39 protein-coding genes and 1 tRNA gene (1 of these 40 cut by a window edge) are annotated in these 40,745 nt (G+C 44.0%); 31 read left to right on the forward strand and 9 right to left on the reverse strand.

What is annotated here, in order from left to right:
- From K1M91_RS03865 to K1M91_RS03885, 5 genes are all read left to right on the forward strand, one after another.
- Positions 1-542 carry the 3' portion of a PHP domain-containing protein gene (locus K1M91_RS03865; protein ID WP_232800232.1) on the forward strand. Its footprint begins 313 nt before the window's first position, so 542 of the gene's 855 nt are visible here — the last part of the coding sequence; its start codon lies off the left edge, out of view; its stop codon occupies positions 540-542.
- A gap of 75 nt (positions 543-617) precedes the next feature.
- Entirely contained in the window at positions 618-1,238 is a 621-nt protein-coding gene (locus tag K1M91_RS03870; protein WP_232800233.1) for an L-threonylcarbamoyladenylate synthase, read from the forward strand.
- Between the two features lie 289 nt (positions 1,239-1,527).
- Positions 1,528-2,391, forward strand: a complete 864-nt coding sequence (gene rluB, locus K1M91_RS03875; protein WP_232800234.1) for a 23S rRNA pseudouridine(2605) synthase RluB — start codon at positions 1,528-1,530, stop codon at positions 2,389-2,391.
- 242 nt (positions 2,392-2,633) lie between these two features.
- Complete coding sequence (locus tag K1M91_RS03880; RefSeq protein ID WP_232800235.1) at positions 2,634-3,359, forward strand: YebC/PmpR family DNA-binding transcriptional regulator; 726 nt, start codon at positions 2,634-2,636, stop codon at positions 3,357-3,359.
- 212 nt (positions 3,360-3,571) lie between these two features.
- Complete coding sequence (locus tag K1M91_RS03885) at positions 3,572-3,808, forward strand: hypothetical protein (RefSeq protein ID WP_232800236.1); 237 nt, start codon at positions 3,572-3,574, stop codon at positions 3,806-3,808.
- A gap of 766 nt (positions 3,809-4,574) precedes the next feature.
- On the opposite strand, the gene K1M91_RS03890 is transcribed toward K1M91_RS03885, so the two are convergent.
- The 5 genes from K1M91_RS03890 to cmoA all read right to left on the reverse strand — a co-directional run bounded on the left by K1M91_RS03890 (position 4,575) and on the right by cmoA (position 9,743).
- Complete coding sequence (locus K1M91_RS03890; protein ID WP_232800237.1) at positions 4,575-5,537, reverse strand: alpha-L-glutamate ligase-like protein; 963 nt, start codon at positions 5,535-5,537, stop codon at positions 4,575-4,577.
- Positions 5,538-5,539: 2 nt separating this feature from the next.
- Positions 5,540-7,051 carry an inactive transglutaminase family protein gene (locus K1M91_RS03895; RefSeq protein ID WP_232800238.1) on the reverse strand — a complete coding sequence of 504 codons (1,512 nt, stop codon included), beginning with the start codon at positions 7,049-7,051 and terminating at the stop codon, positions 5,540-5,542.
- 68 nt (positions 7,052-7,119) lie between these two features.
- Entirely contained in the window at positions 7,120-7,890 is a 771-nt protein-coding gene (locus K1M91_RS03900) for an ATP-dependent zinc protease (RefSeq protein WP_232800239.1), read from the reverse strand.
- A gap of 101 nt (positions 7,891-7,991) precedes the next feature.
- Positions 7,992-8,981 (reverse strand): tRNA 5-methoxyuridine(34)/uridine 5-oxyacetic acid(34) synthase CmoB, encoded by a 990-nt coding sequence (gene cmoB / locus K1M91_RS03905; RefSeq protein ID WP_232800240.1) that lies wholly within the window; start codon positions 8,979-8,981, stop codon positions 7,992-7,994.
- 33 nt (positions 8,982-9,014) lie between these two features.
- A complete protein-coding gene (gene cmoA, locus K1M91_RS03910; RefSeq protein ID WP_232800241.1) occupies positions 9,015-9,743 on the reverse strand; it encodes a carboxy-S-adenosyl-L-methionine synthase CmoA in 729 nt (242 codons plus the stop codon).
- Positions 9,744-10,059: 316 nt separating this feature from the next.
- Between cmoA and K1M91_RS03915 the strand changes: the two genes are divergently transcribed.
- From K1M91_RS03915 to traT, 9 genes are all read left to right on the forward strand, one after another.
- Entirely contained in the window at positions 10,060-11,331 is a 1,272-nt protein-coding gene (locus tag K1M91_RS03915) for an aminotransferase class I/II-fold pyridoxal phosphate-dependent enzyme (RefSeq protein WP_232800242.1), read from the forward strand.
- 294 nt (positions 11,332-11,625) lie between these two features.
- On the forward strand, positions 11,626-12,621 hold the full coding sequence (locus K1M91_RS03920) for a 3-oxoacyl-[acyl-carrier-protein] synthase III C-terminal domain-containing protein (RefSeq protein ID WP_232800243.1): 996 nt from the start codon (positions 11,626-11,628) through the stop codon (positions 12,619-12,621).
- A complete protein-coding gene (locus K1M91_RS03925) occupies positions 12,618-13,634 on the forward strand; it encodes an NAD(P)-dependent oxidoreductase (RefSeq protein ID WP_232800244.1) in 1,017 nt (338 codons plus the stop codon). Before K1M91_RS03920 ends, K1M91_RS03925 begins: the two co-directional genes overlap by 4 nt.
- A complete protein-coding gene (locus K1M91_RS03930) occupies positions 13,603-14,481 on the forward strand; it encodes an MBL fold metallo-hydrolase (RefSeq protein WP_232800245.1) in 879 nt (292 codons plus the stop codon). The genes K1M91_RS03925 and K1M91_RS03930 overlap by 32 nt, the downstream gene beginning before the upstream one ends.
- Entirely contained in the window at positions 14,478-15,749 is a 1,272-nt protein-coding gene (locus tag K1M91_RS03935; RefSeq protein ID WP_232800246.1) for a F390 synthetase-related protein, read from the forward strand. Before K1M91_RS03930 ends, K1M91_RS03935 begins: the two co-directional genes overlap by 4 nt.
- Positions 15,737-16,840 carry a hypothetical protein gene (locus tag K1M91_RS03940; RefSeq protein WP_232800247.1) on the forward strand — a complete coding sequence of 368 codons (1,104 nt, stop codon included), beginning with the start codon at positions 15,737-15,739 and terminating at the stop codon, positions 16,838-16,840. Before K1M91_RS03935 ends, K1M91_RS03940 begins: the two co-directional genes overlap by 13 nt.
- On the forward strand, positions 16,837-17,916 hold the full coding sequence (locus K1M91_RS03945) for a hypothetical protein (protein WP_232800248.1): 1,080 nt from the start codon (positions 16,837-16,839) through the stop codon (positions 17,914-17,916). Before K1M91_RS03940 ends, K1M91_RS03945 begins: the two co-directional genes overlap by 4 nt.
- A gap of 146 nt (positions 17,917-18,062) precedes the next feature.
- Complete coding sequence (locus K1M91_RS03950) at positions 18,063-18,770, forward strand: MFS transporter (RefSeq protein ID WP_232800249.1); 708 nt, start codon at positions 18,063-18,065, stop codon at positions 18,768-18,770.
- 220 nt (positions 18,771-18,990) lie between these two features.
- Positions 18,991-19,839 carry a complement resistance protein TraT gene (gene traT, locus K1M91_RS03955; protein ID WP_232800250.1) on the forward strand — a complete coding sequence of 283 codons (849 nt, stop codon included), beginning with the start codon at positions 18,991-18,993 and terminating at the stop codon, positions 19,837-19,839.
- A gap of 518 nt (positions 19,840-20,357) precedes the next feature.
- Here the strand turns inward: traT and tatA are convergent.
- Positions 20,358-20,567, reverse strand: a complete 210-nt coding sequence (gene tatA, locus K1M91_RS03960) for a twin-arginine translocase TatA/TatE family subunit (protein WP_232800251.1) — start codon at positions 20,565-20,567, stop codon at positions 20,358-20,360.
- A gap of 79 nt (positions 20,568-20,646) precedes the next feature.
- Positions 20,647-22,752, reverse strand: coding sequence for a PhoX family phosphatase (locus K1M91_RS03965; RefSeq protein ID WP_232800252.1), 2,106 nt, complete (start codon positions 22,750-22,752; stop codon positions 20,647-20,649).
- Between the two features lie 335 nt (positions 22,753-23,087).
- Here K1M91_RS03965 and K1M91_RS03970 point away from each other — a divergent pair, with 335 nt between their 5' ends.
- From K1M91_RS03970 to K1M91_RS03980, 3 genes are all read left to right on the forward strand, one after another.
- Positions 23,088-23,519, forward strand: coding sequence for a hypothetical protein (locus tag K1M91_RS03970; RefSeq protein WP_232800253.1), 432 nt, complete (start codon positions 23,088-23,090; stop codon positions 23,517-23,519).
- Between the two features lie 159 nt (positions 23,520-23,678).
- Positions 23,679-24,992, forward strand: a complete 1,314-nt coding sequence (locus K1M91_RS03975; protein WP_232800254.1) for a DUF4034 domain-containing protein — start codon at positions 23,679-23,681, stop codon at positions 24,990-24,992.
- A 252-nt stretch (positions 24,993-25,244) separates the two neighbouring features.
- Positions 25,245-26,336 (forward strand): linear amide C-N hydrolase, encoded by a 1,092-nt coding sequence (locus K1M91_RS03980; protein WP_232800255.1) that lies wholly within the window; start codon positions 25,245-25,247, stop codon positions 26,334-26,336.
- 77 nt (positions 26,337-26,413) lie between these two features.
- Here the strand turns inward: K1M91_RS03980 and K1M91_RS03985 are convergent, their stop codons facing one another.
- Both K1M91_RS03985 and K1M91_RS03990 read right to left on the reverse strand, forming a co-directional pair.
- Positions 26,414-27,490, reverse strand: a complete 1,077-nt coding sequence (locus tag K1M91_RS03985; protein WP_232800256.1) for a GGDEF domain-containing protein — start codon at positions 27,488-27,490, stop codon at positions 26,414-26,416.
- 463 nt (positions 27,491-27,953) lie between these two features.
- On the reverse strand, positions 27,954-28,820 hold the full coding sequence (locus K1M91_RS03990; protein WP_232800257.1) for a DUF72 domain-containing protein: 867 nt from the start codon (positions 28,818-28,820) through the stop codon (positions 27,954-27,956).
- A gap of 97 nt (positions 28,821-28,917) precedes the next feature.
- Between K1M91_RS03990 and K1M91_RS03995 the strand changes: the two genes are divergently transcribed.
- From K1M91_RS03995 to K1M91_RS04060, 14 genes are all read left to right on the forward strand, one after another.
- Entirely contained in the window at positions 28,918-29,133 is a 216-nt protein-coding gene (locus K1M91_RS03995; protein ID WP_232800258.1) for a zinc ribbon domain-containing protein, read from the forward strand.
- Between the two features lie 73 nt (positions 29,134-29,206).
- Positions 29,207-30,997 carry an aspartate--tRNA ligase gene (aspS, locus tag K1M91_RS04000; RefSeq protein WP_232800259.1) on the forward strand — a complete coding sequence of 597 codons (1,791 nt, stop codon included), beginning with the start codon at positions 29,207-29,209 and terminating at the stop codon, positions 30,995-30,997.
- A complete protein-coding gene (nudB, locus tag K1M91_RS04005; protein WP_232800260.1) occupies positions 30,997-31,425 on the forward strand; it encodes a dihydroneopterin triphosphate diphosphatase in 429 nt (142 codons plus the stop codon). The genes aspS and nudB overlap by 1 nt, the downstream gene beginning before the upstream one ends.
- A 14-nt stretch (positions 31,426-31,439) precedes the next feature.
- Positions 31,440-32,183 carry a YebC/PmpR family DNA-binding transcriptional regulator gene (locus K1M91_RS04010; protein ID WP_232800261.1) on the forward strand — a complete coding sequence of 248 codons (744 nt, stop codon included), beginning with the start codon at positions 31,440-31,442 and terminating at the stop codon, positions 32,181-32,183.
- A 225-nt stretch (positions 32,184-32,408) separates the two neighbouring features.
- Positions 32,409-32,930 (forward strand): crossover junction endodeoxyribonuclease RuvC, encoded by a 522-nt coding sequence (gene ruvC, locus K1M91_RS04015; protein ID WP_232800262.1) that lies wholly within the window; start codon positions 32,409-32,411, stop codon positions 32,928-32,930.
- Between the two features lie 118 nt (positions 32,931-33,048).
- Positions 33,049-33,663, forward strand: coding sequence for a Holliday junction branch migration protein RuvA (ruvA, locus tag K1M91_RS04020; RefSeq protein ID WP_232800263.1), 615 nt, complete (start codon positions 33,049-33,051; stop codon positions 33,661-33,663).
- Positions 33,664-33,723: 60 nt separating this feature from the next.
- The gene (gene ruvB / locus K1M91_RS04025) at positions 33,724-34,725 is read left to right on the forward strand and encodes a Holliday junction branch migration DNA helicase RuvB (protein ID WP_232800264.1); all 1,002 of its coding nucleotides are present in this window, start codon (positions 33,724-33,726) and stop codon (positions 34,723-34,725) included.
- Between the two features lie 317 nt (positions 34,726-35,042).
- Positions 35,043-35,735, forward strand: a complete 693-nt coding sequence (gene tolQ, locus K1M91_RS04030) for a protein TolQ (protein ID WP_232800265.1) — start codon at positions 35,043-35,045, stop codon at positions 35,733-35,735.
- The gene (gene tolR / locus K1M91_RS04035) at positions 35,732-36,169 is read left to right on the forward strand and encodes a protein TolR (RefSeq protein WP_232800266.1); all 438 of its coding nucleotides are present in this window, start codon (positions 35,732-35,734) and stop codon (positions 36,167-36,169) included. Before tolQ ends, tolR begins: the two co-directional genes overlap by 4 nt.
- An 11-nt stretch (positions 36,170-36,180) precedes the next feature.
- The gene (tolA, locus tag K1M91_RS04040; RefSeq protein ID WP_232800267.1) at positions 36,181-37,317 is read left to right on the forward strand and encodes a cell envelope integrity protein TolA; all 1,137 of its coding nucleotides are present in this window, start codon (positions 36,181-36,183) and stop codon (positions 37,315-37,317) included.
- Positions 37,318-37,348: 31 nt separating this feature from the next.
- Positions 37,349-38,659 (forward strand): Tol-Pal system beta propeller repeat protein TolB, encoded by a 1,311-nt coding sequence (gene tolB, locus K1M91_RS04045; protein WP_232800268.1) that lies wholly within the window; start codon positions 37,349-37,351, stop codon positions 38,657-38,659.
- A gap of 30 nt (positions 38,660-38,689) precedes the next feature.
- Positions 38,690-39,232, forward strand: a complete 543-nt coding sequence (gene pal / locus K1M91_RS04050) for a peptidoglycan-associated lipoprotein Pal (RefSeq protein WP_232800269.1) — start codon at positions 38,690-38,692, stop codon at positions 39,230-39,232.
- 28 nt (positions 39,233-39,260) lie between these two features.
- Entirely contained in the window at positions 39,261-39,986 is a 726-nt protein-coding gene (ybgF, locus tag K1M91_RS04055) for a tol-pal system protein YbgF (protein WP_232800270.1), read from the forward strand.
- A 491-nt stretch (positions 39,987-40,477) separates the two neighbouring features.
- Positions 40,478-40,553 (forward strand) — tRNA-Lys (locus tag K1M91_RS04060).
- Positions 40,554-40,745 lie beyond the last annotated feature (192 nt).

Here is a 40,745-nt window from a genome sequence, read left to right on the forward strand (position 1 = left end):
TTGAAATGGGGCTGCGCTTAGAAAAAAAACGCATTTTGGGTGCCTATGAGGGAGCAAAAGCGTTAGCGGGTGATGCAGCCATAACACGTGCCCATTTTGCCCGCTACATGGTTAATGCCGGTATTGTTGACTCATTCCCCAATGTGTTTAAAAAGTATTTAACCAAGGGAAATCCGGGTTATGTGCCATCGAATTGGCCTGAGTTAGCAGAGGCCATTGCGATCATCAAACAAAGTGGTGGGGTGGCGGTATTGGCGCATCCTACCCATTATAAGTTGTCAAATAAGTGGCTAAAGCGTTTACTTAACGACTTTAAAGCCGCGGGCGGAGATGCCTTAGAGGTAGCGATGTCACAACAATCGCCACAAGACAGAGTCAATCTAGCGCAATGGGGCAACGATGTTGGCCTTAAAGCCTCGCAAGGGTCTGACTTTCATTTAATCAGCAGCTGGTGCGATCTGGGCCGTAACCTATATTTACCTAAAGATGCTGAGCCAATTTGGCAAGATTGGCCTGAAATTTTAGCGTTGAGCGAAGCTTAGCGTAGGCAAGAACATTAATAATAAAAAAAGCACTCACCTTAGATTTGTTGGTGAGTGTAAAAGTAGAGGATTGAGATGAGTCAGTTTTTTTATGTACACCCAGATAACCCACAAGCACGCTTGATTAGCCAAGCGGTTGAAATTATTCATCAGGGTGGCGTAATTGTTTACCCTACCGATTCTGGCTATGCCCTAGGTTGTCAATTAGGCGATAAGGCAGCAATGGAGCGAATTTGTAAAATTCGTCATATCGATAAGGATCATAATTTTACTTTATTATGCAAAGACCAATCGGAATTAGCATCTTATGCCAGAGTCGATAATGCCGCGTTTCGTTATTTAAAAAATAACACCCCAGGTGCTTATACCTTTATTTTCAAAGCGACCAAAGAAGTGCCGAAGCGTTTAATGAACCCAAAGAAAAAAACCATCGGAATTCGTATTCCAGACAACAATATAGCCTTGGCATTACTTGAAAAACTGGGTGAGCCATTGATGTCTTCTAGCTTAATTTTACCTGGTAACGAGCACACTGAATTTGACCCTGAAGAAATCCGTGACAAATTAGAGCGCCATGTTGAGCTGATTATTCATGGTGGCTTCTTATCTGAAAAACCAACCACAGTGGTGGATTTTTCAGAAGGTGAGCCAGAAATTGTTCGCCGTGGATCGGGCGATCCATCGGCATTTGAGTGATTTAGCATTACGAAGAAATTAAAGTGGTGAAAAAATCAGCTTTGGTGGTGATTTTATTAAGTGATTTACGCCAAAGCTGGTACAATTTGCGCCCTTTGATTTGACTGCTGTGAAGTAGGCATACACATCTGCTAAGCGCATACCCTGTGTAGGTTTATATCCAAGCAACTTCAAAACCGATTTGTGTTGGCTATGTGTTTATTTCTAATCATAAATTTTAATAGCCAATAAAAAATGATGGGTTTGCAGTGTTTTCATTACACTGCGCCAATGAGTGTTAGGAATAACCATGAGTGAAAAGATTCAAAAAGTGCTTGCCCGTAGTGGCGTAGGCTCTCGTCGTAAAATGGAAGAGCTGATCCAAGCCGGTAAAGTAAGTGTTGACGGTAAAATTGCCACCTTGGGTGATCGCGCCGAAGCCGACCAAGTGATCCGAGTGGAAGGCCGCATTATTGCAACCAAAGCAGAAGAAGACGTGGTGTGTCGTGTGTTGATGTACCATAAGCCGGAAGGCGAGCTTTGTACGCGTTTTGATAGCGATGGCCGCGCCACGGTATTTGACCGCTTACCCCGTATTTTAGGCTCGCGCTGGATTGCGGTAGGGCGTTTAGATATTAACACCGCTGGTTTGTTATTGTTCACTACTGATGGTGAGCTAGCCAACCGCATGATGCACCCAAGTCATGAAATTGAGCGTGAATATGCGGTGCGTGTATTTGGCGAAATTGAAGATGAAATGTTGGCGCGCTTGAAAGAAGGCGTACAACTTGAAGATGGCATGGCTTCTTTTAGCAAGATCAAAAAGTCTGGCGGTGAAGGCATTAACGAATGGTTTAACGTTACCTTAAGTGAAGGGCGTAACCGTGAAGTAAGACGTTTGTGGGAAAGCCAAGGCATGCAAGTTAGTCGCTTGATCCGCGTGCGTTACGGCCAACTTAACTTACCAAAGTCGCTGCCAAAAGGTGGCTGGATGGAACTACCGCTAAAAGAAGTGAATGCTCTGCGTAGCTCAGTTAACCTTGCGCCTGAAACCGAAACCAAGGTAAAAGTAGATAAGCGCCCAGCGCGCACGCAAAATACCCGTATTCGCCGTTCGGTGAAAAAACACCAAATGAAGCAAAACAGTGAGCGCAAAAAAGCGCGCAATCGTTAATTTTCACCTACGACCGAAAACCTGCTGCGGCAGGTTTTTTGTTTTTTGGCTGTTTGTCATTTACCGAACCCAGTCACGTCACTGAGCACATTCAGCGTGAGTCACTTAGGTATATTCACCCGAAATTTGACCTGTAACTCGGTTTAACCAGTTTTGCTTGATGGTAAAGCTAGCGTTAGCAGGGGGGTTGCGGGTAAAATCTGCGGCATTATTTTTTCAAATACAGATCGAGAGAGAACGAGATGGGAAGAGCTTACCAGAACCGTAAAGATTCGATGGCTAAAACAGCCGGAATGAAAACCAAGGTTTATTCGAAATACGGTAAAGAAATATACGTAATAGCAAAAAATGGTGGCCCCGATCCCGACACCAACCTCTCCCTAAAACGTATTATTGAAAAGTCGAAAAAAGACCAAGTGCCTACTCACGTTATTGAACGTGCAATTGAAAAAGCGTCAGGTGCTGGCGGTGAAGATTACTCTCACGCTCGCTATGAAGGCTTTGGTCCTGGTGGCTGTATGGTGATTGTGGATTGTTTAACTGACAACACCAACCGCACCCATATGGAAGTGCGTCAAGCCTTTTTGAAAAACGGTGCTAAATTAGGTGCACCTGGCTCAGCGGCACATATGTTTGATCACTTAGCTATTTTGGCATTTAAGGGTGAAGATGACGAAGCGGTACTTGAAGCGTTAATGATGGCCGATGTTGATGTGACTGACATTGAAAACGAAGATGGCGTAATCACGGTATTTGCACCGCACACTGAGTTTTACAAAGCCAAAACAGCCCTAGCTGAAGCCATGCCTGATGTTGAGCTTGATGTAGAAGAGATTACCTTCGTACCACAAACCGAAGCGCCGATTACCGGTGAAGACGTTGCGGTGTTTGAAAAATTCTTAGACATGCTAAATGATTGTGATGACGTACAAGATGTTTATCACAATGGTCAGGTTGAAGAGGCATAAGCCTAAACAACACTGACAATTGAAAAAGCCGGCATTTGCCGGTTTTTTTTGTCGGAAAATAACAGCGAAGGCCCTACAAGGCCGATAATTGATTGTTTACTATAGATAAAGATGATGTAAATATTATGGGTATGTTTTCGACGCCGTTTTGGGGCGTTTTGTGACCCCATAATGGGAGCTAAAAAGCTGTTAGGTTAATGGAGCCTCAATCTATGAAGTTTGTATGCCCAAGCTGTGAAAGACCAATCTATAACCGCAGAATCGAGAAGTGTGAGTTTTGCGGGGATGCTTTACCAAACGAGTTATTGTACTCACAAAATGATGTCGATAACCTAGATAGGCAGCAAGCAGAATCCTTGAAAAGGCAAACTAATACATCAAGTAGTTTATCTGGTGGTGGAGCTGACTTTTTCTCAATTGATTTTGGTGATTCTGGTGGCTGTGATTGAGAATACGCAAAAGACAGGACACCCTCCTAAATTTGAAGCTTGTCACGTCTGCCAGCTTCAACCACCAAGTGCACCAGTTAAAACGACCAGTTAAACCTTTACCAGGATTGTTTCAAAACATATATGAACGAAATTGATTTCTCGAATATAAAATCGATTGAAGCGTATAAGCTTTTTAGATCGGCAAATGGATTAGATCTAATGAGGAAGAAGTTAGGTGATAAAATGCCAAGCTTCGAAAAGATTACATATGATGACTTTGGCGTAGAGAGCACACATGAAATTAATGGGTGGCTAAGGAAGCGGAAAATAGCAATGCTCATTAAATCTTTACCAAGCGGTACTGCTATTAGATGTCATACACCAGAGGTCGGTTTAAATATCCTATCAACGGATAACGTTAGAACTGAACTTACTATAAGCTGGGAGTGCAATTCGATTAATTATAGGATTGGTGCAAAACAAGGACATTATTCCTTTGATTCGGAGTCGTCGACTGCACTAAAATTGAAGGAATTTATTCAAAAAATAATGGGGACACCCAGTGGGCCGAGCTAAGTCGGTAGAAGATTTGAGGTAACAGTATCTGGATAACCATCTAAATTTGAAGCTTGCCAATTCCCATGGGTGACTTTAAAGAGCCGATAAAATGCATCTTTAAGATTGAAGTTGAGGCATAGAGGTAATGCCCAGCATATTTTGAGGAAAAAGCGTGTTTGACTACTCGGCAAACACGCTTGTAATGAGGCAAGCTGGATTGTGTTACCTAGATAGTTGGCGTTTGTGAAAAGTGTTTAATCGCAAACTCAACGCGCTGCTCTGGCGTCATCTTCTTATTCCCAAGGCTTTCAACTAACTGCAACCGCGGCAGTAATCCGGCACCATTGGCCACTTGAATGGCTAAGCCGGGGCGGGCGTTAAGCTCAAGTAGCATCGGACCTTTATCACGGTCTAACACCATATCAGTGCCAAGATAACCTAAGCCCGACATTTCGTAACAGCTGGCAGCAAGGCGGATCAATACATCCCATTGTGGCACTACTAGCTCGTTAAGGGCTCGATTGGTGTCTGGGTGATGAGTGACAGGGTCACCAAATTGCACCGCATGGAGCGCTTTTCCGCTACCTATGTCGATGCCAACCCCCACCGCACCTTGGTGTAAATTAGCTTTACCGTCAGAGTCTGTGGTAGACAAACGCATCATAGCCATCACCGGGAAGCCTTTAAATACGATAACACGTACATCGGGTACCCCTTCGTAGCTAAAGCCATCAAAGGCGGTATCAAACTCAATCAGCGCCTCTATCACTGCTACGTCTTGTGCGCCGCCAAGGCTGAATAAACCGGCCAAAATGTTAGACACATGACGCTCAAAGTCTTCATGGGTCTCTTCGGCGCCATTTGGCTTATAGTATCTATCGTGTTCAACCTTAGTGATAACCAAGATACCTTTACCGCCACTGCCTTTCGCAGGTTTGATGACAAAGCCGCTACGGCCTTTAATCAGCTCTGCCACTTTGCCTACTTCAGCTTGCGAGCTGATCACCCCAATGAGTGCGGGTACAGTGACTTTTGCATCTTCTGCGATAATTTTGGTTTTTAACTTATTATCTACCAAAGGGTAGAGCGAACGCTTGTTATAACGGCCAATATAATGACCGTTACGTTTGTTCATCCCCATTATGCCCTTGGCTTTAAGCTTAAAAGGACTTGCTAGTAAACCAAACATGATTACTTCTCCGCCATAGACTTAAAGCGGTACAGCTCCAATAAACGGTAACCCGTGTAGCTACCAAGAAGCAGTACAAGGGACATAATAATCAGCTGCACACCTAAGAAGTTAAAGGTAATGTGGCGAACATAGTCGTTGTTCATTGCTAAATAAGCCAGTATCGCAACCAGTAAGCTGCCGCCACCTTGGCGCACCACTTCTTTTGCTCCTTCTTCTTCCCATAGCACAGACATACGCTCTATGGTCCAAGACAAGATAATCATTGGGAAGAAGGTGATTTTAAGGCCTTCACTTAAGCCTACTTTATATGAGACGACCGAGAATAAACCGATCATTAAGATAACCATGATGATCACCGCGGATATTCGCGACACCAGCAGTAGGTTTAATCGTGATAGATATGAGCGGATCACTAAGCCGGTACCGACCACAATAATAAAGCCGACTAAACCTGTGACTAGGCTGGTTTGAATAAAGGCCATGGCGATTAATACGGGCATAAAGGTGCCAGAGGTTTTCAGGCCGACTAAAACACGCATTAGAACCACAACCAACACCCCAAATGGAATTAACAAGATGCCTTTAAATAGCGCTTGCTCTTCAATGGGTAAACTTTGGATAGAGAAGTTAAGTAAATCTTGGCTGTTTAGTTTTTCTTTTACAGCCATTAGCGCTGGTTGCTCTTGTTTGATCATTGAGAAGGTGACCAGTGAATCGGATCCCCCTTGTAAATCTAATAACGATGAGTCTGATTGCTCCCATAACAGTAGGTTTTCACGATTGGCTTCTTTACCCGTTTTAACATCGAATAATAGCCATTTATCGCCTTCATATACTTGGACAAAGGCATTGAGAGGTTGGCGGCGGCGGCCATCTTCAAGGCGTAAGCCACCGACTACACGAGCACTAATATCTGCAGAATTAAGTAATTTAACGATTAATTGTGATGTATCAGGTTCGCTATTTACCAGCAATTCTGCATTTTGACTAAGCTCTTTTTTGTTGAACTCTTTTAGCAACTCGCGAGTGTAGCTAAAAGCATCGGCACTGCGTTTAGTCACATCGATTGTTAGCTGATGGGCGGCGGTGCCATATGGTTCTGTCCATTCCGGCACTTCAATTTCGGGAATACTGGCTAAGCCCGACAAGTCTGCATTATCATCTTCGAGCAATTGAACTTTATAGAATAACTCTTGGTTTCCGCTGGCTTCACGAATCGACCACTCGGCACGAGGCGTAGCGTCTTGCTGAATAAAGTTCAAGCCATAACCAGGCGATGCGGCATTTTGATGTAGTACGGTAAAGCCAGGTTGGCTCATTGGCGTGGCAAGGGAAGCTTTCACTTTATCGCCATTGGCAAAAAACTCTACTTTAGCATCCACTGACCAAACGGTGCGTTTAACACCTGGTGTAAGTGGTACTTCATAGGAAAGGTGGCGTTGAATGGTTAAGGCTAAACCTGTCACAAATAAAATGGCGACAAGGATATAAAAAGGCGCTCTGGAGGTCATAATAGCAATGATCCTACTAACTGATTAAAGGTTAAAATTAAGGCGAGCTTTGTCGGCTCGCCTAAATATTACTGAGGTTTAAATTCTGGGTGAATCTGTTGTTTCCCTGGGTCAACCAAGGTGATGTCTTTTAAAAATTCACGACCAAGTAATACGGGATAACTCATTTGTCCGCGATCGGCTAAGGTAAACTCGGCTGAATCTTTAATCGTGCCTAAACGAATGTTAAGTTTAATAACTGGGCGTTTCACCGTTTCTTCACTGGTTGATTGACGAATGTTGGAGTAACGTTCAATCTTTCGCTCTACTGTCATATTGGGCTGGCCAGGCTCATGGGCAATATCAAACTTGACCCACTTTTCACCATCTCGCTCAAATTCAATTACATTGGTAGCATGAATGGAAGATACGGTGGCGCCAGTATCAACACGGGCTAACAGGTTTGCTTTTGGGGGCGAAATGTGTACCCACTCTTCTTCACCAACAATGATTTTTCCTGCTTTGGTGCCATCAACGACTGCTGTTTTAGAGGGAATAATCACTTCTTGGCACTTAGGCTCAGGCATTGGCGCGGGTGCAACAACAATGGTTTTCTCTTTACTAGTAGTTATAAAGGTTTGCTTGAGATCTTGTAATTGAATAGCTTGCTGTTCTCGTAAATGGGCAAGTTCAGCAGTAAGATTGCTATTCATTTGTGTACATTGTTCGACCATAAATTGCTGAGTTTTAGCCAGCTCACTGGATAATAAGTCGGGAGAAACAGTGGGGGCTGGTTTTTCATTGGTAGCACATGCGGATAGCAGCAAAACAGAAGCGGCTAACACGGTTTTTTGAAACATATTTTTTATCCTAGCTATGACAAAAATTGTTGAGTACACATTCACAATGGCAAACTAAGTGATTTATTAACAGACTACAAGAGGTAGTAAAACATTTAGTTCTAGCTTAATCGTTTTTCCGGATTTCGCGCGATGATCACGGCTCTTTTGGGGGCCGGATAACCTTCAATGGTTAAGCTGGGATCGTTGGGATCTAAAAAGTCGCTTAGTGAATCATTTTTCATCCATTGCGTACTGCGCTGCTCGGCTACCGTGGTTTCACTGATATCCACAATGCGTACATCTTCAAAGTCGCATTTTTCAACCCACACTTTTAACGCTGCCGCGCTTGGGATAAACCAAATGTTGCGCATTTGCGCATAACGATCACGTGGTACTAATACATCATTTTCACCGCCATCAATCACTATGGTTTCAAGCACTAATTCACCGCCGGGCACCAGTTGTGATTTTAATTGCATAATATGGTCGATAGGAGATTTACGATGATAAAGCACACCCATTGAAAACACGGTATCGAAGGCTTTTAGTTCGGGCAGTTCTTGAATGCCCAGCGGCAGTAAATGCACGTTTTGATTGTTATTGGCAAAATGACGGATGGTTTCAAATTGGCATAAAAATAGCTGCGATGGATCAACGCCCACTACAAACTCAGCGCCTTCGCCCAGCATGCGCCACATGTGGTAGCCATTGCCACAGCCCACATCTAACACATAGCGGTATTTTAGCGGGCTAATGTGCGGTAGCAGTCGGTCCCATTTAAAATCAGAGCGCCATTCGGTATCAATATGAATGCCGTGCACTGTGTAAGGGCCTTTGCGCCAAGGGTGAAACTTTTCTAACAGGTTGCCAAGCTTAGCTTGCTCACCAGCAGGTAGTTCGCCTTGTTGCCCTACGGAAACCTGACTCTCTAGATCAATGTGCTGGGTTTCAATTTCAGGGAATTTTTTCAGTACTTTTTGCCAGCTTGGAAACTCACCGCGCAAATTGTCTTGTTGCCACAGCGCTAATTGCGCCGGTAAGGTGGTTAGCCAATGACTAAGGCGGTTTTTCGCAATTTGCTGATAAAAGTTATTAAAATCGATGATCACTTAGGGTTACCTTGGTAATGAATTCTGTTTGCTTTATTTAATGGCCACCATGGAGCCAAAATTGAAACACTGAAACCACATATCAACATTGGCAAAGCCTGCGTGATATAAGCGTTGCTTATTTTGCTCGATGGTGTCTGGCACCATCACATCTTCTAATGCATTGCGTTTTTGGCTGATTTCTAATTCGCTGTAGCCGTTGGCGCGTTTAAAGTCGTGGTGCAGCTCGAATAAAAAATCGTGGGTGGTGTCATTGTCAAAGTGGAATTTTTCCGACAGTACTAATACTCCGCCAGGAACGAGGCCTTGATAGATTTTTTCAATTAGGGCATGACGCTTATCTTTGTCAATAAACTGCAAAGTGAAATTTAACACCACGATGCTGGCATTTTTAATCTCAATATCGCAAATATCTTGGCAACTAATGGTCACGGGAACGTCACCACGAAAGGCATCCACATGTAATTGGCAGCGCTCAACCATTGCTGGGGAGTTATCTACCCCAATAATAGCGCAGTCGTTGTGTTTTAAATTGCGGCGCATTTCGAGTGTGGCCGCGCCAAGTGAACAGCCTAAATCATAAAGCTGGGTATTGGGCTGGGCAAAGCGTGCGGTGATCATGCCTATGGCCGAAATAATATTGGAATAGCCCGGCACAGAGCGCTTGATCATATCAGGAAAAACTTCGGCCACTTTTTCATCAAAAGTGAAGTTGCCCATTTGTTCGACAGGGGCTGCAAAAATGGTATCTTTGTGTTTCATTGAGCTCTTCCTTTTGATAGGAGGCGTATTTTAATCAAACCCAGCTCCTTTGTGAAATATCTTCCGCATTTATTTCAGTTGTGAGCCAGAGACTGGATCTTTGACCTAAGATTCGTCATATTTTTAGCGCCTTATATCATGCAGCTAAATAATGGTCCTATTTTGATATGGATTGATTACGGTGAACAAAAAATGGTGCCTTACTTTTACGCTCCAGAGTGAGGAAAACGTTGGCGTGCTATGTTCACAGCGAACTGAGCGCCTAAATTAATGAGATTGAACTATTTGCCTTAGCAATTTAACTTAAGGATGACAGATGAAATTGGAATCATTGGCTTTGCACCACGGCTACACCTCAGAAGCGACCACTAAAGCAGCGGCGGTGCCGATTTATCAAACCACTTCTTATACTTTTGATGACACCCAACACGGCGCAGATTTATTTGACCTTAAAGTGCCGGGCAATATTTATACCCGCATCATGAACCCCACCACAGACGTGTTAGAGCAGCGCATTGCGGCAATGGAGGGCGGTATTGCTGCATTAGCAGTGGCGTCTGGCATGTCGGCTATCACTTATGCTATTCAATGTATTTGTGAAGTGGGCACCAATATAGTGAGTACTAGTCAGCTTTATGGTGGCACTTATAATTTATTTGCTCATTCATTGCCAAAACAAGGCATTGAAACGCGAATGGTCAACTTCAATGATTATGAAGGTTTTGAAAACGCCATTGATGAAAACACCCGTGCGGTTTTTTGTGAGTCGATAGGCAACCCCGCCGGTAACGTGGTTGATTTAGCTAAGTTGGCCGAAATAGCCCATCGCCATGGCGTGCCTTTAATTGTGGATAATACCGTAGCGACACCTTTTTTATGTCGCCCGTTTGAACATGGCGCTGACATTGTGGTGCATTCATTAACCAAATACATTGGCGGTCACGGCACTTCAATTGGCGGTGTGATTGTTGATTCGGGTAAATTTGATTGGGTGGCCAATAAAGAGCGTTTTGCTATTTTAAATGAGCCAGATCCTTCTTACCACGGTGTGGTTTATACCGAAGCTTTAGGCGCTGCCGCTTATATTGGTCGTTGTCGCGTGGTGCCACTACGTAACACCGGTGCGGCAATTTCACCGATGAACTCATTCCAAATTTTACAAGGCTTAGAAACCTTAGGTTTACGCATGGAGCGCCATTGTGAGAATGCGGAAAAATTAGCCGCCTATTTATCGGCGCACGACAAAGTTGAGTGGGTGAATTACGCCGCGCTACCCGACAGCCAATACCGTGAGGTGTGTGAAAAAATCTGTGGTGGTAAAGCCTCAGGGATTTTAAGTTTTGGCATTAAAGGCGGCGCTGCGGCGGGCGGCAAGTTTATTGACGCGCTGCAAATGATTTTACGCTTAGTAAACATTGGCGATGCAAAATCGTTAGCCTGTCATCCTGCTTCTACTACCCATCGCCAGCTTAATCCAGAAGAGTTAGCCAAAGCGGGCGTGAGTGAAGATTTGGTAAGGATCTCAGTTGGAATTGAAAACATCGACGACATCATTGCTGATGTAGAACAAGCCTTAGCGAAGGCTTAAATGTAGACCCAATCAATCTGGAACGTTAAATCTCATCAAGCGTTTACACGTGTTTTGGTAAGGCCTTGATTGGGTATACTTTAACCATTTAGCAAGCAAGTAACTAGGGCGGCGCTTGCCGCTTTAGTTATGCCTTAGCACCGCAACGGCTTGGTTTTTATTCGAGCCTTGAAATAATGACCATTCGTTACAAGTAGTTACTCTACCCAAAAATGCAATACATGTTTACTGTTAACCAGATCGTGCTAGTTTGAGCTTGGCTTTTGGACATGTAAGTAAAGCTTAAGGAAATTCATGGCATTTGATATTGTCGGCAGTGATATTTACCTGCCAGAAACTAAGTGGTCAGATAAGGATTTTGACCTGTATTTAGGATTAAAAAAAGGCACCAGTAAACGCCAATTCGGTGTCGAAACACGCCACGTTGCCGCCAATCATGAAACGGCTATTTACATGGCCGCAAAAGCGGCGTTAGGTGCACTAAAAAATGCTTCATTAACCATTAATGACATAGATTTACTCGTTTATGCTAGCGCTTCTCATCACCAAGCATTGCCCTATGATGCCGCTGCTGTATTGGCCAGCTTAAATGCACCCGTTAACCTTGCTAGTTTAGACATAAATAGCTCGTGCTTATCATTTTTAACGGCTTTAGATTACGCCCAATGTATTTTTCTGGCTAAACGACACCAGCGTATTTTAATCGTGAGTAGTGAGCTCGTCACTGGGATAACGTTGAATAAAACCACGCCCGCAAAAACTGAGGTGGCAACCTTGTTTTCCGATGGCGCAGCCGCTTATGTGTTACAAGCCGCGCCAAATGTCTCTGGGTTTACCGGTGCTCTGTTTGAAACTCATCACCAAGGCTACAATTTTTGCCAAGTTAAAGCTGGTGGCAGTCATGTTAACCCTCATCACACGGCGCCAGAGCAACTATTGGCCGCCAGTCAATTTGAAATGGATGGCAAAGCCTTGTTTCGTCACATGACAACAACGTTGCCGGCTTTTTTAGTGCGAGGTTTACAGCAAAGCAATATTCAACGCGACCAAATTGACTATTTACTGCCGCATCAAGCGAGCCACCTTGCATTGAAAAGATTGCCTAAAATGAGCGGGTTTTGTTCACAAAAAATAGTTAATAATGTGGCACAGTGTGGCAATCAAATCGCGGCATCACTACCCATTAACCTGCACCTACTCAGGCAACAACAAGCCAATAGCGGCAAAAAAGTATTACTGATTGGCTCGGCAGCGGGGTTATCACTGGGAATGGGATTTCTGACACTATGAAGATATTGGTTACCGGTGGTACTGGTATGCTCGGCAGTGCCATTATTCGCTTATATCATCAAGAACATGAACTGCATTTTATTGGCCGTAATGCCGCCATTGTGCAGCAGTTAAGTGCTAAATATCCAGTGACGGGCCATGTGGCGGATTTGTGCGATCTGGATGCCATTAGTAAAATTTTTGCAGACATTGAACAGGATAAAAGTAACGATGAACAAATCGATGCAATTATTCATTGTGCTGCGCTTTCTAGTCCTTGGGGAGCCTACCAAGCATTCGAGCAAGGGAATGTGCAAGCTACTCGTAATTTATTAGCCGTTGCTGAACAATATAATATCCAGACGTTTGTGCATGTATCCACTACCAGCGTTTATTTTGACTTTACTGACCGTTGGAACATAACCGAGCAAGACCCCGTAGCCAGTCCGTTTTGTAATGATTATGCTGAAACGAAATACCTAGCAGAACAGGCAGTGCTTGCCAGCTCGAACCATAGTGTTATTTTACGTCCTCGTGGCATATTTGGACCTAATGACCAAGCCATCGTGCCGCGTTTATTGGCCGCAATCAAAGGGCGTTATTTGCTGCTCCCTTCGGCTAAAAACCCAGTGCTGGATTTGACCTATGTAGACAATGTGGCAACAGCGGCATTGCTTGCTTGCGCCAAAGGCCCCAGTTTACCAAAGGGCGAAATATTTAATATCACCAATGGTGAACCCATGCCCATTAATAGTGTGTTAGTCGCTTTGCTGGCTGCGTTAGGATATAACGCGCGTTTAGTAACATTACCCTATGCCTTAATTGCCCCTATTATTGCCCTTAACGAATTCATTCGACGTCGATTAGCCCACCGCCCAGAGCCGAAAATTACGGTTTATGGTGCGGGTTTATTGCATTTTCATCAAACGTTAAATATTGAAAAAGCCAATCAATTACTGGGTTATCAAGCAAGTGTTAGCATCACAGAAGGGATCAGACGTTATGTCGATTGGACTAAAAATAAAACTGTTTGAAGGAGGGCACTGTGTGCATCCTGGGTTTGTTGTTAAACCGGGCAGTGGGCTAAAGCCGCGCGCGTTTCCTGCCGCCGTGGCTTTGATTGAGCATCCATCACAAGGCTATTTATTATTTGATACGGGTTATCACGAAAATTTTTTCACTGTTACTCGCACGTTCCCTGAGCGTTTCTATGCATGGACTACACCTTGTAAGTTAAAGCATGGTGATGGAATCATTGAGCAACTACAGCTTGCTGGAATAGCGCCATTGCAAATAAACCATTTAGTGCTGTCCCATTTTCATGCTGATCATATTGCCGCGGTGAGCGAGTTTAATAGCGCGCAAATTCACTGTACGCAGCAGGGGCTTAACTCAATACAGCAGTCAGGGCGAATTAATGGGGTGCGTAAAGGGTACCTGAAAAAATTATTGCCCGCTGAGATAACCAAGCAACTGTGTATTCACACGCAATTTCCTTTGGCCTTTGATCAGGTTATAAACGGGAGAGGTGCCTCTGAAGGCCCTGCTATTGAGTTAGCATGCGCCGATTTGTTTAATGACCAAAGCTTGTACTTGGTCGCACTGCCTGGACATGCGGCAGGTCAAATTGGCCTGTTATGTCAATTAACCAATCGATGGGTCTTTTTATTGGCTGACGCCTGTTGGCTGATTGATAGCTTGGCAGATGAGATTGATCAACATTGGTTAGCTAATTTTTTATGTGACGATGTAGCGCAGTATCAGGCTACCTTGGCGCAGTTAAGGCATTGCTATCGGCGGTATCAGCATCTAATAGATTTTGTGCCATCCCACTGTTCAACAACTATTAATGCGCTAAAAGCCAAAGGCTGGATGCAGTGATTTTGTTATTAAATACTTTTATTAAAGCTCGCTATAAAAGGTTTCATCAGCGCCAACAACTGCAAGATTGGCAAGCGCAACAAGTAGACAAGCACCTTGCTTGGGTTTGCCGACACTCGCCTTATTATCGCGCGTTACAAGGGGCTAAGCTGGATCAATTCCCAATCATGAATAAACAGCAAATGATGGCAAATTTTGACCAGTTGAACACCTGTGGATTAGAGCAAGCACAATTGTTTGAATGCGCGATTAATGCGGAGAAAAAGCGCCATTTTAGTGACTCTGCAATTGGTGACATTACTGTGGGGTTATCATCAGGCACATCTGGCCAGCGCGGTTTGTTTTTGGCCAGCCCACAAGAACGACAGATTTGGGCCGGCAATATTCTCGGTAAATTATTACCCAGCCTGATAACCAAGCACCGTATTGCCTTAGTGTTAAGAGCAAATAGCCCACTTTATGGCACCGTTAACAAAGGGCCGATTCAGTTTTGCTATATAGATATCACGCTGCCGATTGAAGTGTGGATGAAGCAGTTAGATGTGTTTCAACCCAGCTTGTTGATTGGCAGTGCCCAAGCATTACAATTGTGCGCCTTGTATACGGGGAAATACAGCCAGAAAGCCATTCAACCTCAGCGCATCATTTCTGGGGCTGAAGTGCTAACACCAGCAGATAAACACTGGCTACAGCAAAAATTTAACTGCCCGATTCATGAAATTTATCAATGCACAGAAGGCTTTTTAGGATGCACGGATCAGCAAGGGCAAATGCGTTGGAACGAAGATATAGTGCTAATTGAAAAGCATTGGCTAAATGCAGAAAAAACTCATTATAGCCCAATAATTACCGACTTCCGCCGCCGTACACAACCAGTGATCCGTTATCAACTGGACGATATTATCGTGGCGAAACAAGACTCGGGTATATTCGAAGCGATTGGGGCGATAGCCGGTCGTTGTGGCGACTGTTTAAGCTTGCTTGGACAGGGACGACAAAAAGGCTGCAAAGTGCCTGTATTACCAGATCTTATCTATCGGGCCATTACTCTAAAAATTGATGAGCATTGTGATTATAAAATTTCACAGCTAGCGGATGATTGTATTGAAATAGCTGCAGAGCCAACCTATCACCAGAGAATACAACAAGCGTTAAGTGAGCTTTTTGCGCAGCAAAATGTACTACCTGTGACATTTATGTTTGCGCCTAAACCAGTATGGCAGGCCGCAAACAAGCAGCGTAGAGTGATCAACTTATGCGGATCTTAATTACAGGAGCCAGAGCGCCTGTTGCCCTTGAATGGGCGCGAATTTTATTGGCGCAAGGGCATCAGGTATTTCTAAGTGATTGCTGTCGTTTTCCTGTTGGCAAATTTGTGTCTGGGATCAGCGGTTACATACAAACGAGTTCGCCGCGATCAGAGCCTAAGCAATACCAGTGCCAAATAACCGCATTGGTTAAACAACATCAAATTACATTACTTATTCCCACCTGTGAGGAAGTTTTTTACTTAGCCCAGTTTAGCCACCGTCTAAACGGGGTTAATACTTTAATTTGTGATGCTCCGTTACTATTTGGCTTACATGATAAATTTCAATTGTTTACCTTGTTAGCGGGGCTGCCGGGAGTACGCCTACCCAGGACTAAAAAAATCACCCGCGTACAGCAAATTGATCTTAAATGGGACAGCATATTAAAGCCCACTTTTTGCCGGTTTGGCGAGCAAGTGATCCGTAATATTAATCAGGCCAGCCTGCAAGAAATAACAGTAAGTCCGCAACAGTCTTGGGTGCAGCAACAGAAACTCACTGGACAAGCATTTTGTAATTACGCCTTATGTGATCGTGGCGTTATCATCGCTCACCAAGTTTATCTTCCTGAATATCGTGTTAATCAGTCTGCGGCGACCTATTTTAGGCCAACAGTTAATCGGGCTATCAATGAATTCATGTCTGCTTTTGTCAGTACTTATCACTTTCATGGACAAGTATCCTTTGATTTTATCGAGCACCTAGGCAGCATATACGTTATAGAGTGTAACCCAAGGACAACCAGTGGCTTGCACCTAATTGCGGATAACTTACATTGGCCCAGTATGAACACGCCAATGGAGAACTCACAGAATATAGCCAAGTATGTTGGCCTTGCCATGTTGTTAGCTGGTGGGGGTAAGGCATTATTGAACGCTAAGATATGGCGTGATTTTCATCAAGGTGACAACGTTTTGGCTAGTAAACGCTACCCGCTGCGGCCGTGGGCACTGCTATTAAGCACGGGAGAATTATTATTGAAATCATTACGACAGCGAAAAAGCGTAACGGCAGCCAGCACTGACGACATTGAATGGAATGGGGAGTGAGCATGTTAAACGCGCAGCAGTGGCATCAAGGCTATTTTGAGATGATGTTAGAGGGCAGTAAAATTGCGCAACTGGATGCTGATTTTGTGTGTTATCAGCAGCAAGGGTTAACTATTCCCGCTACGATCAGCCACACCAAGGTGAACAACAGTTATGTGGTTTCGCCGTTAACGCTAATCACCGGTTATGCACAAGATGAAATCCCCAAAGTACGTTTTGCTGCCTTACGTTGGTTTAGTTATCAGCTAGTTAAGATCGTTGAGAAGCCCTTGCAGTTAGCGGGGGTGGGCACTGTGCAAACCTTAAACAATCAATGTTTATCTACTAATATGTATTGCCAAGGGTGGCAGACCATTAATTTATCGAAACTGCGCACGCAAGCATTGGAAACCCGCAGTGGGCACGCTCTGTTGCTGCGCTCTTTAAATGCAGCCCAACATTCCCCTATTATTGAGCGATGTGAGCAAGACGGTTGGTTAGCCATTGTTACTCGTCAAGTTTACCTGCATACAGACTGGTCAGCAGTGGTTGCAGGCAAAGATTTAAAAACAGATTTACGACTACTAAAACAACCACAATGGACTTTTAAAAAGTTAGTTACTGAGCAAGAAATAGAGCGGGCTAAAGTGCTTTATGACGCACTATATTTAGGTAAATACAGTGAGCATAACATTCAATTTACGTTGTCTTTCTTTCGTCATGGAGTGCAGTCGGGGCTGTTGTCGCTATATGGTTTGTTTTATCAAGAAGAGATGCTCGCCTGTGTTGGTATGGTGATTATTGACGGCGACATGACATGCCCAATACTGGGCTATGACCTTCAGCAACCGCAAAAACTAGGGCTTTATCGGCGCGCTTCTGCCTTTACTATCAATTATGCCCAGCAGCATAATTTACGATTTAACATGAGTTCAGGTGCGCCTTGGTTTAAACGCAATCGTAAAGCCAAAGCAGAAATTGAATATAGCTATGTTTACTGCCAGCATTTAAGCAAACCAAAGCAATGGGTATGGAAAACCTTTGCTTGGTTAACCAAACATTTTTATCGCCCAATTTTAGAAAAACAAGGCTTATAAAATAGAGTGGTTATCTCGTAAACCTCACTGAAGACACGTGGATAATTCTATCGGCATTGAAAATATCGACGAGATGATTGGTGCTATAAAACAGACGCTGCCTAAGGTTTAACATTGTAAGTTTCTCTGATTAGATAAGGTGGTATATGCCGCCTTTTATTCAGCGGTTATATTTTCAAGTAATTGTTTTGCCGTTTCTTTGGCTGGTTTCACAATCGGCTACTGAGCCTAAAATTGTCCCCAGCGAGAATACAGTAATGAGTTCTGCGCTGAGAAATCCGCTAGTACAACTATTAACAATATGCTTGCTCGCTTTGGGGGTCATTGTGGGAGCGGTTGATGTGCTAAGTGTTGCTTTTGCAAATCAACACGGCTCACCGTTAGCGGCCAGTATTGTGCTATCCATGTATGCTCTGGGAGCGTGTATTTCAGGGTTTAGTTTTGGCGCATTGAAATGGAAGGTGCCGATGGTTGACCTGTTGGTTCGCTTTGCATTATTCACATTACTTGCTAGTTTCGCGTTATTAGGTGTTAGCCAAGTATTTGGCTTAGCTTTGGTTATGTTTGTTGCTGGGTTTGCCTTTGCACCAACCATGATTATTGCTATGGGATTAGTGGAAAAAAATGTTGTTAAACAGCAATTAACTGAAGGGTTAACTTGGCTGATTACAGGCTTAGGCATGGGAATTGCCATCGGCGCGGCCGTGACTGGTTGGGTGGTTGAGAATTTCACTGTAAGTCATGGTTTTTGGATTGCAATCGCAGCTGCTGGATGTGTTGTTCTTATTTCAGTGGTTTTATACAAGGGATTTAAGAAAAATATAAAAAGTGAACGAACCTCTTTCGTTATGTAAACGATGACTTTGGCACGTTTGAGGAAATGTGGTGAGGCCCGTTTATTTAGGTCTATTCAAATAGAGATCAAATAAGATTAAGCATCTTAGAGTTTTTAAATTGTTGAAGGAATAAGCGAGCATAGCTCATAGATAATATCAGTTTTGTTTAAGCTAGCTGAGGCGAGGCGGTAATCAGGTATTATCAAAATCAATAAATAATCAAAAAAAAGGCAGTTATATGTTCATTTTTAGTCTGCTTGCTTTTATAATGGCGCTTTTAATCTTTTTCCAATTATTAAGGTTCATTATAATGAAGTGTAAGTTGTTAAAATTTGCTCCTGTGTTAGCCCTATCAACGATTCTTTTAGGATGTTCTGCAGCACAAACTGCGATGAAAAAAAGCGAGCTATCTATTGATTCTCAGACTTCCTTTTCTGTGGTTTTGGAGCCTGTTGCACCTTCTAAGCGTATAGTTTATGCAAAAGTACGCGATTTAAGTGGGAATTCTATGCGTAAAGATATGCAACGCAAATTAGAAAGCTTATTTATAAGTGAAGGTTTTGTTGTTACGGATGATCCTGACAAAGCAAATATGATGATTACCGCTTCGATTATTGCGGCCGAAAAAACGACGGCAGCTGATGCTAATCGTTATTTGAACTCAGGTTACAAAGGGGGAGCAGAAGGAGCTGTTGCCGGTGCAGGTATATCCGCGATCGCTGGTGGTAGTGGTTCGAGTGTTGCAACCGCCGCGGCGGCTGGCGCTGCTGTTGGGTTCATTGCCGACACTTTAGTTGAAGATGTATATTATACCTTTGTTATGGATGTACAGCTCCGCGAACGCCCATTAGATGGAGATGTTATTTCGAATTCAACCAAGAACAATAGCTCAAAGAGAGTCTCGAGTAAAAATACTTCAACTTCCTCGAACAGCAATAGTTCTGTAACTAGAGGTGACAATTTCAAGTGGATTGTATATGAAACAAGAATTGTAACCACTGCAAACAAAATGAACTTGGAAATAACAGAAGCTATACCTGTAGTACAAGGTCGAACTGCTGAAACACTGACGGAAATGATGATGTAGTCACTGAGAAGTGAGGGGCAACGATCCCTCACTTTCTCACAAATAGTCCCTCATGCATGAGAAGTAGTATTTCACTTAACCCCAGCTCTGTTCTATTGTCTGATAGAGTATGTTTTACGGCAATATTTCGTTTTCATGGATATATACCCAAACTAATATCAAGCGACAAAGTTCAACGTAATTCACTCGCTCTTGTTTGGGTCTATTCACTACGTTTTTGCAGGAAAACAAACTATGTTCGTATATCCAAAATTTGGTTTAATGGCTTAACCCAAAAATACCTTTCAGCTAAATCATTCTTTATAGTTGGATTTTAATAAATACAATTACTTATAAGTTTTCATGCTTGTTTTTTAGCCAGCCTGTATTGTTTGTTGACGCGAAAGGCAGCTTTGATATTCAACAGTACATTCTCGGCGATCATAATTGGTGAATTTAGATTGGCAATGTCTATCCTTAGCGAAATGGGCCTAAACAGTTAGTGGCGTTGAGCCCATTTAGTTATTTGTTTAGAAGCGTTAAATGACTTTTTTCTGCGCTTGCTCACTTTGTGTACTCTGCTGAGCAATCAAGTCGGTTTCTTTGGGTTGCTCTTCGGCCATTGCCTGCTTAAAGCCTTTAATGGTTGCACCAAGATCACCGCCAATACCGCGAAGGCGCTTGGTGCCAAACAGCAACACAACAATAGCGGCAATAATTACAAGTTGCCAAATACTGATTCCTGCCATGATGTTCCTTAAATATTTTAGTTGTCTAATGCTAGAAAAGCAGGCCGTCAGGCCTGCTGTTAGTCAAGGTTAATGAAGCTTAAACGCCAAGTGCTCCGCCATCCGCTTTACGAATTGCAACCAGTGATGCACGTGGACGAAGTGTCATGCCGCGCGGTGTTTCTTGTGCGGCATTGTCGCTATATGGCCAGTTACCTGGGTGCTGAATGGATACGAACATGGTGGTGTAATCTGGCGTGATAGTAAAACCTGTTACTTCACAACCATTAGGGCCAACAAAGAAACGACGCAGTTCACCTTGGTTCGCGTCATTGATGGTTTGTTGTTTACCATCAGTGTCGGTCAGCATGGAAGGTACTACGGCTAACATCTGGTCATTAGTATAGTTTTGCACTTCGTCGGCGCCGTTATCTGTTTGGATCCACATAATGCCGCGTTTATCAAAAGCGAGGCCATCTGGGCTAGCAAACTGGTTAAACTCGCTCAAGCCAGATAGGTTGGTGGCTGCATCACCAGCTGCATCTGAGCCAAATACGAAGATATCCCAACTAAATGCTGTATGAGTTTCGCCTTCATCCCAGCGGATAATATGACCGAATTTGTTATTTAGGCGTGGATTAGCTGGGTTAGTGCCAGTTGTAGCATTACGTCTGGTGTTGTTGGTCAACGTTAGGTAGACAGAGCCCGTGAATGGGTCAACAGCACACCATTCAGGACGATCCATTGGCGTTGCACCCACTAGGTCGGCGGCCCCCGCTGTGTTGAGAATGATTTCTGCTAGGCTAGTGAAATGATCGGCTAGTGTGCCACCATTTTTGGTTGCGCCTGTCATGGTGAGTGGTAGCCAAGTACCAACACCATCGGCATCGAATTTAGCCACATACAAGGTGCCCGCATCCATATATTTGTCACCCATCGCTATACGGTTTTTGGCGTCGGCATCCGCTGGATCCCAAAGTGCATCAGAGACAAATTTGTACATGTACTCAAAGCGTGAATCGTGACCCGAATAGAATGTGATGGGTTTACCTTCGGTCAGCTTACCAAAAGTACAGCCTTCATGACGGAAGCGGCCAAGAGCAGTACGTTTAACCGCGCGCGAGTTTGCTGTGTATGGGTCGATTTCAACAATATAGCCATGACCATTGGCTTCATTACGGTAATCGTCCATGGCGCTGTTGCCAGTTGGTGTTACGTCAAAACGTGTAAATTCGTCAACTCGCTCTTCTGGGCTACCAGCAACGGTTTCCCAGCCGTAACGAGTGGTGCCAGAGGTATCAATGCCGATACGCTCTTGCTCAGCAGTGGTGGTGCCTTTATTAATGAAATACCCTGGCCAGTTCTCTTCACAGGTAAGGTAGGTGCCCCATGGGGTATAGCCGTTACCACAGTTATTGAGTGTGCCGCGCGCTTGAGTGCCGTCTGGAGAGAAAGGTGTTTTCAGCTTGTCTGAATTGGCGAGTGGGCCAGAAATATTCATGGTGGTTGCACCGGTGTAGCGACGGTTTAGTGGGTCATTGTCCACCACCTTCCACTCGTTGGCGACTAACTGAATGCGCACCACGGCCACACCGTGAGCATTAATTTCTTTACGCACTTGGTCTACGCTGCTGCGGATGCCGTTAGCGTCTTTATCACTGCCGTTAGGATGTAGAGCATTTTGGTCGATGTATTCGTGGTTTACACATAAAAGCCCGTCGCTGCCATCATCATTGAGCGGGAAAAAGTGCAAACCATCGTGATGCATGCCCATGGCATTAGCTTGATCTGTTGCATTGTTAGATCCATCACGCTTCCATTCTGAGCCGCCTGACATGATTGGCTGTCCCCAAGGCGCGAGAACCTGTGCAGTGTAGCCTTCAGGCACACTTACTGCGTCAATTTTAGAACCTGGGATCGAGTTGAAACCCAATCTAGCGCTTGATGCAGTGGGAACGCTCGGCGTGGTTGGTGTGGGTGTGGGGGTTGGTGTTATTGGTGTTGGTGTACCAGAATCTACTATTGGTGTTGAGCTATTACTAGAATTACATCCAGCCAAGCCAAATGCGCCTAACATGGTCATGGCACCTAGGCCTAAGCCGCTTTTAATCATTTTGCGGCGTGAAAGATGCGCTTCCAATACTTGATCAAAATCTGGGTTGTCGCTTTTGTTAAATCGCTTAGGGTTAAAAATTTCCTTGCTCATCATGCTCTCCTACTACTTTGAATATGCTGCTTAAAACTGACTAGTGGCGAACAAACTAAAGGGGGAAAGTGACAGGTGTGTTACAGCAATGTAACGTTAAAATGGCGGTCAGCTTTATTTCGTGAAAATCGGGATGTTTATTAGGTCTCTATCAAGGCTTTAATGCTATTCAGGATAGGGATGGAATAGGACGCTAGCTGGGGAATGAATGGGATTGTTTATCTAAAAACTGGCTGGCTCAAAGTATTTAACTTGAACATATAAGTTATTAATTTGGCATGTTTTTTGCTCTGGTTTTACCGTTTAGAGAATTGAGTATTTGTAGGAGTGTCGCGATGAACGTCAATCAAACTAACAGGTTAGGTGCCATTTACACTCAACTCGCAAGTCAGCAGTCAGCCCCTCAGCCAAAAACTTATCATGGGGCAAAACTTGAGGATACGGTGACCATTAGTGAAACCGGCAAACGGGCACAGCAAAACTGGCAAGATATTGCCTCTAAATACGATGTACATAACATATCGGCTCAAGAAGTTAGCGCTATGTCAAGAGAGCTATTTGAGGGGGGATTCATTAATTCAGGACAAATGATGGCGATAGGAGCGCCAACATCAATGGTAGAGAGCCCATTTAAAAAATATGATTTACTCAATGATATGAAGCAAACGTTTAGCCTATCGGCATCACTTGGAAGCCAGACTAATGCAGCGAAAACAGATTACTTAAACGCTATCTCGACGTTAGAAAGGTTAAATGAATATCGTTAGGAATTTGGCATGGATTGCCTAATTGTTTGAACAAGGTTAAATCTGACTGCTTACAATAAGGGTTTAAAAAGTATAAATAACGGCCTTAGTTATTTATCGATGTTTACTTTTATTTGATATAAAGTAATGGCTTTCGGCATGGCGTCTAAGGAGCCATTAATGCGTTGCTATGTACTATTGTTGCTCTTGCTAGCTTCACCCGCTTGGTCGATTGATGCGATGTCTCTGCTTCATGATAAGCAATATCAAGCGCTCAGTCGTTATCTTGATGGAGTGTTTTTACAACATACCAATGGCGCGTTATCAGAGCAAAAATTGGGGCAAGCGTTAGCTCCATTTGCCGACAGTGATCTTGAGCTGAATGCTGTGTTTGAAGAGTGGCGGGCAGCAATGCCAAATACATGGCAACCGCACCTCGCTGCAGGTATTTATTATCATCATTTAGCGTGGCTTAGTAGAGGAACTAAATACGCTAGCAATACCAGTAAACAAAGAATGAAAGCAATGAAATCTTACCGTGCTAAAGCGATAGCCCATCTTACTCGAGTCACGGTGATTGAACCCAAGCTTGCGCACGCATGGGCTTACTTGATCAATTTAACTAAGTTAGTTAGAGGCGCTGAAGATATCGAGCGTCTTTATCAACAAGCTAACTTGTATGTTCCCAGTTCATTTATATTACATTGGAATTATGCTAACGCCATAACGCCAAAATGGGGCGGTACGATACAGGAAGTATTGCTATTTTCTCAACAAATGGAGCAGGCAAGTAAGCAATGGCCTCATTTGCGTGTGTTCATTGGCTATCCAGATTATGTATTGGCAGACATTGCTAGGCGTAAAAACAACGATGAAAAAAGAGCTCTTGAGCATATAGAAAAGGCGCTTAACTATGGAGAGACCATGGGCTATCTGAATTTAAAAGGGCGTATTTTAACGAGGCTAGAAGCTTATTCAGAAGCAGAAGTAGCATATCAACGCACCCTACAGCTTGACCCTCACTACTCGCCTGCTCTGGTCGGATTGGCTTGGATGTTTTTCAATACTGAGCAATATGAGCGTGGGCTAGAATATGCCAATCAAGCGTTAGCATTAGAGCCTTTATCGCCTGATGCGTTAGAGATACGGGCACGAATTTTTTCTCGAATGAAAATGCCAGATAGGGCATTGGTCGATTTGACTCAGTTCGCACAATACGGCGTGATGTCCCACTCGTTATATCGCTTGCAAGGCTATCTGCTTTTTTATAACAAGAAAGACTACCAGAGTGCTGCAGTGGTGTATGACTATGCCGCTCAGTTAAAGCCCAAGGATGATCGTGCTTGGTATTACCTAATGGCATCGCGTTATATGCTAAAAGATTGCCGTTATGTGGATGCCGCAAAGCAGTTCCTAGCTTTGTGCGAGAAGAGCGCAGAGTGTAAGCCGCGTGACTTAAGTTGGAGCAAACAAAACCTAACATGTACGTTTTAGGTTTGGGCTAAAAATAGCCTTGCTGAAATAGGATTAACCAAATGCGCTCTCATCTCAATATTTGTTTGGCAATCAGATCAGACTCTTGTGTCATTTGATTTTATTATCGTTAATTAACACCACGGTTATGTTGTTAAGTTATTGATCACAATATTGAAGATTGCTATTAACATGTTTCTCGTTTAACCATTTAGTGTAGTGACCATCACCCTAAATAGTGTTGGTAAACCCTAATGAAAATGGAGCAATAGCATGTGTACCCGCATTTTAAATAATATTAATAAAAATCATGTAACAGTCGGTCGCAATATGGACTGGGAGTTTCCCCTACAAGCGACCCTATTTATGCATCCGGCCCATGGTAAGCGTGTCGGAATGAGTGCTACAGAAGCTGCGAAAGAAGGGCTAGATTCCTCCCAAGTACGTCGCTGGAAGATCAAGCATGCGACGATTGCTACTATGGTCGGCGATGATATTAATGGCTATGGTTTTTGCGATGGCATGAACGATCAGGGTTTAGTGGCAAATGCGTTGTATGATACAACCTGTACTTTCGGTGACGGTGCGTTGGCTGAAAATCAAAAAGGACTAAGTGTTTTATGCTGGGGGCAATTTATTCTTGATCGCTTTGCCACTGTTTCTGAAGCGGTAACTTTTTTTGCGAAAGATAAAATTCGTTTATTCGGTGGCAAAGTGCCGGGTGACGACAATTCTGCTGCTGTTCTGCATATTTCGATTTCAGATAAAACGGGCAATTCCGCTATTTTAGAAATTGAGCAAGGGTTGGTAAAAAGCTATCAGAGCGAAAATTATACCGTGATGACCAATCAGCCTAATTACGCGACTCAGCTTAAATTAATGGATTATTGGATGTACCAGTGGAATAAATCTGAGGTGCGTAACCTACATCCTGTTTTTACTGTTCCAGGCGGTTACACTGCTGTGCAACGATTTGAGCGTGGTTGTTTTTATCGCTACTTGTCTAATGAAACGGCAAAAGGCGCTAACCCTGTGGCTCAAGTTCGTTCGATGGTGGCAACCTGTATTGTTCCCACCGCTTTTGAAGAGCTACACCCGTTAAGTGTGCTTGAAAAAGTAGAAAAAGGGCTAGGCTATTCCGTAAATTCGCAAACCCTGTGGACCAATGTGAGTGATAGCAGAGATCGACGTTACTACTTTATTAGCAATGAAAATATGCAAATGATTTGGCTTAATATGGATAATGATCTCCGACAAAGTAAAAAGCTGGTGATCAGTGATAGTTTTGTGAAAACTGAGTTCATGGGGCAAGCGAATCACTTAATGGAAGAATGTGACTCTGCACCTTTTAGTTATTCCTGTTAACGATAAGCTGGTTGAGCTAGTCGTGCATTCTAAGTCGATAATAGCGGCGTCTGCCATGTTGGCGTGGTTAACTTAGTTTATTGTAAGGCTTCCATCCCTATTGCAGTAATATCAAGTTTGTAGCAGTTTTTACCGGATGCTTTGGCGCGATAGAGCGCTTCATCCGCTCTACGAAAAGCGGTTCGATGCATATGACGTTGATGGGGCGTAGCCCCGCAGCTGACGGTAACATTACGTTCAAAGTTGAATTTTTTCGCGGCAATTTTATCTTGCAATTCCATTAGTTTGTTTTCGATTGCATTGATATCGGAGAGATAAAAGGCAATCAAAAACTCTTCTCCGCCCCAGCGTGCCACAACGCCATCATCGCCAATTGTGTTAGCTAACTGCTTGGCAATGACTTTGAGCACATGATCGCCGATGTCGTGTCCATAAGTATCATTGACGCTTTTAAAGTCATCAACATCCAACATCGCAATCCATTTCACTTCATCTGAATTAAGCAGTAACTCTTCCATTTTTAAGCGATTGGGTAAGCGGGTTAATACGTCGGTGGTAGATAATGTTTTTAGTTGTAAATTCGACTCTTTCAATAAACGCATGGTACGTCTACGGCCAGAATCGTAGAAATATGCAATAGAAAAAAGGAAAAAATAAATAATAGCCAAATGGATGAAACTGATGGAATCAAAGGGAACGGGTTGCCAATTTTGCATCTCAGTGAGGCAAAAATAGGCCACCACGGCGAAATTGATCAGGCTAAAAAAAGATCCAAGCTTGTAACCAAGTATAAATATCGCGACGACAGGAGTTATAAAGCAAAAGGCGAGGGCTAATTCGCGGTTTTGAGAACCGATGATAAATAGCAGGCTTATTGTCGTTATGATAGTGACAGTAAGAATGCCGGCGGTACGTGTACTTCTGCGATTTTTTAGGAAATAGTAACCCGCAAGGCACAAGGCTACCCCTGTCCCCTGAATGGTGGCAAGAACAGGATAAGAGTCAATGAAGACGTTATAGTAAATAAAGAAGGATAATATCAACATCAAGATCGTAAGCGCTACGAAGACGAATGAATTCTCTCTAAACTCTTCATCTGAGTGGCTCTGGTTAAGCCATGTTTCGATGCCACGATTAAGCAATTTTTTTATCATATTAGGTCGTTTATCAATGAGATATAGCCTTTTGGCCATAGGGTAACTTATAACCTAGCAAAAGATTAATAAGGTGTTTACTTATCAATGGGGCTTGTTTGAGTTTTTTGTTCGAATTGTGGCAAGACGACACTTTTTGCGGATGATGGCCTTTCGTTATTCATCGTTCGGCACCATTGAATAAAACGAAAGGTTATACCCAATCAACTTGAAGATGCATGTTTCAGAGCACCACCGTGTTTTCAATACTAGGCACGCTAATGCAGGAATGTAGGTACCTTTCAAATTAGCGTAACAACGTAGTGGAAACACGGCGGCGCTCCCAAAGGGCAAGTTTTACACGCGTTTATGCTGTGTTATTGATTTTGATAAGGAGAAGCCATTACCTGCAATCAATGCCTTGCCTAAACGCGTGTAAAATCTTGCTGAAATCAAGCCTCTCCAGGTTGATTGGGTATATACTTCAAAACATCGCCAGCTGATCAAATTCAGGCTCAGGCAGGTTAAACCAAGCGGCGGGTTCACCCAGCATCTCGGCAAACATCGCAGCTAGCTCGGGCGCTTGTAAATTATCGGCGGTGTGCACGTATAAGTAGGGCGATTTGCCTTGTTTTAGCCATTGCTGAATTTTACTGACCCAAGGTAAAAACAAAGCGCGATTGTTTTCTAGCGCTATATCACCAATAAAGCGCACCACGGGTTGATTGCTGGTGGCAATGGCATGCACTGGCACTTTTGGCTTTTGCGTTTGGCCATGCTGAATAACGGGGTTACTGGCATCGGCTAAAAACACCGGCCGCGAGTCCATAATGATGCGATTCATTTGTTGCTCGATTAAAAAGCCATTGAAACGCTTTTCAATCTCGCCTTTGGCAAAATACGCTAAATGGCGCACTTCCACGCCATATTGCCAGTCACGGGGTAATTGCTTGAGAAAGGTCATTAGCAGCGGCAGATCATCGGGACCGAAGCTGGCCGGTAGTTGCAATTTAACCAGACCGATTTTGTGTTGTAGCGGTGCAAATAAGTTAAAAAATTCACTTAACTCATGGCTAACGGCGCATAAGCGCTTTTGATGAGAGATGGTTTGCGGCAGCTTTAAGCTAAACTTGAAATCTTCGGGCGTGTCTTGGCGCCATTTTGCCACTGCAGCAGGAGTGGGCAGGGCATAAAAAGTGGTATTTCCTTCTACCGAGTTAAATACACGACTGTAATGATAAAGCGCACTACAAGGCGTCTCGGTTTGACGGGTTAAACGTGGTTGCCACGCCTTTTCTGACCACATCGCCATGCCAATGCGTAATTTTGTCTCTGCTGATGTGTTTTGCACGATTTACCCTTGCCTAGCTTTTCCTCTATAATAGCGCGTTTGCACTTGATGGAATCAAGTGTGTTAAAGATAAAATAGTAACTAGCAGAGATAGACAATGCCGATTTATGAATATCGCTGTCAGGCCTGTGGCCATGAATTAGAGAAAATGCAACGCATGAGTGATGATCCGCTAAAGGATTGTCCCCAATGCGCCGAGCCAAAACTAACTAAGCTTATTTCTGCGCCGGGTTTTCGTCTCGGCGGCAGTGGTTGGTATGAAACCGACTTTAAAACCGGCTCGAAAAAGAATTTAGCAGCGAAAGAATCTTAAATTTACCCTGTGTGATGGTACAGTTAGCCATCTTCAGTATCGAATAGTAAAACCAGAACAGGAACGAACCAGCATGCGCACCTTATATTGCGGCGAAGTAAACGAACAACACATTGACCAACAAGTAGAATTAGTCGGTTGGGTAAATAAACGTCGCGATTTGGGCGGCGTGATTTTCCTTGATTTACGTGACCGTGAAGGCCTAGTGCAAGTGGTTTACGATCCAGACTTAGCTGATGTGTTTGAGCTTGCTAGCAGCTTGCGCAATGAGTTTTGTGTAAAAGTTACCGGTAAAGTGCGTGCACGCCCTGAAAGCCAAGTGAATAAAGATATGCGCACGGGCGGCATTGAAATTCTAGGTCAAAACTTAGAGATTTTAAGCAAATCAGCGCCGCTGCCATTAACGCTGGACGATCATCAAAAAAACAGCGAAGAGCAACGTCTTAAGTACCGTTACTTAGATTTACGTCGCCCTGATATGGCGGAAAAAATTAAATTCCGTGCGCGCGTAACCAGCTCAGTGCGCCGCTTTCTTGATGACAATGGCTTTTTAGATATTGAAACGCCAATGCTAACTAAAGCGACGCCAGAAGGTGCACGTGATTATTTAGTGCCAAGCCGTACCCACCACGGTCGTTTCTTTGCATTGCCACAATCGCCACAGTTATTTAAGCAGTTGCTGATGATGGCGGGCATGGATCGTTACTACCAAATCGTTAAGTGCTTCCGTGATGAAGACTTACGTGCGGATCGCCAGCCTGAATTTACCCAAATCGATATTGAAACCTCGTTTATGAGCGCTGACCAAGTGATGTCGGTAACGGAATCAATGATCCGTCAGTTGTTCCAAGACTTACTAAACGTTGATTTAGGCGAGTTCCCGCGCATGACTTACGCTGAAGCGATGCGTCGTTTTGGCTCTGATAAGCCAGATTTACGTAACCCAATGGAGCTGGTGGACGTTGCTGATTTATTAAAAGAGGTTGAGTTCCAAGTATTCTCTGGCCCAGCCAATGATGAAAAAGGCCGCGTGGCAGTATTATGTGTACCGGGCGGCGCGTCATTGTCGCGTAAGAACATTGATGATTACGGCAAGTACGTAAACATTTACGGCGCCAAAGGGCTAGCATGGTTGAAAGTGAATGAAGTGGCAAAAGGTGTGGATGGTATTCAATCGCCAATCGCGAAGTTCCTTACGCCTGAAATTATTGCCGCTTTACTTGAACGTACCGGCGCGAAAGATGGCGACATCATTTTATTTGGTGCCGATAAAGCTAACGTGGTGGCTGAAGCCATGGGCGCACTGCGCTTGAAAGTGGGTGAAGATTTAGGCTTAACGTCTGACGAGTGGAAGCCGCTATGGGTGGTTGACTTCCCAATGTTTGAAGAGCTACCAAATGGTGGTTTAACACCGCTGCATCACCCGTTCACGGCGCCAACAGGTTTAACGCCAGCACAGTTAGAGCAAGATCCTGCTAACGCATTATCTGATGCTTACGACATGGTATTAAACGGCTGTGAGTTAGGCGGTGGTTCGGTACGTATCTATGACCAAGAAATGCAAGCAACTATCTTCCGTATTCTTGGTATTACCGATGAAGAAGCAGAAGAGAAATTTGGCTTCTTACTGGAAGCGCTTAAATTTGGTGCGCCGCCGCACGCAGGTCTTGCGTTTGGTTTAGACCGCTTAGTGATGCTAATGACAGGCGCGAGCTCTATTCGTGACGTTATGGCATTCCCGAAAACGTTAACGGCAGCGTGTCCGTTAACCAACGCGCCGGGTCAAGCTAATCCTGCGGCGCTGGCTGATTTGAACATTGAAGTTATAAAAGCGCCTGAAAAGGCAAATGAGGAACAGGCCTAATGGCTAAGCGCCCTGAATCTGTGCTGGTAGTGATTTACACCGTACAGGGCAGGGCGCTGATGTTACGTCGCTTAGATGATGCTAACTTCTGGCAATCGGTGACCGGCAGTTTGGAAGCAGGTGAAACGCCCTATCAAACAGCGGCTCGTGAAGTATTGGAAGAAACGGGCATTGATATCGACGGACAAGGTTTAACTCTGAATGATTTAAATCAACAAGTAAGCTACGAAATTCGACCCTTATGGCGTCAACGCTATGCTGAAGGGGTCACAACGAACATTGAACATCAATTTACTTTAGCGCTTCCCGCTCAATGTGAGATCTCTCTTACCGAGCACAGTGAGCACTGTTGGTTGCCCCTCAAAGAGGCGGCAGCATTAGCAAGCTCAGCAACTAATCGCCAGGTTATTTTAGCGTTAACAAAATAAATCCGGAGGCTGTCATGGCAGGTCATAGTAAATGGGCCAACATCAAACATCGCAAAGCGGCGCAAGACGCTAAACGCGGTAAAATTTTCACCAAACTTATTCGCGAATTAACCGTTGCCTCACGCGAGGGAGGCTCGGATGCAGACGCTAACCCACGACTGCGTGCAGCGATTGATAAAGCATTATCTAATAATATGACCCGTGACACGGTTGAGCGAGCGGTAAAACGTGGTGCTGGTGAGCTAGATGGTCAAGAGTTAGAAACCATTATCTATGAAGGTTATGGCCCAGGTGGCACGGCGGTGATGGTGGAAACTATGACCGATAACCGTAACCGTACTGTTGCCAGTGTGCGCCATGCTTTTAGCAAAGCGGGCGGTAATTTAGGCACAGATGGCTCGGTTGCGTACTTGTTTGAGAAAAAAGGCGTGATTGCCTATGACGCAGAAGTAGATGAAGACACCTTGATGGAAGCGGCCCTTGAAGGCGGCGCAGAAGATGTGCTTGCCCATGATGATGGTAGCTTAGAGGTGTTTACTACGCCGGAAGAATTCGGGGTTGTAAAGGACGCTCTTGATCAAGCGGGTTTTACCGCTGAAAATGCTGAAGTGACCATGGTGCCTTCGACCAAAGCGGAATTAGACGCCGATACGGCGGCTAAGTTTTTGCGCTTGATTGATATCTTAGAAGACGATGATGATGTACAAGAGGTATATCACAACGGTGATATTTCTGATGAAGTGGCGGCGACCTTGTAGTCCGCATTTTATCAATATAAATGATAAAGCTAAGACTGTTGAGCTGGTTTTTATTGAGTCATAACAAGCTGAATATCTCGAAGACGCCCTAGATACATCCTTGATGAAGCTTCGAACTATTCAGCTTACTATTGCCAATTAAATCGTTTAATTATTGGTTAATCGTTGGTAAGGAGCTAAGGCTCCTTTTTTGTTGGTATAGCACAACATGATACAGGCACATAAATGGCAATAATTCTGGGCATTGATCCCGGCTCGCGCACCACAGGTTTTGGCTTGGTAAAGTTTATTCGTGGCAAGTTTGAATACGTTGCCAGTGGCTGTATTCGCACCCAAGGCGATGAGTTAGCATCGCGTTTACACACGATTTACAACGGTATTAGTGAAATAATCTTGCAATATCAACCCGATGAGTTTGCCATTGAGCAAGTGTTTATGGCGAAAAATGCTGACTCGGCGTTAAAGCTCGGCCAAGCGCGTGGCGTGGCAATTGTGGCGGCAACCAATCAACAGCTAACAGTGGCAGAATATTCGGCGCGGCAAATTAAGCAAGCTGTGGTGGGCACGGGCGGCGCGAAAAAAGAGCAAGTGCAGCATATGGTCCAACACATATTAAAATTAGACGGCGTACCACAAGCGGATGCGGCCGATGCGCTGGCGGTGGCTATGTGCCATGGGGCGACGCAATCTAGCCTTATTGCAATGGCGGGGCAAGTGCGAAAAACCGTACGTGGGCGGATGCGTTAAAACAAACTTTACATGATGGCGATAGGTTTAAATCAAACTGAGAATAAATATAACTGGATATTCATCCAGTTGTTTTCTATCCTAGCTTATTTTATTCAACCCAACAGGACTGAGCGCAGTGATCGGAAGACTTAGAGGCATTTTACTTGAGAAACAAGCCCCAGAAATTTTAATTGAGGTGTCAGGTGTCGGTTATGAAGTGCAGCTGCCGATGAGTTCGTTTTATCATTTACCAGAGCCGGGCCATGAAGCGGTGGTTTATACCCATTTTGTGGTGCGTGAAGATGCACAGTTATTGTACGGTTTTACCGATAAACTTGAACGCGCCATGTTTCGTGAATTAATTAAAGTTAATGGTGTCGGGCCAAAATTGGCACTGGCGATTTTATCAGGGATGACGGCGAATCAGTTTGTGCAGTGCATTGAAGATAATAATGTCACCGGACTCGTTAAGCTACCGGGTGTAGGTAAGAAAACCGCCGAACGTTTATTAGTTGAAATGAAAGACAGGCTTAAAGGGTGGGTTGGTGCGGATCTGTTTAACCCTGCGCTGCCAAGAGATGAAGAAAGCGTTGCCGTGACCGCGGCCACTGATGAAAAAGGTGAAGCCATCGGCGCATTAATCTCACTCGGTTATAAACCTGCCGTAGCAGAAAAAATGGTTAAGCAAGTTTATAGCGAAGGGGCGAGCTGTGAGAGCTTGATCCGCGACGCTCTGCGGACAATGGCGTAACATAACAAGCGTCCAGTTTGTTAACTCAAGTCGTCATGACAAAAGGTAATGGCAAAATAAATGATAGAAGCGGATAGACTGATCAGCAGTAGTGCGAGTTTACAAGAAGAGGTGGTTGACCGTGCCATCCGACCTAAGTTACTGCAAGATTATACCGGTCAAGAGCAAGTTAAAAGCCAAATGGAAATCTTCATTGAGGCGGCGCGTCGTCGTAGTGAAGCCCTTGATCACCTGCTGATTTTTGGTCCGCCGGGGTTAGGTAAAACCACCTTAGCGAATATTGTTGCCAATGAGCTTGAGGTAAACATTAAAACCACCTCAGGCCCGGTGCTGGAAAAAGCCGGGGATTTAGCGGCACTGCTAACTAACCTTGAACCCAATGATGTGCTGTTTATTGATGAAATCCACCGTTTGAGTCCGGTGGTGGAAGAGATCCTCTATCCCGCGATGGAAGATTATCAGCTTGATATTATGATAGGTGAGGGTCCTGCGGCGCGCTCAATTAAGCTCGACTTACCACCTTTTACTCTTATTGGCGCAACGACAAGAGCGGGTTCGTTAACCTCTCCTCTACGGGACCGTTTTGGCATAGTGCAGCGCCTAGAATTTTATGATGTGCCATCCTTAACACAGATTGTTAAACGCAGCGCCCATTATTTAGCGTTGGATATGGATGGTGATGCCTGTATTGAAGTGGCAAGGCGCTCACGTGGTACGCCACGAATTGCTAACCGATTGCTGCGTCGCGTACGCGATTACGCAGAGGTAAAACACGAAGGGAAAGTAAATCAATTTGCGGCTAAGGCTGCGTTAGATATGCTGGAAGTGGATAACCAAGGTTTTGATTTAATGGATCGCAAATTATTGGATGCCATTATCGATAAGTTTATGGGTGGGCCTGTTGGTTTAGACAACCTTGCAGCTGCCATTGGTGAAGAGCGTGAGACCATTGAAGATGTGCTGGAGCCTTATTTGATTCAGCAAGGTTTTTTACAACGCACTCCACGTGGACGAATTGCCACAGACCGTGCCTATTTGCATTTAGGTTACCAGAAAGATTAAACTTTTTACTTAGCTGTAATCTAAAGAGGCTAATCTTAAAATTCATTTGTTGCAGAAAAGACGAATGTTTTATTTTTTTCGATTTTAAAGGGTATTCACTTAAGATACTGATTGTAGTTGGAAGATGAATCTTTTTTTATTTGCGGTCAGGTGAAATTAATTTTAGGCTGTATCACGTATCCTAGTGAGAAAAGCTCAGCTATAGTAGCGCCGAAATTAGCCAAGCCGAGGTGTGGTTTGGCAAGATAGAACTAATCATAAATTAATTTGAATTTAATCGCTGGTTGATGGCGATTTTTCAGCAGGAGTAATAGTCAGTGCACGCAGATATGTCGTTTATCGGGTTGATTTCTCAAGCCAGCTTTTTAGTTAAAGCGGTCATGCTTATTTTACTTGGTATGTCACTGGCGTCTTGGACGATCATTTTTCAGCGTAATAAAGCACTTAAGCTAGCGAATAAAAGTGTTGACCGGTTTGAAGACAGATTTTGGTCAGGTATCGATCTCTCTAAACTTTATCAAGAAAGTTCAGCACGACGTGAAAGTTTGCAAGGCAGCGAAAAATTGTTTCACGCTGGTTTTAAAGAATACATTCGTTTGCATAAATCGGTAGGTCGCACACCAGAAACCTTAATGGAAGGCACCTATCGCACGATGCGCGTGACCTTATCACGTGAAATTGATGATCTAGAATCATCATTACCTACGTTAGCAACCATAGGTTCAATCAGTCCATATATTGGTTTATTTGGTACGGTTTGGGGGATTATGACTGCCTTCATCGCCTTAGGCGAAGTGCAACAGGCTACGCTAAGCATGGTTGCTCCCGGTATTGCTGAAGCTTTGATTGCAACCGCAATGGGGTTGTTTGCTGCTATTCCTGCAGTTATTGCTTACAACCGCTTTTCTCACCAAGTAGGTCGCCTTGAAAACAGCTATGCTAACTTTATGGAAGAGTTTACGTCGATATTGCAACGTCAATCCATGAGTGAACAAGGAAGCCAAGCATGATGTACGGGGGGTATCAACGCAAACGCCGTAGACCGGTTGCTGAGATCAACGTGGTGCCATACATTGACGTTATGCTAGTGCTGTTGATCATCTTTATGGCGACAGTGCCGATTATTACTCAAGGGGTAAAAGTTGACCTGCCGCAAACAGCTGAAGCAGAGTCAATGTCACAAGATGCGAAGCCACCGTTAGTGGCTTCGGTTGATATTGATGGTAATTACTTCTTAGATGTTGGTGACAGTAGTGATGAGCCATTAGCGGATAGTGAGCTTATTTCTTTAGTGCAGGCTCACATGCAGCTTGACCCAACTGTTCCTGTTGTGGTGAAAGGTGATGGCGCAGTGGCGTATGAACAAGTTGTTCGTTTAATGGTGTTATTACAACAAGCTGGGGTGCCATCGGTTGGCTTAATGACTCAGCCACAAGAACAATAGCAGGGAATGCCGTGAAGTCTCGATTTGGTTTACCTTTTATCATTGCTTGTGTGTTGCATGTGGTATTGGCCATTGTTTTTATCGTAGGGATTGATTTTAAGAAGGAGCCGACACCGCCTCCGTCAGGCTCTGCTATTAATGCTGTGGTGATCGATCAAGCGACAGTTGACGCACAAGTTAGCAAAATTAAACAAAAAGAAGCGCAAAAGCGACGCGATGAAGCGGAGCGTATTGCCGCTGCTAATGAAGAATTAGAGCGTGTAAAAGAATTAGCCGAGCAAGAGCGTGAACGACAACTTGCCGAACAAAAAAAAGTAGAGCAACTTGAAGTTGAGCGTAAGAACAAAGAAGCAGAGCGTACTGCAGCAGAAGAGGCTGCAAAAGTCGCTGCAGCGGCATTAGCAGCGAAAGAAGCCGAACGCAAACTGGCAGAAGAAGCGGCGCAACAGGCAGATAGAGTGAGGCAACAAAAAGAAGCTGAACGTAAGGAAGCTGAGCAAAAGGCACTGCAAGCAGAGCAAGCTCGCAAAGAAAAAGAAGCGCAGCGCGTGGCAGCAGAGCAAGCAGCAGCTAAGGCAGCGGCAGAACAAAAAGCAGCAGAAGAAGCGGCGAAGAAGGCTGAAGCCGAGAAACAAAAGAAATTAGAAGAAACCAAGAAAGCAGAAGCAGAGAAGAAAGCCGCAGAAGAAGCCGCTAAAAAGGCTGAGGCAGAGAAAAAGCGCCAGCAAGAAGAAGCGAAAAAAGCCAAAGAACAAGCTGAGCGAGAAGCGGCAGAGCGCAAGCGTAAAGCAGCAGAAGCAAAGCGACAAAGTGAGTTGGAGGCCTTAATGGCTGCCGAGTTTGCGGCTGAGCAAAGCAATGCTTTAACTTCACGTCAGATCTCTGAGAAAGGTAAATATATGGCCTTGATCAAAGACAAGGTTGAGCGCAATTGGCGGGTTGAGTCGGGTTGGAAAGGTAAATATTGCTTACTTAATATTCGCTTAGCGAATAACGGTTTGGTGCTTGAAACAAAACGGGTAGAAGGTGATGGTCAGGTTTGTCGCTCTGCTATTGCCGCTGTGCGCCAGGCGAATAGTTTGCCTGTACCTAAAGATCCGGCTGTGTTAGCTGAATTTAAAGATTTTAATTTACGTTTAGAGCCATAAACTTAGGGTCATAAAAGGAACGTTTCGAATTATGAAAAATAAATTACTGATGTTAATTGGTTTGTGGTTCGCAGTGATTGCGAACGCTCACGCCAAGCTAGAGATAGTCGTCACGGAGGGTGTCGACACCGCTCGCGTAGTTGCAGTGCTGCCTTTTAAATTTGAAGGTGAGGGCGTTGCGCCACAAGATTTAGCTGAAATAGTCAGTACCGACTTAATGCGCAGTGGTAAATTTAATCCATTGGCTCGTTCTAAAATGCCACAAACGCCATCATTGAGTTCAGACATTGATTTTAATGCTTGGGCCAGTTTAGGCGCGGAAGCCTTGGTGACTGGCGTGGTGACGATGCCTGAGCCCGGTAAGTATCAAGTGACCTTTGAATTAGTGGACGTGATTAGTGGTCAGCAAGGTAATAGTGCAACTTATGTATTAGATAAACGCCGCAGCGTGGTGAAAGAAAGTCAAATGCGTCAGTACGCTCATCGTATTAGCGACATCGTTTACGAAAAACTCACGGGTGAGAAAGGGGCTTTTTTAACACGTATTGCTTATATTGCTGTTGATCAAACAGACAAATACCCTTACCAGTTGCGTATTTCAGATTATGATGGTTTTGGTGAAAAATTAGTTGTTCGCTCGCAAGAGCCTCTCATGTCTCCATCTTGGTCACCTGATGGCCGTAAATTGGCTTATGTTAGTTTTGAAAACAATCGTTCGCAGATTTATATTCAGGATATTTATACCCAAGAGCGCACTCAGTTAACCTCATTCCCATCGATTAATGGTGCGCCTAAATGGTCACCTGATGGCCAACAAATGGCAATGGTACTTTCAAAAGACGGCCAGCCAGATATCTATGTTATGAATATCCGCACTCGTGATTTGCGACGTGTGACTTCGCACCGCTCAATAGACACCGAACCAAGTTGGGATCCTAGCGGTAAATCGTTGATATTTTCGTCTGAGCGCGGTGGTAAACCACAAATTTATAGAGTAGATTTAGCCACCAATGAGACCAAGCGTTTGACTTGGGAAGGTGAGATGAACTTAGGTGGTTCATTGACTTTTGACGGTAAAAATTTAGTGATGGTAAGCCGTAATAAAGGGCAGTACCAAATAGCTCGCCAAGATTTAGAAACGGGTGATTTATTTGTACTTACTGCATCTAGCCTTGACGAATCACCCAGTGTTGCCCCCAATGGCAGTATGATTATTTACAGCACAATTTATGGCGGTAAAAAGAATTTAGCTTTGGTCTCAATGGATGGTCGTTTTAAAGCGAAACTGCCTGCTCGTAGCGGTGAAGTAAGGGCGCCAGCTTGGTCGCCTTATTTAAATTAATCTAGCAATTAACAGTAACAGGAATAATTTATGCAATTGAACAAAATATTAAAGGGCTTAGCAATCACTCTTCCTTTAATGACGCTAGCAGCATGTAGCTCGAATGATAAAAAATTTGAAGACCAAAGTTCAGAAATGAATAATGGTGCTGAAGTGACAGATGGAAGCGATAGCGGCGTTGATACGGATGCTATTTCACCAATGGATATGTCGTTTGAGGAAAAGCTTGCTGCTAAATACGGCCAAGCAATTTTAGAGAACACTATTTCATTTGCTTACGATCAGTCTGAAATTGCACCTGAATATCGTGTGGTACTAAACGCCCATGCACAATATTTAGTTGAGTCACAAAAATCAGTAACGATTGAAGGGCACACCGATGAGCGTGGTACGCCAGAGTATAACATCGCACTGGGCGAGCGTCGTGCATTGTCGGTTGTACGTTACTTGCAAAGCATGGGGGTTCCTGCAACTCAGCTGAGCACAGTGAGTTACGGTGAAGAGAAACCTGCTAATTTTTCTCATTCTGACGCGGCCTATGCAGAAAACCGTCGCGCAGTATTAATTTACTAAGGGTAAGCTACAGCTTATGCAAACTATAATGAAAACGGCCATCTCTGTGGCCGTTCTTTTTACGGCTGTGACTGCTTATGCGGCCGCACCGGTAACAGATGCTCGTAACAGTGGTAATAAGGGTGATCTTGAGACTCGTCTGAGCACTCTTGAGCGTATGATAGATGCACGAAACCAAATGCAATTTGATATCCAGCAACAGCTGAATCAATTGCAAAGTGAGATGAATAGTCTAACGGGATCAATGGAACGGCAAAATCATAAGATTGAGCAGATCCAGACTCGTCAACGTGAACTGTATCAGGAAATAGATAACAAACTCTCGCAACCCGCTGTGGTGGAGCCTGCTGTTGACGCGACAGAAAATGCAGCTCCTGTTAATGAAAAGTCAGCTTATGAAGATGCAGTGAAGCTCGTTCTTCAAGACAAGCAATATGATCAAGCGATAGTGGCCTTCCAAGGTTTTATCTCAACTTATCCCGATTCAAGTTATGGCGCCAATGCGCATTATTGGCTTGGACAGCTACTATTTAATGCTGAACAGCGTGAAGCTGCGAAAAAAGAATTTGATATTGTGGCGAATAAATATCCTGATTCGAACAAACGGGGTGAGGCGTTGTTAAAAAGTGGCATCATTGCTGAGTACTTAGGAAATAAAGCAGAAGCGATTAGTTTATACGAGCAAGTCCTTACTGATTATCCTGGTTCATCTTCTGCAAAGTTAGCAGAGCCGCGAGTTTCAGCCTTAAAGTAAAAAAAATGTATCGCAATTGCTACTAATTTAGCTTGTTTGCCTGATAAGTAAGCAGTCGGGAAAAAAAATACATTTTTAAGTTGCACTGGATTTAGAAATCCGTAATATTAGCCGCCGTTGCCTAGGCGGCTTTGCTTAGCGGATTTAGGTGACAGTTTAAAGAATCTAAATCAGATTAGGTCGTTATAAATAACTAACGTTCCATCTCTTAAGAGAAAAAATTTGGTTGCTTGTGTTGCAGTTGAGAGCGTACAGCAGAACTGCGAAATTCAGTACTAGCATTCCAGAGAAAAAAATTCAAACACAGATTCGGGTTGTTAGTGTTGCAGTTGAAAGCGTAGAGCAGAACTGCGAAATTCAGCACTAGCATTCCAGCGAAAGAAAATGTTAAACACAAATTCGGGTTGTTAGTGCTGCAGTTGAAGGCGTAGAGCAGAACTGCGAAAGTCAGCGTTATCATTCCAGCGAAAGAAAAATTTAAACGAAAATTCGGGTTGTTAGCTCAGTTGGTAGAGCAGTTGACTTTTAATCAATTGGTCGAAGGTTCAAATCCTTCACAACCCACCAAATTTAAAACATCGGTTTGATGTTGAAGTAAGTAAGACAAAATTTAGAACAAATTCGGGTTGTTAGTGTTGCAGTTGAAAGTGTAGAGCATAACTGCGAAAGTCAGCACAGGCACTCTAGAATTAAGATAAAAATTTAAAGATAAATACGGGTTGTTAGCTCAGTTGGTAGAGCAGTTGACTTTTAATCAAT

Source organism: Motilimonas sp. E26, assembly GCF_021278025.1.
Classification (GTDB): domain Bacteria; phylum Pseudomonadota; class Gammaproteobacteria; order Enterobacterales; family CBDFNC01; genus Motilimonas.

What these genes read in the sequence shown, in the direction of transcription:
- K1M91_RS03870 (WP_232800233.1), top strand. Translation starts at nt 618, where the DNA reads ATGAGTCAGTTTTTTTATGTACACCCAGATAACCCACAAGCACGCTTG.
- rluB (WP_232800234.1), top strand. Translation starts at nt 1,528, where the DNA reads ATGAGTGAAAAGATTCAAAAAGTGCTTGCCCGTAGTGGCGTAGGCTCT.
- K1M91_RS03880 (WP_232800235.1), top strand. Translation starts at nt 2,634, where the DNA reads ATGGGAAGAGCTTACCAGAACCGTAAAGATTCGATGGCTAAAACAGCC.
- K1M91_RS03885 (WP_232800236.1), top strand. Translation starts at nt 3,572, where the DNA reads ATGAAGTTTGTATGCCCAAGCTGTGAAAGACCAATCTATAACCGCAGA.
- K1M91_RS03890 (WP_232800237.1), bottom strand. Translation starts at nt 5,537, where the DNA reads ATGTTTGGTTTACTAGCAAGTCCTTTTAAGCTTAAAGCCAAGGGCATA.
- K1M91_RS03895 (WP_232800238.1), bottom strand. Translation starts at nt 7,051, where the DNA reads ATGACCTCCAGAGCGCCTTTTTATATCCTTGTCGCCATTTTATTTGTG.
- K1M91_RS03900 (WP_232800239.1), bottom strand. Translation starts at nt 7,890, where the DNA reads ATGTTTCAAAAAACCGTGTTAGCCGCTTCTGTTTTGCTGCTATCCGCA.
- cmoA (WP_232800241.1), bottom strand. Translation starts at nt 9,743, where the DNA reads ATGAAACACAAAGATACCATTTTTGCAGCCCCTGTCGAACAAATGGGC.
- K1M91_RS03915 (WP_232800242.1), top strand. Translation starts at nt 10,060, where the DNA reads ATGAAATTGGAATCATTGGCTTTGCACCACGGCTACACCTCAGAAGCG.
- K1M91_RS03920 (WP_232800243.1), top strand. Translation starts at nt 11,626, where the DNA reads ATGGCATTTGATATTGTCGGCAGTGATATTTACCTGCCAGAAACTAAG.
- K1M91_RS03925 (WP_232800244.1), top strand. Translation starts at nt 12,618, where the DNA reads ATGAAGATATTGGTTACCGGTGGTACTGGTATGCTCGGCAGTGCCATT.
- K1M91_RS03930 (WP_232800245.1), top strand. Translation starts at nt 13,603, where the DNA reads ATGTCGATTGGACTAAAAATAAAACTGTTTGAAGGAGGGCACTGTGTG.
- K1M91_RS03940 (WP_232800247.1), top strand. Translation starts at nt 15,737, where the DNA reads ATGCGGATCTTAATTACAGGAGCCAGAGCGCCTGTTGCCCTTGAATGG.
- K1M91_RS03950 (WP_232800249.1), top strand. Translation starts at nt 18,063, where the DNA reads ATGCCGCCTTTTATTCAGCGGTTATATTTTCAAGTAATTGTTTTGCCG.
- traT (WP_232800250.1), top strand. Translation starts at nt 18,991, where the DNA reads ATGTTCATTTTTAGTCTGCTTGCTTTTATAATGGCGCTTTTAATCTTT.
- tatA (WP_232800251.1), bottom strand. Translation starts at nt 20,567, where the DNA reads ATGGCAGGAATCAGTATTTGGCAACTTGTAATTATTGCCGCTATTGTT.
- K1M91_RS03965 (WP_232800252.1), bottom strand. Translation starts at nt 22,752, where the DNA reads ATGAGCAAGGAAATTTTTAACCCTAAGCGATTTAACAAAAGCGACAAC.
- K1M91_RS03970 (WP_232800253.1), top strand. Translation starts at nt 23,088, where the DNA reads ATGAACGTCAATCAAACTAACAGGTTAGGTGCCATTTACACTCAACTC.
- K1M91_RS03975 (WP_232800254.1), top strand. Translation starts at nt 23,679, where the DNA reads ATGCGTTGCTATGTACTATTGTTGCTCTTGCTAGCTTCACCCGCTTGG.
- K1M91_RS03980 (WP_232800255.1), top strand. Translation starts at nt 25,245, where the DNA reads ATGTGTACCCGCATTTTAAATAATATTAATAAAAATCATGTAACAGTC.
- K1M91_RS03985 (WP_232800256.1), bottom strand. Translation starts at nt 27,490, where the DNA reads ATGATAAAAAAATTGCTTAATCGTGGCATCGAAACATGGCTTAACCAG.
- K1M91_RS03995 (WP_232800258.1), top strand. Translation starts at nt 28,918, where the DNA reads ATGCCGATTTATGAATATCGCTGTCAGGCCTGTGGCCATGAATTAGAG.
- aspS (WP_232800259.1), top strand. Translation starts at nt 29,207, where the DNA reads ATGCGCACCTTATATTGCGGCGAAGTAAACGAACAACACATTGACCAA.
- nudB (WP_232800260.1), top strand. Translation starts at nt 30,997, where the DNA reads ATGGCTAAGCGCCCTGAATCTGTGCTGGTAGTGATTTACACCGTACAG.
- K1M91_RS04010 (WP_232800261.1), top strand. Translation starts at nt 31,440, where the DNA reads ATGGCAGGTCATAGTAAATGGGCCAACATCAAACATCGCAAAGCGGCG.
- ruvC (WP_232800262.1), top strand. Translation starts at nt 32,409, where the DNA reads ATGGCAATAATTCTGGGCATTGATCCCGGCTCGCGCACCACAGGTTTT.
- ruvB (WP_232800264.1), top strand. Translation starts at nt 33,724, where the DNA reads ATGATAGAAGCGGATAGACTGATCAGCAGTAGTGCGAGTTTACAAGAA.
- tolR (WP_232800266.1), top strand. Translation starts at nt 35,732, where the DNA reads ATGATGTACGGGGGGTATCAACGCAAACGCCGTAGACCGGTTGCTGAG.
- tolB (WP_232800268.1), top strand. Translation starts at nt 37,349, where the DNA reads ATGAAAAATAAATTACTGATGTTAATTGGTTTGTGGTTCGCAGTGATT.
- pal (WP_232800269.1), top strand. Translation starts at nt 38,690, where the DNA reads ATGCAATTGAACAAAATATTAAAGGGCTTAGCAATCACTCTTCCTTTA.
- ybgF (WP_232800270.1), top strand. Translation starts at nt 39,261, where the DNA reads ATGAAAACGGCCATCTCTGTGGCCGTTCTTTTTACGGCTGTGACTGCT.